This window comes from Tenacibaculum litoreum, from assembly GCF_964513915.1.
Taxonomy (GTDB): Bacteria; Bacteroidota; Bacteroidia; order Flavobacteriales; family Flavobacteriaceae; genus Polaribacter; species Polaribacter litoreum.
The window spans coordinates 403,700-461,370 of the sequence record NZ_CAZEQS010000003.1 but is presented as its reverse complement, the minus strand read 5'-3'; the positions used below and the strand labels follow the sequence as shown (position 1 = coordinate 461,370).

Genomic DNA, 57,671 nt, shown 5'->3' with positions numbered 1-57,671 from the left:
GTTTAACAATGAGTCTAAACTTTCCAAAAGTGTTAAAAATGGATATTGGTCTAAAAATAGACCCAAACTACAACGTAGTTATTTAGACAATTCGTTTGATATTGAATTAGCAAGTAGTTTATAGTAATTAAAAGAAAGGATTTTAAAATGAAAACAAGAAGTATAGAAAAAATAGTAAAACCAGGAACTCCACACTTTGTAGGAGATGGATTTAGAGTTCATAATTTTATACCAGGAACTTCAACAATGCAACGAATGGATCCATTTATTATGTTGGATTATAATTCGAAATACAATTTCCCACCAACAGATAAACCAAAAGGAGTGGGAGTACACCCTCATAGAGGATTTGAAACCGTAACGATTGCCTATAAAGGGCGTGTTGAACATGGAGATAGTGCTGGAGGTGGAGGTATTATAGGAGAAGGTGATGTGCAGTGGATGACAGCAGCTTCAGGAGTATTGCACAAAGAGTTTCATGAAACAGAATGGAGTAAAACAGGAGGTGAGTTTCAAATGGTACAACTTTGGGTAAATTTACCCGCAAAGGATAAAATGAGTCCTCCAAAATATCAGGCAATAGCAAATGCTGAAATGGCCAAAATACCATTACCAAAAGATGGAGGTGAAGTAGAAGTGATTGCAGGAGAATACAAAGGAAACAAAGGACCTGCGTCAACGTTTTCACCAATTAATATGTTTAACGTCAAGTTAAAACAAGGAGTAAAAACACAATTAACTTTTCCAGAAAACTATACTACAGCTATTTTATCAGTTGAAGGTAGTGTTAAAGTGAATGAATTAAATAATGTTTTAGAAGATCATTTTGCATTGTTCAAAAATGATGGAGATACATTTACTTTAGAAGCTTTAGAAGACGCGATAATTTTAGTATTAAGTGGAGAGCCTTTAAACGAACCTATAGCTGCACATGGTCCTTTTGTAATGAATACTAAACAAGAGTTGATAGAAGCATTTCAAGACTTCAATACAGGAAAGTTTGGATATTTAGAAGATTAGTAATTAAAAAAACAGCTTTTACTGAAAGCTGTTTTTTTAATTAACTTTTAATATTATTTAAATTAAGCACAAGATACTGTAACTAAGTGTGTGTGTCCATCGCCGCTAGTAGAACTAACAGTAATAGAATTATTATTTTGTAATGAAGAAAAATTAGCAGCACTCAAAGTTACCATATGGTCGTGAGGGGAACTTCCTTGTATTGAGTATGATTTTTCAGTACCTGCTTGTACATCTTCTTTTGAAACTATTAGGTTATGTCCATGATTAGCGCTAATTGCGCTACTAGTCCCATTATCTATACAGTTACCAGATGGAGTCGGATCTGGGGTTGGATCAGGAGTTGGGCTAGGGTCGTTATCAGAACCCGAGGAACACCCAACAAACGTGTATGCAGGTAATGCTATGAGCATTGCTGCTAATGATTTTTGGATGAAGGCTTTTCTATTCATGGTTTTGTGGTTTTAAGGTGTTGTTAGTCAATGTAATATACTAAAAAAAGGAGTGGTTTCAAAGCCTTATTATGAATAAAAACCTTGTAGATGATTAAAAATCAATTATTTGTAGTAATAATAGTATCTTTAAAAGTATATAGAATAGAAGTTATAAAATAATAAAACAAATAGAGTTACTTATGTCTAATACGAAACTAATAATTGAAGAGCGAGCAGCTAATATTGGTAATTTTATGGTAGGTCGTTTGTTACCATTCAGACAAAAACGAATGGTAGGGCCTTTTATTTTTATTGATCATATGGGGCCTGTAAAATTGAGTGAGAAAGATAATTTAGATGTTGCAATGCATCCTCATATAGGTATATCAACACTTACTTTTTTGTTTGAAGGTGCTATTATACACCGGGATAGTATAGGAACTGAAATAGAAATAATTCCAGGAGCTGTAAATTGGATGACAGCAGGAAAAGGAGTGGTACATACTGAAAGAACTCCTGAACGATTAAGAAATTCAACTAAAAAACTTCATGGATTACAAATATGGATAGCCTTACCTCTGAATGAAGAGCAATGTGAACCTTCTTTTGCACATGTTTCTGCGAATGAGATTCCTAGTTGGGAAGACGAAGGAGTACAGTTTAAGCTCATCGCAGGAAAAGCGTTTGGAAAGCAATCTCCTGTTCCAGTATATAGTCCGCTATTTTTTATAGAAATTAAATCGAGTGAAAAGAAAACGGTTACTATAGGAGAACATTTGTTTGGTGAAAGTGCCTTATATATTTTAGAGGGAAGTATTACTAGTGATGGACATACTTATGAATCCAAACAATTATTAGTAGCAAAAGATAGTACATTGTGTAGTTTTGAAATTGCTGCCAATTCAACCATATATATTTTTGGAGGAGAACCTTTTAATGAAGAACGTTTTATTGAGTGGAACTTTGTAGCTTCTAATAAAGAATTGATAGAACAAGCGAAAGAAAACTGGAAGAGTAATAAATTTCCTTCTGTACCAAACGAGACAGAGCGAATCCCCTTACCAGAACAGCGACCTTTTGGAGGGTGAAGAATAGTGTAATTAATAAAACAATTATATGAAAACAGGTAGATTAGAAGCATTTAGCGATGGTGTTTTAGCTATTGTAATTACCATTATGGTATTAGAAATGAAAGCACCAGAGGATACTACATTTAAAGGATTATTTTCTGTAGCTCCTATATTTATAAGTTACTTACTAAGTTTTATTTATCTAGGTATCTATTGGAATAATCATCATCATTTAATGCAGGTAACACAAAAGGTCAATGGAAGTATACTATGGGCTAATTTGCATTTATTATTTTGGTTGTCCTTAATTCCATTTACAACAAGTTGGATAGGAGAGCACAAAAATTATTATGAAGCCTTACCTGTAGCTACTTACGGTTTTGTTTTATTAATGAGTGCTGTAGCTTATTTTATCTTAGAAAGAGTATTAATTAAGTACCATGATGATAATTATGCTTTATCTAAGCTATGTACTAATGGATTAAAAGAATATGCTTCTTTATTTCTATATATACTGGCTATACCATTGGCTTATCTGTACACATGGGGTGCCATACTATGTTATATTGTGGTAGCCTTTATTTGGTTGGTTCCAGAAAGAAGATTAGAAGTTCTTATAGAGGAGGACGAAGCGTAATTAAAAGTATGGTTTTCCCTTACCAAAAGTAAGGTTTTTTAGCTGCAAACCTTTTTTTTAAAGATTAATTTAGGGACGTGAAATAATATTTTTAACCCCAAAAAACTTTATAATGAAAAAAGTGATTTTAAACGTAGAAGGATCTCAAGAATTAACAAAAACAACATTAAAGAATATTAAAGGAGGAGGACCTTTCCCTTTCCCTAAAGAATGTGGAGGAGATGGTTCTTACATCTACCAAGATGGTGTAAAAGTATGTTGTTATCAGCCTTCTACTATGAATTATATTTGTTAATTATTCTTCAATGAACGATTTATAATTTAAAACTGCTTAAGTGTTTTCTTAAGCAGTTTTTTTATGCTTTATTACAACCCTAACTGATCCACCTTTTCTTTTTCACACCTACTTTCTTCTGTAGGGTAACGTGATTTATCTTTATATTTTTTAAGATGTTGTTAAACAAAATTCTCCCATTGGTCTTATGGGAGAATTACTTTAATAAAAAGAGTTTGTAAATTATTCTTTGATGAAGTTTATAGGGTTTACCTGTGCTTCTTTATAATGCACTTCATAATGTAAGTGTGCACCTAAAGATGCTCCTGTATTACCAACATACCCAATAATATCTCCCTCTTTGACAGATTGATTTTTGGTAACGTTGAATTTTTGTAAGTGAGCATACCAAGTTTGGTACCCATCACTATGCTCAATTACAATTAAATTCCCCCATTTGTCTTGGTCAGCAGCTTTGGCAATAACTCCATCCGCAGTAGCAACAACAGGTGTTCCTATAGGAGCTTTAATGTCAATACCGTTATGCATCATTTTTTTCCCTTTTTTTAATGGATTTCTTCTCTTCCCATAGGTACTACTGATGTCTTTTTTACTTTTTCCTTGCACAGGGAAAAGAGTGGGAGGATCAAGAACAAACTCCCTAGTTAATTGAGGTGTTGCACTAGGTAAGAGTTTTTCAGTTGTGTTTGGCTTCGTAAATGCCAAACAAAGACTTGCAGCACCCATAATGAATACTGAGTAGGTGAACTTGTACACCTTAGCCGTAGGCTTTTTTGTGATCATATCTATTCGCTTTTTGATTACTGATTGATTAAAATAGCTGTATAAGCTATTTGAAGTTGCTGTTTCTTTTTCAATGTTTTGTAAAAGAACTGCTAAGTAGTTAGATGTTTTGGTAGCTCCATTTAATACCCAACTATCTGCTTGGTATTCGTGTACAGCTTTTAACGATTTACGATACCTATACACTAGCGGATTGAACCAAAAGAATACAATATAGATTTCAGCAAGTAGCACATCTATAGAGTGTTTTAATACTACATGTGCTTTTTCGTGTTCAACTATTAATATATTTTCTGAAGGATTTATATGCTTAGAAATGAATATCCAATTAAAGAATGAAAAAGTATTGGTATGATTGGTGTGTATTAATTGAACATTACCGTTATGTGTAACTTTTGATTGCTGTTTTAATTGAAAAAGTAACCAAATTGAATGTAGCATGCGTAAGAATACCAACGAGCTAACTAAGATGTATAAACCGAAAAGGATAGTTTTAAAATTATAGGCTTTTGTACTTGTTTCTTCAATAGTATCTACCAAGACAGTCTCGCTATTTGCTATAAATTCATTGAATTGAGGAATTTGTATTATTGTTGAGGGAGCTTCCAACGTTAGTAAGTATGATAGCGGAGCTAACAAAGCAACAACAGGCATTAAAAGCAATGAGAATCGGTTGATTTGATGAAAAGTAACTTTACTACTAACTATAATATAGAGTACGTATAAACAAGAAAACACAAGGCTACTTTGAACTAAATAGATAAAAAAACTAGTCATTCTTTTCTTTTAAGGTTTCTATTTTATTTTCAATAAGATTTTTTATTTCCTCTAACTCAGTAAGATTAAAATCTTCGTTTTCTGTAAAGAACATGGCAAATTTGCTTTTAGAGCCACTAAAAAAACTACCAATCACATTTTTAAAATGCTTTTTAAAATACTGCTCTTTAGTAATGGTAGGTGAGTACTGTCGTACTTTACCAAAGGTTTCGAAATTGAGAAAACCTTTTTTTACCAAAACACGTACCACTGTAGATATGGTTGTATAGGCTGGTTTAGGTTCAGGAAATTGCTCTACAATATCTTTTAAGAAAGCTTTGTCTAGCTTCCATATATATTGCATTATTTGTTCTTCAGCTTTTGTTAGTTCGTTCATGCAGCAAATATAGCATTATTTTATTACTACAACTATAGTTGTAGTAATAAAACTATTTTTATAGTCGTTAAAATTTTGTTAAGCGATTATGATACTTATCTGTCTTGTAATAAACGAAGAGCTAGAGTATAAGGTAGGTGAAAAGGGATGAAATTTAACTCAGTAATTTATAGATATTCATTTTGTACATTTTTCCAATAGGAATAACATGATCTCCTATCAAAATTCTATTACCTTCTATACTATTAATATACCTTTTGGTTACAGCAAATGATTTATGTACTTGTAAAAAATCACTTTCTGGTAGAGATTGTAATACATCGGATATCTTTTCTCTTATAGTAACCGTATTATTAGTGGTAACTATTTTTGTGTAGTTTCCGGCAGCTTCTATATATTGAATGGTATTAAGTGTAACTTGAATATACTTTTTATTGCTACGAAGAAAAATACTACTGGGGGTTTCAGTATTATTTTTTTGGACGTTTTGTATTTGAGTATTTTGTGGAGTACCAATTACTTTATTTACAGCTTTTAAAAAACGTTCAAAACCAAAGGGTTTAAGTAGATAATCAACTATATTAAGCTCGTAACCTTCAAGGGCAAATTCCTTGTAGGCTGTAGTAACTATTACCTTAGGAGGAGAAGTTAATGTTTTTAAAAACTCAAAACCTTTTAGTTTAGGCATATTTAGGTCAAGGAAAATTAAATCTACTTGATGTTTGTTTAAATACTCTAAAGCTTCAATAGCATCATAACAATGCTTTTTAAATTCCATAGTTGGTAATAAATCGCAATAGCCTTTAATAATATCGTGGGCAATATGCTCATCGTCTACAATAATGTACTTAATCATAGGTTTGTAATATTTAGTTTAGCTAAATAAACATCATCAGTTTTAGAAGTCGTTAATGTATGATTTTTAGGGTACACTAACTCCAATCTTCGTTTTAAGTTTTGCAAACCAATGCCTTCTTCTTGACTTTCTTCTGTAGCGTCAAAATTATTCTCAATTTCAAAATTTATCGCATTTTGGTGAGCTGTTAAATTTAAATGCACATAAGCATTCTTTCTTAAGTTTTCTACGCCATGCTTAAAAGCATTTTCTAAAAGAATAATAAAAAGCAAGGGCATTACTTTATAATCGTTATCTGTTATATCAATATTGAATTGTATATCAATAGCCTTATGATAACGCATTTTATGAAGTTCGATATAATTTTGTAGATAGGTTACTTCTTCAGAAAGTAAAACCGTGTCTTTTTCACCATCATAAACACTGTAACGCATCATATCGGAAAGCTTTAAAATAAGCTCTTGCGCTTTTTTAGCATCTTTACCTACCAGACCATAAAGGTTGTTAAGTGTATTAAAAAAGAAATGAGGATTGACCTGACTTTTTAGATGCATCAACTCAGTTTTCGTTTTTTCATTTTTTAAACGAATAATCGATTTTATTTGTTTAAATAACCAATAAAAGAAAGTAAAGAATAACACTAAAAAATAGAGCGTTATAAATTCTACAAAGCCTTCTAGCTTACCAAAAGTGTCATTAAAAACAACAACGATAACACCTATTAAGACAAGAGATATTCTATAAACACGCTTTATAATAGCCTTCTTTCTATCCGTAATTCTAAAATTCATAAGTCAATATTAGTCAAATAAAATACGCCTCACAAATTAGTTGACAAACATCTCTTTTGTGGGGATAAAAATGTGGTTAACTGTGATAAAATACTTTTATAGTCTATAGTACCATTTGTATCACATAGCACTGTAGGTTCATCACATAACTTTTAATAGTAGAAAGGGTAAGGCTAGGTTTGTTCAATATCAATTAAACAATTAAAAAATGAACAGTTTAACCATTAAAAATTTAAGTAAAACCTATGCAAATGGTGTAAAAGCACTACAAAATGTATCGTTAGAAATTCCTAAAGGAATGTTTGGTTTACTAGGTCCTAACGGAGCAGGAAAATCAACGTTAATGCGAACCATTGCCACTTTACAAGATGCTGATGAAGGATCTGTATTACTTGATGATCTAAATGTTACAAACAATAAGAATGCAGTGAGAAGAGTACTCGGTTATTTACCACAACAGTTTGGTGTATATCCAAAAGTATCTGCTGAAGCGTTATTAAATCATTTGGCAGTATTAAAAGGAATAACCAATAAAAAGGAGCGAGATGAACTGGTAAAAGCATTATTACACAAAACAAACTTATATGAGGCAAGAAAACGAAATTTAGATGGTTATTCGGGAGGAATGAAGCAACGTTTTGGTATTGCACAGGCATTACTTAATAGTCCTAAATTACTTATAGTTGATGAGCCTACTGCGGGATTAGATCCTGCTGAACGTAATAGGTTTTACAACTTGTTAAGTGAAGTTGGTGAAAATACGATTGTCATTTTATCAACACATATTGTAGAGGATGTTAAAGAATTGTGTACCAATATGGCCATCATCAATCAGGGACAAGTGGTATTAAAAGGAAGTCCTTTAAAACTAATAGAAAACTTAGAAGGAAAAGTATACCAAAAAACAATTAAAAAACAAGAATTACAGCAGTATAAACAAGAGTATAGGGTTATTAATGAAAAGTTATTCCTAGGAAAACCAATTATAAATATTGTAAGTGAATCTGATCCAAAGAATGGGTTCACACCAATGTCTGCCGGATTAGAAGATGTGTATTTCTCACAAATTAACAACTATTAATACAGCTAAAATTATGTGGTACGAAATATTCAAATTTGAACTAAAATATAGAGCTAAACGCCCAGAAACGTATGTGTTTTTTGTATTTCTCTTTTTGTTTTCAATCGTTGGTGTCGATTTTGTTTTTCAAGGAGTAGAAATTGGATTGATGAAGAAAAATAGTCCATTAATCATTGCTAAAACCATGGGAGCAATTACAGGGATTTTTATGATTATGGCATCTATGATTATGGGAGTTCCTGTACTTCGCGATTATCAGTATAATATAGAAGCTTTGCTGTTTACAAATCCCATTAAAAAACGAGATTACTTATTAGGACGATTTTTAGGCTCCTTTACTGTATTGTTTATCATTTTTAGTGGAGTTTTATTTGGTATGATGGTAGGTGAGCATATGCCTTGGCATAAAGACATGTTACCCTTTAATGCAGTTACCTATATACGATCGTTTACAATTATAGTCTTTCCCATACTGTTTTTTGGAGCTAGCTTATTTTTTGTATCTGGAATGTTGAGTAGAAAATTGTTAGTTGTTTACACACAAGGAATCATTTTATTTGTTGTCTTCTTACTAACTAAAGCGGTAACAAATGAATTTTTACAAGCTATTTTAGATCCTTTTTCGTTAACTACCTTAACACAGGTAGCAAAGGATTTATCGGCCGTAGAACGCAATGCATTTGAAATATCATTTAGTGGGGTGGTATTGTATAATAAATTGTTTTGGAGCTTGTTAGGTGCAGTTATCTTACTAATTGGTTACCGTAAATTTTCGTTTAATTTATTAACTAAAGTGCCAAAACGAAAAAGAGTAGAGTTAGAGAAAAAGTCAAAAAGCTCTGCAAAAACAAACTACTCAATTCCTAATACAAACATCAATCATAGTTTTAAAACTCAGTGTATACAGCTGCTAAAGCTTTCTCAATTTTATGTAAAATCATTATTGAAAGAAACATCATTTTGGGCAATTGCTATTTGTGGAATCATCATCATTTTAATTAATTCTGTGAATTTAGGAACTGTTTACGATGTAGATAGTTATCCAGCAACCTACTTTATAGTAGAAGAATTACAAGAAATGTCGATGTATTTTTTTATCATCATTCTTATATTTTATTCAGGAGAACTTATTTGGAAAGAACGCACTGTTAAACTGAATTTGATATACGATGCTACCTCCATTTCAGATGTGGTTGCTTTTACCAGTAAATTTATTGCTCTTATTGTTATTTACATGGTATTGATGTTGAGTTTGATTGCTACAGGAATCTTGTTTCAGGTGGCTAATGGATACTATCAGTTTGAGTTAGCTATTTATTTTTACGGATTCTTTGTAGAAATTCTACCTTTCTTAATACTATACACCTTTGTAGCCTTTTTCTTCCAAGCAATTAGTAATCATAAATTTGTGGGTATCTTTTTAGTCCTACTGTTTTTCATTGCGAATATTGCTTCAGAACACCTAGGGTTTCAACACAGTTTATACAAATTTGGTGGTAAGACTCTAGGTACGTATTCAGAAATGAATGGTTATGGTCATTTTTTACAACCTTATTTATGGATTAAAGCCTATTGGTTCGTGTTTGGTATCATGCTATTAATCATTAGTGCATTATTAATAACAAGAGGAACAGAAACTCGTATTATAACACGCTTTAAAGCTTTAAAATACCGTATAACAAAGCCATTGAAACAATATTTAATTGTTGCAGGAATGCTTTTCATAGGTATAGGAAGCTATATATTTTACAATACCAATGTTCTTAATGATTATTGGACCAATTCTGAACAAATAGCCTTTAGAGTTAACTACGAAAAGACGTTAAAATCTTTTGAATACCTTCCGCAACCAAAAATTACTACAGTAAACTTAAAAGTAGAACTATATCCTAAAACAAGAGCTTACAGTGTTGAAGGTTATTATATGCTGAAAAATACGTTTGATAAACCTATCAATGAAATTCATATTCAAAAATTAATAGCATCACATGTACAATTAGATTCCGTGACCTTTGATGGTGCTACGGCAAAAAGTACACCGTACAAACCATTTGAATATACCGTTTATACTTTATCAGAAGGATTACAACCTAACGACTCTATAAAGATGAGTTTTAAACAAACCTATACACCAAAAGGGTTTACCGATGAAAGCATAAAAACTCATATCGTGAACAATGGAACGTTTTTTAACAATGAGGAATTTCCTACAATAGGTTACAATAGAAAGTATGAGCTTCGAGATACAGACGAACGAGCTAAATTTCAGCTAAAACCAAGATTGAATAAGGTTAGGAGGGAAGATACTCATGAACTTGTAAACGCACGGTCAGGAAGTGATTCTGACGGAATACACTTCGAAATGATTATTGGGACAGCTTCAGATCAAACAGCGGTGGTTCCTGGAAATTTAATCAAGCAATGGAAAGAAGGAGAACGCAACTATTTTCATTATAAAATGAACCAGCCGATGATTAATTTTTATAGCGTTGTTTCCGCTAAATATACTACTGTAAAAGATAAATGGCTGTATAAAGACAATGCGGTAGATTTAGAAATTTATTACCACAAAAAACACAATTACAATCTAGATAGAATGATGCTTTCTATGAAAAAATCACTCGATTATTTTAGTACTCATTTCAGTCCGTATCAGTATAAACAACTACGTATTATGGAATTTCCTAGGTATGCAGAGTTTGCACAGTCTTTTCCGGGTACGATTCCGTTTTCTGAAGCGATTGGTTTTGTGTTGGATATTGATGATGAGAAAGACGTAGATATGGCTTTTTATGTAACGGCACACGAAGTGGCGCATCAATGGTGGGGAATGCAGGTAGAAGCTGCTAATGTACAAGGAAAACACATGATTTTAGAAACCTTAGCACAATACGGAGCCTTAATGGTGTTAAAAAATAATTATCCGAAAGAAAAAGTAACACAGTTTTTAGCATACCAAGAAGAAACCTATAATAGAGAACGAAAGAAAACTAAAATTCAAGAACCTTCTTTAGCATTGGTAGGAAATCAAGACTATGTTTATTACAACAAAGGTGCTTTAGCTATGTACATTCTACAAGATAAGATTGGAGAGGGTAAGGTGAATTTGGCATTACAACGATTTATTGAAGATTGGAATACCTACAACGGAAAAATAAAAGCAACTACAAACAAATATGCTACAACGAAGGATTTATTACACTATTTAAAAGAAGTAACTCCTAGTTCGTTGCAATACCTTCTTTATGATTTATTTGAAACAGTAAACAGCAAAGAAATCGTTTTAATGAAAAAAGAATTGATAGCAGAAGAACAATAGTATTAGCTGGCTATTTTTTAAACATGTTCCATTAATGTTTTACAATTTTAATGGAACATTTTTTATGAGATAAAGTTGGTTAGTAGCAAAAAACACACATAATTCACTGAAAACTACGGGTATCCGTAATGTAACACTTGGTGATTTTTATTATATTTAAACTTTCCTCTTTGAATTAAGGAGTAATAATTTCTAAAGAGTATTAGAAAAAGAAAAGGTAATAATATGGAAAATCTATTTTGGAAGATCTACAATGCTAATTCTGAAGAAGAGCTGGCTAAAATTATTGAAAGTGAACCAATTTTTAAGGATAGAAAAAATTGGAGACCTTATGGGGGAATTGAAGGAAATTTTGGAACTTTTGAAGCTCAGCAAAATAATGCTATTCCAGCTTTAGTCGAAAAAATTACTAATTCTATAGATGCAACTTTAATTAAAGAGTGTAGAAGTTTAAAAATAGATCCTAAATCTAAAGATGCTCCTAAAACTATGAATGAGGCTGTAGAAAAGTTTTATGGTGTACCAAATGGGGAGATTAGTGAATTAGGAAATATTAAAAGAAGAGAATTAGCTGAAAATATTCAAATAATTGCAACAGGAGGTAAAAGACAGCCTTGTATTACTATTTATGATTCAGGAGAAGGTCAGATACCCAGTGAGTTTCATAATACTTTTCTTTCGTTACACAAAGGAAATAAAGCGAACATTCATTTTGTACAGGGTAAGTATAATATGGGGTCTACTGGAGCAGTAGTTTTTTGTGGAGAAAAAAAACATCAATTAATAGCCTCTAAAAGAAATAAGGTTATTAATGGAAATAAAAATCCTGAATTCGGTTTTACTATTGTTAGGAGACATCCCTTAGATTCATTTGACAATGATAATAACGTAACTACAACTTGGTATGAATATTTTTGCCCAGACAATAAGATAGCTTCATTTGAAATTGAAACTATAGATTTAGGTTTATTAAATAGAAATTTTGAATATGGATCTATAGTCAAGTTATATTCTTATCAGCTTCCTACAGGGTCTAGAGGTGATATATCTACAGATTTATACCGAGATTTAAATCAGTATTTGTATCATCTACCTATACCTATTGCAGTATATGAAAAAAGAGAGCATTATAAAAGGAAAGGTGTAAATAAAGTGGTTGTTGGAAATAGGACTAGAATAATCAATAATGCAAAAGATAATGTTGAAAGGAATATTCGGTTTGATTTGAAATCAAATCTAGGTGATTTTATTATTCCAATAGATGTAATAATTTTCACCTCTAATGTTGATCACAGAGAATTTATAAAAAATAAATCTATTGTTTATACACAAAATGGTCAAGTTCATGGTTTTTATGGTCAGTCATTTATATCACAAGATTTAGGGTTTCAATTAATTAAAAAGCATACTTTAATTCATGTTGATTGTACTAATATTCCAACTGAAGTTAGACAAGATCTTTTTATGTCCAACAGAACACATCTACGAGAAGGGCTTAAAACAGAATTATTAAAAAATGAGATTGTGTCCCTATTGAGATCTAGTACAGAATTAAAAAGAATAAATAATGATAGAAAAGATTCTCTTTTAAGAGAAAGTAAAACAGATAAAGATTTATTAGAAAATTTTTTATCTAATTTACCTGTTGATAAGGATGTTGTTAATTTATTAAAAAGAAACGGGTCTTTAGATTTTTTAAAGTTGAATGGTAAAAAAACTAATGGTAATCATAGGTCTAAAAAGGTTGCACAAAAGAAACTTAATAGGTTTCCTTCTATTTTCAATCTTAATTTGAAAGAACAAAAGAACGGAAAAGTATATAAAACAATACCTCTAAATTCTAATGGTAGAATTACTATTGAAACTGATGTACAAGATGATTATTTATTTAGACCTGTAGAGAAAGGGCATTTCGAAATTCAAGTTTTACAAAAGAGAAAGAAAACAGATAAACCAGTAAATCCAGTATTAAATCTTTTCCCAAATGATGTTACGGATATTTTAACGGTAAACAAAGAAGGACCTACTGATGGAACAATCAAGTTATTAATAAAACCAAATGAACAAGCTCAAGTAGGAGATGAAGTAGAAATAAAAGCAAAATTAAGTGCTCCAGGAAGAGATTTTCAATGTGTTTTTAATGTTAAAGTTGATGAAAAAATTAGTAAACCAAAGACAAAAGAAAAAACACCAACAGAAACTTTTCCAAATCTTCCAACACCAAAAAAAGCTTATAAGGATCCAATAGATGAGAGTTGTTTGGCTTGGTCTCATGAAGATCTTAATTGGAATGGATATGATATTGTTAAAGTGATCCGAGGTGAGGAAAATAACGAGATGATTGTTGAAGGAATAATAATAAATATGGATTCTTATGTGTTATTAAATTTTATTTCGAAGAATAGTATCAAATCTGAAAAAGAATTAAAATTTATAAAAGATAAATACTTTTTATCTATATACTTACATTCATTATTTTTATTTAGTATAATGCAAAAAATGCAAAGAGAAGATAAGAAGTTAAGTCAAATTGAAATGGAAGATTTTATATCTAATCTAATAAAACCTTATGCAAATTTCCTCTTATATGAAAATTATCAAATTGAAAAACATGCATTTAGTGAATAATTATGATGGCATCTTAAAACTTTAGTTGATATATAAGTATTACTTAAACGACTTAAATACTATATGATTATTAATAAAAAAAAAATTGTCCAAATAGCAGTTTCTAAACTTGAAAAGGTTTTAAGTGAATTAAAAACTTGTGCATTACAAGAGAAAGGTAAACATGTTATTAAAAGTAATGAGTTGTTTAAAGACACAGCTAAATCACAACTGCTAACTAATTTCAATTATGATAAAGACCGTTATGTATATCTTATCAGGTATTTAGCTACTGAAGATACATCTGATAAAATAAAAAAAGCGTTTGAAGATTTTAGTTCAAAAAATACTCCCAAAAGAAAAGGAATAACATTTAATCTTTCAAAGTATAATAAGCATCATAATTCAAAATATCTTTACGTAGGGACGTCTAAAAAGTTAAAAAATAGAATCAAACAACATTTAGGGTTATCATCTAGTAAACAAACCTATTCTCTACATTTAATTCACTGGTTTCCAAAACAAATAGATTTAGAGATAATTATCATTAAAGTATCTTCAGAAAATAAAATGGTTTTTGAATCAATTGAGCAAGCTTATTGGGATAACTGTAAACCTTTATTTGGTAAAAGAAGTGGTCTTTAATACAACATCTTCACTTTCTCCTTATAGGTTTGCCCAATAGGAATTTCAATAGCGCCAATTTCAATATCAAGGTTGGTATAGGCGGTTATTTTATCAATCGCTACAATATAAGACCTGTGTATCCTAATAAACTGTGAAGTTGGTAGTTGCTGTTCAATACTTCCAATATTTGATTTTACAACCAGTGTTTTTTCTTGGGTATGAATTTTAACATAGTCTTTTAAGCTTTCAATATAAAGAATATCAGCTAACAACACTTTGTGTATTTTTTTATTAATGTTTACATGTATATACGCAGTGTTGTTGTGTTCAATAGAGAGAGGCGTATGAGCTATACTATCTGATTTTTGATAATACTTCTCTATGGCTTTAAAAAAGCGAGTAAAGGATATAGGCTTTAAGAGATAATCAACCACATCGTGCTCATAACTTTCTACCGCATATTCTCTATATGCCGTGGTAAGGATAACTTTAGGAAGATCCTTTTTAGTTTTTAAAAACTCTAAACCTGTAAGTACAGGCATTTGAATGTCTAAAAAAATCAAATCAACTTTTTGAGTTGCTAGTATGCTAGAAGCTTCTATAGCACTATAACAAGTCCCTACAATTTCAACATCAGGTAGCGTTCTTATATGCTTTTTTAACAACTCAATAGCAGGTGGTTCGTCATCTATTAATAAACATCTTATAGCCATAGTTATATTGTTTTTAGTTGAAGTTTTAGGTTGAAATCGTTAGTGGTATTTTCAATTGTTAATACGTGCTTATTTGGATATAACAAGTTGAGTTGTCGCTTAATATTGCTCAATCCAATTCCTTCTTTATAAGAATCGTTTATAGTTCCTTGTAAATTGCTGTTTTTAGTATTCCAGACATCAAAATAAATAACGTCTTGATTGGTATGTATCACTATTTTAATTGTTGGATTGGTTAAATTACCACTGGCTCCATGTTTAAAAGCGTTTTCAACAATAGAAAGTAGCAACAAAGGAGCTATTTGCTTATTAACAATAGTTTCGGGTTTGTGTAATTCAACGTGTAGACGCTCTCCATAGCGTATTTTTTCAAGGCTAATATAGTTTTCAATACATTTTATCTCTTCATTGATATCAATAAAACTAGCCTGACTTTTATAGAGTACGTAATCTAAAATTTCAGAAAGTTGTAAAATCATATCACCAGCTTTGGGTGAATTAGTAATAACAAATGAGTAAAGATTATTAAGCGTATTAAATAAGAAATGTGGATTTAATTGCGCTTTTAAATATTTTAATTCGGTGTCTAATTTCTCTTGGCGTAATAACAACAAGCGATCTTTTTCTTGTTGCTGTTTTTGATGTGTTTGATATCCGTAAATTAATAGGGCAGGGGTATAAAACATTAAGGTTTTAGAGAGATAGCTTAATAAGTTGAAAGTATGCATTTCATACCCATGTAAGATATTCAAAATTAATTTGAATAAAAATACAAGTGTAAAGGAAGTGAGTATAAACGTTAAGATAAACAAAGCGTATTTTTTTGTACTTAAAAACCGAGGAACTTGCCAATAGTTAAGCGTATAGGCAGCTGCTATATAAAAAGGGAATTTGAGCCCATTATTTTTAGCATAGTATATAAAGTACTCACTGTTACCACTATAAGAAAGAATATAAATAGCGAATAATGTTATCCAGAAGGTGAAATGTTGCAGTATTCTACTTTGAGTATAGATTTTATATAATTTCATAGGTTTTAAAAATAGGAAATTAAAATTTACAAGTAGTAGTTAATCTCTAAACAAGCAATACCAGTATATAAATAGCTGTAAACGGTATATAAATAAAAACACTGATGAATTAAGACTATATAGAGACCAATAGCTCTAGTTCTTCTATTTCCTTAAATAACAAGCTGTTTTGAGGCTTAATTCGTGATATAATTCAAACGAAAATAATACCATGAACTTTATTAAATCGCTAGTATTAGTAACTGTATTGTGCTGCTTTTCTTGTAGCAACGCACAGCAAAAAGAACGATTAACAATCCAAAAACCACATGTTGAGAATAACAACTCAATAATACTTGCTAGTAAGGTAAAATTGTATAGCAAACGGCTAGGAGAGGAGAGAGAACTTTTGATTTCTCTGCCTGAAAATTACGATCAAGAAATACAGGATTACCCAGTAATTTTTGTGATGGATGCTGATCATGTAGCAATGTTTGAATTGACCCGTTCAATTAACAACCTATTAGCGGAGACAGATTTTATGCCCAAGAGTATTATTGTGGGGCTTACCAATAATGGGAATTTAAACAATCGCTTTCAAATGACTTCAGGAGCCAATAGAGGTAGCGGGTTTTATGAAAACAAAGCATCTGATTATCTTCATTTTTTACAATATGTTGTGATACCTTATGTAAAAAAGAATTACCGAGTAGCAAATCACAAAACTATTATAGGCTTATCACCGTCAAACGGTCCTTTACATGAAGCTTTTTATAATCAACCCAATATTTTCGATTCGTATATATTTTTAGCAGCTGATTTATATTTTAATTATAGCAAAAGCCAATCGAAAGGAGAAAAGCTGATGGAGGCGATGAAAGATAAATCGCACCCTAAAGCGACAGTTTATTTAGGAATGGGAAGTAAAGATGTTGATTTCAATCAGAAATGGGGAATGCAATTTTCGGAGTATGAGGCGCAACTAACAGCTGCGAAGAATGAAAATATTCGCTTTAAGTTTGATATTATAGAAGGTGACGGACATTATGAAATGGCTGTTAAAGGAATAAAAAATGCTTTTAAGCATATATATTCAGAGGACATATGGAACAGACAGAATATTTACCATGCAGATAGAGGTAATACTCCCATAGATATCAAAAAACACTTCGACCGTCTTTCTGCACATTACGGTTTTGATATATTTCCTCCAGAATCTAAAATAGAAAGTCAAACACGTGCTTTACTGCGTTGGGGTAGTTCTGAAAACCTAACAACAGCGATCACCTTATTAACACAAGCAATTGAATATTATCCTAACTCAGCAAGTTTACATTTGATTTTGGCTGAAGCATACCAAAAAAGTAATGATACAAATATGACAAAACGATATTTGAAAAAAGCTATAGAATTAGCAAATAAGTTTACAGTAAAAAACTACCATTGGTTTTCAAAGAAGGTCACAGAATTAAACGAATAGGTAGCAAATGTTTTTCTCAAAGGAACATGTTTATTTGATGAACAGTACTGAGTAAAACTAAAATTACCGAGAACAGTTAAGTTTGTGAAATACCGCATTTTAATAATTAAATAACTATGTAGTTAACTAACTGTTTTTTAGTATCTTTACAATACTAATTGTAAAAAATGGAAAGAGATTTTATTAAAGAGCTTGGATATAAAGCGTTAGATAATAGACTTAAACGTATTAGTGATAAAATGACACATGATACGAGAAAATTTTTTAAACAAATAGATATAGATATTGAACCGAGTTGGCATTTAGTATTTAAATTATTAAAAGAGGAGGGCATGCTTACCATGGCAGAAATTGCTCAACAGCTAGGTTATACACATCCATCAATGGTGGTTATGCTTAAAAAGATGACAAGCAAAGGTTATATCGTTTCTGAGAAAGACACTATTGATAAAAGAAAACAAAACATAAAACTAACTCAAAAATCTCTTAACCTATTTCCTGAATTAAAACAAATATGGGACAGTTGTGAAAATGCTATTTATAAAATGCTTAAAGAAGACCTCTCAATAATTAAACATCTTGATGAAATTGAAGCTTCGTTAAAAGCTTGTTCTTTTAATGAGCGTTTTTATAATGAATATCAAAAATCTAAAAATGAAAACACATAGCAAACCAAAACAAAATGATGCTGAACTATCTAGAAGGGGTATGATTAAAACTTTAGGGTTGGGGTTAACACTTGTTACGCTTCCTTCCTTTATGTCTTCGGCTATGACAGAAGTTTCAGTAGAGGCGTTAGATCATGGAGAGCAGATTATTCCCATAACAGAAAGAGAGTTAGTAGATATGCAAAAGTTTATTGAAGATTGTATAGCGGCAAACAAAGAATCTAATCCTCAGGAGGCTGTTAAAGAGGTATTGGCAAGAGGGGTGTCAAATCCGTCAGCAATGTTAAAAGCGATAGGAAATCCAACTGAAGCTGGGTTAAAGGTATTCCTTCGATCTAAAGAACTAACTATTTTCGCTGCATCTTGGACACCTCAAATGAATCTCATGCCACATAACCATCTTATGTGGGCAAACATAGGTATCTATACAGGAAGAGAAGACAATATAATTTGGAAACGAAGTGAGAATGAGTTAGAAGCTGATGATGTAAGATGTTTATTTGCAGGTGATGTGGCTACGCTAGCTACAAATGCAATTCATTCAGTAACAAATCCGTTGCAAAAATTTACAGGAGGACTTCATATTTATGGTGGAGATTTCTTTGCTACTGAACGCAGTCAGTGGGATCCAGAAACACTTAAAGAAGAGCCTTCAAATGGAGAAGTTATACGTAATATTTTCAAGAAAGCTAACGAACAAATGCATAGAATGAAAAACGATTAGTATTATTCAATAAAAAAAAATCATGATGAAAAGAAAGTTAATATCAAGTGGAAGTCCATATGAAGACATTATCGGTTTTAGTCGCGCTGTACGTGTAGGACCATATATAACAATTGGAGGAACAGCTCCTATAGATGAAAACGGAAACACAGTTGGAGTTGGAGATATTTCATTACAAACCCAACAATGCTTAGAAATTATTAAAAAGGCGTTAGAAAAAGCTGGTTCAAGTTTAGAGGATGTGGTTAGAACTCGATTATTGTTAACGAATATCGATGATTGGAAAAGTGCAGCCGAAGTAAAAGCATCTTATTTTAAAACTATTAAACCTGTTGATACCATTATGCAGGTATCTCGTTTTATAAATCCAGATTGGTTAATAGAAATAGAGGTAGACGCTATTGTATCTTCATAAAACCTCACTTAAAACATAGTGGTGTGCTATTACACTGCTCTAATTGTTGCAACAACTATATCTTTTAAGATTTTTTTTCTTGATTCGGTAACATTTCTTCAGGAAAAGGGAATAGGATTGTTGAGTTTTTCTCTGCTGCTATATTTGATAGTGTTTGGTATAAACGTAGTTTAATAGCCGAAGGTGATTGATCTATAAGTTTACCAGCCTCCAAAAGTTTTGCAGCAGCCTGTTCTTCTGCCAAAGCAAGAATAATGCGGGCTCTTCTAGAACGTTCTGCTTCTGCCTGATTAGCCATCATACGACGCATATTTTCAGGTAATTGGATGTCTTTTATTTTAACATCATTTATTTCAATTCCCCATTCTTTGGTTTCCAATTCAACAATTTCCTTGATGTTTTTTCCCATTTCTTCTCGTTTAGAGAGTATGGTATCCAATTCAACTTTACCGCAAACATCCCTAAGTGCTGCCTGTGCTAATTGTGTAATTGCAAACTTGTATTCTTCTACCTCTAAAACGGCGCGTTCAGGGTCATAAATTTTAAAGAAAACAACGCCATCAATACTACAAGGCACATTATCTTCAGTCATCACTTCCTGAGAGTCTATATTAAAAGTAATCACCCGAACATCAACAATTTGTATGGTTTCAATAAATGGAATAATCCATCTAAACCCAGGGTTTAAAGTTTTAACATATTTACCAAACCTAAACTTAATAGCTCGCTTATACTCAAAAATTATACGGATTCCAGCAAGTAAGAATATACCTAAAATGCCGAAAAGGATAGTAAATCTATTCATGGCTAAAGTATTATAAATGTTACGGTATGCTTAAAGAAAAAGTCAATAAAACGAAGAGGGTAGAGTTATTACTTTTGTTATTTCAAATTACACTTACTTAACAAGTGTAAGAACATGATCCTTATAAATTTACGAATTTTCAAGGGTAAATAAAAATATAATAGCTTTTATGTTTTGTAAATCAGTGCATTAACGAAGTGGGGGTATAAACTCTACAATTAAAAGTTTATGGTTTTACCGTAAATCTATTATGGTTTTTAACTCGTCTTCTTATTTGTAGTTATTTAAATTTGAGGAACTTAAAACTTTATATGATGTTACAAAATATTACAAATTTAGGTACTTCTCTTAACAAAACAGAACAAAAAGCTATTAACGGAGGTGGAGGTATAAGAGAATGTGAATTTAGTGCAGACCCTAGTACCGATTGGTGCTGTCATTTACCAGGTGGGTGTCCTTCTGGTAATTAACAATACTAAATAATATAAGCGGATTAAAAGTCCGCTTTTTGTTGTGTTAAAAGAATAAAAACGATGTCTACTTTTTAATAGCATATCTGTTTAGAGAGTTTTCTAGTTTCTGAATCATTCTTTTTCTAAGCTTCTCAGGTTTTAAAACTTCTATACTATCACCAAAGCCTAAAATTAAACGCTCTAATTCATAATTAGGAATTACTAAAATATTAAATATAGCCCCGTCATCAGTATATTTTATCAATCTTTGAGATTTATGAAAAGGTTTCGTGATAACATAAGGAGTATTTGAACTATCTACCCAAAAAGCAATACGTTGTGGTCTCGTATTTGAAACTGTTACACCAATAACATCTTTATAATAAACATCACCATTAATAGCTTTATCTATATATGTTGTGTTTTCAACTTCCTCTACAGAATTTATACGGTCTAAAGCTAAGGTTGTTTCTTTACCCTTTACTAGTGCTAATAAAAACCACCTATTATTAAACTCTTTTAATAATTGTGGGTGCAGGGTTATTGTACTAGCTTTTTCGGCTTTAAAAGACTGATAATTTATCCTTAATACCTTTTTTTCCTGTATGGCATTGTATAAAGGATCTATAAAAGACAAGCCTTTTAGTTGTTCGTTTTTATCTAAATGAATAATAGCTCTATTGTTTTTTTGAGAAGAATATACCGAATCTTCTAAACGTTGTAACACACCATCCATTTCCTTAAATAAAGAAAAGTCTTTGAACTGGCGTAATACTTGGATAGCATCATTCATCACTTTTACGTCGTTTTCAGTTACAGGAATATTCATAATGGAATACCCTTCTTCAGCATAACGGTAATATTTTCGTTGATAGACTTCAATCGGAGCATTATACCCTAATTTATCACTACGCATCAATTGAATATCTAACTGAACCGTTCTCTTACTCACATAAATATCTTTTCCTTCGTATTCAAACAAAGCATCTGAACAAGCATCAATTAAATCATTCAAAGTCCAAGTACGCATTGTATTTCGGAGGCATTGGTCAATCGTTTTATATCGAATTAGGGCATTTTTATTAGAAGCCATTTTATAATTTTTTAGTAAAAATGATAAAATATTTTATACTACGCAAAAACATTGCGCACAACTGTAAAATATTTGCAGTGTGATTAAGAAAAAGAAGTCGTTTTTGTGGGGAAATTGTTATGAACATAAAAATATTTAAAACGCAGAAAAATGAAAAAACTAAAAAATGAATATAGAAATCAAGATGAAGCTTTACCAAAAGCTATTATTTGTGATTTAGACGGAACTTTATCTTTGATAAATAACAGAAGTCCTTTTGATGGAAGTAGATGTGAACAAGATTTACCTAATGTACCTATTGTTAATTTAGTAAAGAATTACCAAAAATTAGGATACAAAATACTTCTTTTATCAGGGAGAGAAGGTAAATACCAACCAGAAACAGAATCTTGGTTAAAAAAACATGAAATAGCTTATGACAAATTATGGATGCGTAAGCCAAAAGATAATAGAAAAGATGCTATTATTAAAGAAGAACTATTTAAAAGAAAAATAGAGCATAAGTACTTTATTGATTTTGTTTTAGATGATAGAAATCAAGTGGTTGATTTATGGAGAAAAGAATTAAAACTCCCTTGTTTACAAGTATTTTATGGTGATTTTTAAGAATCAACAACAATTGATTAAAAATAATGGAAAGAAAAATAACTCAAAAGTTAAAACAAAAGGCATATCAGCTTTTGGCAGATAAAATTGACATAGAAGTTTTTGAAAGCTTTTTATACAAACTGGTAGAAAATAACGAATTCAATAGTGAAGATTTACTATTTGACTTTATAAATATTAATTATAAATCTAATGATTATAGAAGAAGGTTATTAAACCTTATAAAAGATAACAGCTCTGAGAAAGAACTATTAAGTTTAGAAGTGTATTCTTTATGTTTGACACTATCAAGTTCTAATGAAAACGAGGTTGTTTTAAGTGCAATTAATTCATTATCAAGCTTAAATTCACAAACTGAATATCAATATGATATATTATTTGAATTTTATATGTTAAATGACAATATTTTAGGGGAAGGCTTCTATTATTATTCATTAACAAATGAGCAGGTAATAGATAGAGCAAAATTATTTTCAGAAAAAGTCATTTCAAAATTTAATTCATTCAAAGAAAATGAAGATTGGTATGGATTTTTAAACTGTGAAATAGCACTAGAAAAAGATGGTGAAATATTAAAACAAAATGATATAATAAAAGAAGTAAACCCATATGAAAACAAAGGTTTAATAAGAAAGATTATCGATTTATTTAAACAAGTTTTAGGACTAACCCAAACTAGTAATACTTAATTTAAAATCAATCTAATAGGTGAAATCAACTAAAAATGTCATATTTGCAGCAGTTCATTGAAATGGCTTAGAAATTTTATGAGATATGTAAGGCAATAGTGTTTTACATAATTTATAAAATATGATACTAATGAATTGGAAAATTCAAAAATTAAATAATGGAGAAACCATTATTTCAAAAGAGCCAGGTAACTCTATGTTACCTATTTTAAAATCTAAACAACCTGTAAAACTAAAACCAATAAACTGGGAAGATTGCAAGGTTGGCGATATTGTTTATTGTAAAGTTCGTGGAAACTGTTTTACGCACCTTGTAAAAGGAAAAAACAATAAAAGAGGTTTACAAATAGGAAATAATCATGGAAGAATAAACGGATGGACTAAAAATGTATATGGAATTGTAGTAGAGATATTACCAATGCCGTAGGCATTTTAAGAAAGAAAAAAAGAGAATGAAGGTTCTCCCATATTTTATAAATTAATAAAACGAAATTTAACCTATGCTAATGCAATTTATACACATATCGGACGCTCAAAAGCGATTTTTATGGAATTATCAATAAGGTTATTGTAGTATAAAATCACTAAAAGCGTCCAAATTATATAATTTGGACGTTTTTTTTATAAAAAATTTCAAGTCTTTGAAAGTTACATGTAAAATGCTACATAGCTTACAACCAACAGGTTACTAGTCTGAAGAAATTCGGACAGGATACTTATATCTTTGTTTCAATATAAGTGTTTGATTTTCAGTAAAATAAAACCAATTTAAACTTGTGTAATTCAAAAAAGGCTCACATCTTTGCACCAGTAATTTTTATACCGAGAACAATTGAAGTATAAACATACTAAACAACAAAATAATAATTTTTAAAAACGAAGTAACATGTTCAAATATCAATTAAACATAAGTACAGTAAAAGAACCGAGTTCTTTTGTACACATGCTTCGCGATTTTCTTCATACATAGAGATAACAAGAATTTATAGATGAAAAATCCGAAGCCTCAATAACGTTTCGGATTTTTTTATGCTGCACATTTCCGTATAGTTTTCAATTTCCGAAGCAAAGAGAAAAATATTGATACAAAGCACTAATTAGAAAATTGGTGCCCAACCTTATAATGTCTCAACATGGGAAATAAACTAAAAGGAAAAGATCTAATCAAATTAGGCTTTCCAAAAAACAATAGTATAAATATTGCCTTAGGGCAAATTAACCGATATAGAAAAAAAGAAAAGAAAGAACGCATTTTAGAAGAAGCAAAAAATGTACTGCTTCATCCAGAAAAATATCAAGGAAATGCAATTTGGGGTAAAGTTGCTGAAGGCTTAACAAAGCCTGTTGAAATTAAAATGCATCAGTTACGAAATACAAGAGCTCCGTTTTCAATTTATGGAGAAAATGAAATTGATGAACAAGCCAAGTTTCAGTTATACGATGCTTTAAAATTACCTATAGCAGTGCAAGGAGCCTTAATGCCTGATGCACATTCAGGGTACGGCTTACCCATAGGTGGCGTGCTTGCTACAGAAAATGCAGTAATACCGTATGGTGTAGGAGTAGATATTGGCTGTAGAATGGCACTGAGTATTTTTCCAATGAAAACTTCTTATTTGAAAGGTAAGCAGCATCAATTAGAAAATATACTAAAAGAACATACCAAGTTTGGAATGTATGAAACACATGATAAAAAACAAAATCATGAAATTTTTGAGCGTAGTGAGTTTCAAAATATCCCTTTACTAAAACGGTTAAAAGTAAAAGCGTATAATCAATTAGGAACCTCGGGAGGTGGAAATCACTTTGTGGAGTTCGGAAAGGTAACCATAACAGATGAACACAATGAATTTAATGTGCCTGTAGGAGAATATGTAGGATTGTTAACGCATAGTGGATCACGTGGATTGGGAGCAAACATAGCAAAACACTATACCTACTTAGCTAGTAAACAATGTCCGTTACCTAAAAATGTACAACATTTAGCATGGTTAGATTTAGATACGCATGACGGACAAGAATATTGGTTAGCTATGAATTTAGCAGGTGATTATGCCAAGGCATGCCATGATAATATTCACAAACGAATTGCAAAGTTATTAGGAATAAAACCTTTAGCAATGATTGAGAATCATCACAATTTTGCTTGGAAAGAACAGGTAAATGGAGTTGAATGTATTGTACATAGAAAAGGAGCAACACCTGCTAATAAAGGAGCATTGGGTATAATTCCAGGTTCTATGACCGCACCAGGATACATTGTTCGAGGTTTAGGAAACCAAAAGAGTTTACAATCAGCATCGCACGGGGCGGGAAGAAAACATTCAAGAAGAACGTGTAAAGAGAAATTTACCAAAAGTGATATTAAACATCAGTTAAAAATAAATGAAGTTACGCTCATTGGAGGTGGAGTAGATGAAGCACCTATGGCGTATAAAAATATCAAAAAAGTAATGGCTAATCAGGAAGAATTAGTTGAAGTATTAGGAACTTTTATACCGAAAATTGTACGAATGGATAAGTAAGAGAATCGTCATTTAGAAGGAAGTAACAACTGAAGCAATCTGTTTACCGATAGACAGATTGCTTTGCTTCACTCTTAATGATATGAATAGAAAATTAAAATGGACATAAAAATAATACAATTTACTGCGGGTCGTGGACCTTCGGAATGCTGCTGGGTAGTAGCAAAAGTGCTAAAAGCATTTATAAAAGCTGTAGTAGAACATAAGATAACGTATGACATTCTTCATAAAGAAAATGGAATAGAGAATGGTACCATACAATCAGTAAGTGTTCAATTAAAAGGAAATAACCTGTCTTTATTTTTAAAAGATTGGTTGGGTACTATTCAATGGATAGGAAAATCAACCTTTAGAAAATACCACAAACGTAAAAACTGGTTTATAGGTTGTTTTGAATTGGAATATAATAATGAGTTAACTATACAAGAAAAAGACATCGAGTTTCAGGCAATTAGAAGTTCTGGACCTGGTGGACAACATGTAAACAAAGTAAGTTCTGCTGTACGAGCAAAACATAGCACAACAGGAATTCAAGTATTGGTTTCAGAAAGTCGTTCACAGCATCAAAATAAAAAGATAGCTGTACAACGTTTAAAAACCTTGATAGCAAATCATAATATAAATCAATTACAAAACACCATAAAACAAGAATGGGAAAACCATTTAGACTTAGAAAGAGGAAATCCAGTAAAAGTATTTGTAGCAACTGATTTTAAAGTTAAAAACAACAAAAAAAGATTTAAAACAACACGTAATCAATTAAAAAGCGATTTGCGTAAACAATTAGAATAAGATGAAAACATTAGCAAACAATTACATATTTAAAGCATTAGATGCTTTTCCTTATGAATTAGAAGAAACCATGGAGGCATTAACATACGCTTTGGCGTATGAAGAAAAAAATGTAGTAGCGTTGTGCTTAATGGGACGCATTTACGCAGAACACTTAGGTGATTTTGAAAAAGCAAAACTGTATTATACAGAGGCTTTAGCAGAAAACATGTATGCTTTTAACGTATATCCGCATTACATTAATGTGTTATTATGGAATGAAGACTATGAAGAAGCTGAACGATTCATCGATTTTGCACTAACCGTAAAAGGTTCCGACAAAGCAATTTTATATATAGGCAAGGCTCAATTATATGAACAGAAAGAAGCGTATAAAAAATCATTACAAACTTTAAAACTTGCTAAGAAACACACGTATAATAGTGACTATATGCGAACTGTAAGAGAACATATAGAACGTATAGAGGATAAACTTCCTAAGAAAAAGAAGAAAAAAGTAAGAAAAAATCAAAAATAATTTTTAGTACGCAAAAATACTGCGTAATACAGTGTAATATTTGCAGTGTAATTATGAAAAAGGTGTTTGCTGTGAGATAAAAATTGCTATGAAAAGCCTCATTATAACATAGGGTATAATGAGGTAGTTATAAAAGTTCATTTTACATATTATAGATAAAAATATCAAGCAAGTCTTGTTGCGTGTTTCTGTATAGCACCATTGTATACATTCTTACAGTATTTGTATTAGAATTGTATATGCAGCTGGTCTTGAAGGTTTTGATTATTCACCAAAAAATAATCGCACTCTATGTACGCAGGTTCGAATCCTGCCATAACGAAAGTTATGTAGCTAAGTCCGGTTAAAGCAATAGAGAAAATTCGTGTGGGTTCGAATCCCACTATCCGAAAGGATATGGCGGAATGGTAGACGCGCTAGATTTAGGCTCTAGTGAATTCAGACCTGTCACGTCTGTTTTTTTTGCACAGGTTCGAGTCCTGTCAAAACTTCTAAAGGAAGTTTTGTAGCTCAGTTGGTAGAGCACTACGCTGTTAACGTAGATTATTTAGGAAAGCTCATCAACTTGTAAAACTGATGAACCAAAAGTGTTGAATGTTTAATGAGTTTTTAAATAAACACTTATAAACGTACTTTGAAATAATAACCATTACATAAACAATGTATTGAACTTTAGTATGTCAGTTATAGTATTAATTAGTATAACCCATGTAGTAAACAACAATACAAAAGCTATGCAATCTTGTTATTTCCGTAGGCTTATAAGCATTAACATTCAATACTTTTTACAAAAACAAACAAATTTCTCCATGGTGAGAAAACAACGTATAAATAATTAAAAACAAAAAGATTATGAAAAGAATAACAATTAATCAAGGAAAAGTAGGATTAGCATTTAAAAAAGGAGATTACATAAAAGTAATCAAAGGAGGTACACATTGGTTAGGGTTTAATCAAACAGTGGCAGTATACGATTTAACAAAAGATTTTTATACATCAGTAGCTTTAGAAGTATTGTTACAAGACGCAACTTTAGCTGAAATGTTAGAGATTGTTGAAGTACAAGACAACGAGTTAGTTTTTATGTACGAAAACAACAACTTTAAAAGAGTTTTAACTGCTGGAAGACATGTTTTCTGGAAAGGGTTTATTACTAGAACCTTTCAAAGAATAGATATAAGCAAGATTGAGATTACTGAAAAAGTTGATGCCTCTTTATTCAGTAATTATGAAGTGAACAAATATGTTAGAACTTTTGAAGTTGCTGCCTATGAAAAAGCTGTGTTGTTAGTGAATGACACCTATCAAAAAACATTGGTAGGAGGGACGTATAGGTTTTGGAAAAATGAAACAACTATTAAAATAGCGAAAGTAGATACCAGGCAATTACAATTAGAAATTGCGGGTCAGGAATTATTAACCAAAGACAAAGCAAATGTTAGAGTTAACTTTTATACGCAATACAAAGTAACTGATATTGAAAAAGCATTATTAGCTAATAAAGATTATGAAAAACAATTGTATGTAAACATGCAGTTGGCATTGAGAAAATATGTAGGACACTACACATTAGATGAATTATTAGCCAATAAAGAGGATGTTTCTACAGCAGTTTTTGAAGAAACAAAAGAGAATGCTGAAAAATTAGGTGTAGTAATTCAAGGTTGCGGAATTAGAGATGTTATTTTACCAGGAGAAATGAAAGAAATCATGAATCAGGTATTGGTAGCACAAAAGAGAGCCCAAGCCAATATTATTACTAGAAGAGAAGAAACAGCTTCAACGAGAAGCTTATTAAATACTGCTAAATTAATGGAAGACAACGAAATGTTGTTTAAATTAAAAGAAATGGAGTATGTGGAGAAAATAGCCGATAAAATTGGAGAAATTACAGTTACTGGAAACGGAAACGTAATTAAACAGTTAAAGGAAATATTTGTTACCAATAAGTAGTAATATGGCTAATTATACTGGATTTAAACTTTAAAAGCGAAAACTTATATAATTAAGTTCTCGCTTTTTTATTAAACCTTTTATTTTAAAGTTCAAACTTTATTGAAAGGGTAGATATGTAACATCATTATTCTTTACTCGTCTACTTAGTATGCAAAAACTCAGTAAAGATTTGTTTTTAACATTATATTAACCAATGTGTTACGGTAATAACTGTATTTATGTACTATCGTTTTTCAATAATCAAAAGTTACATGATGAATAAATTACCTTTCTTTATACTAACCTTTGTATTAATACCTTTTTTTTATGCTTGTAATACAAAAAAGCAAACTTCAAAAGATAGCAATCTACCAACTATAGAAAGCCCTTATTTAGGTCAGAAACCACCTGGCTTAACTCCTGAACCTTTTGCTCCCGGTATCGTTATTACAGACGGATGGGAAGTTAGCGGAGTCTTCACACCAGACCTAAAAGAATTTTATTTTATTAGAGAAGGAGAGGAGGGTCAAGAACAAGAATTTGTTGTGATTCAATATAAAAATAACCAATGGAAAGATTCTGTTATATCATCTAGGGTTGGCACACCTTTTATTTCTCCCGACGGTAAAATTATGCATTTAAGTAAACGTTATAAGGAGCGAACTGAAAATGGCAAATGGTCAGAAGTAAAAAAACTCGATTATCCTTTTAAAGACTTACCAATTATGCGTCTTACTGCTTCTTCGAAAGGAACTTATTTTTTTGATGAGTTTAAATCAGACTTTACTGGAGATATTCGATATTCACGATTTGTGGATGGAAAGTATGAAAAACCAAAACTACTTAACAGCAAAATTAATAGCGGGAAAAGTTTTCATCCTTTTATAGCACCAGATGAATCGTATCTTATTTTTGATGGTAAAAGAGAAGAAGGCTATGGCGATTCTGATATTTATATATGCTTCAAACAACAAGATGGTTCATGGGGTGAGCCTATTAATATGGGTGATAAGATTAATACAGACGCTTGGGAAGCTCTCGCCTGTGTAACACCAGATGGTAAATATCTTTTTTTTAATAGAAACATGGGCTCAAAAGACTACGAAGATGTAGATATATTTTGGGTTAGTGCACAAATTATTGAAGAGTTAAAACCGAAACGTTAAAAAAGGTCTGTTTTACCAGACCTTTTTTAATTCATTAGTTAATTATCTCTACCAGTTTTCTTCTATTATTTGATGTGTAATAGCAGCTGCTACTTCGCTACCTTCAGCAACTGAAGAAGCAACACCACTCCATCCGGTTCTGGCATCACCAATAATATAAAATCCTTTAATTTCTGTTTCTTTATTCTCATCGACTTTATAAAATTCCATTCCAAAATGTCCAATTTCTGTTGAAACATTCATTTTTTTAACAAAGTCAGTACTTTCTGTAGATTTAGTATCTGGTAAAAACCCACCTTCTCTTTCAATTATAGTATTATCAATAAGTTCAACACCTGTAAGCTGTCCTTTTATTGATATTAATTTTTTTATTTTTTTCTCAACTATTTGTATCCCTTTTTTAATAAGGTTAGATAACAACTCTTTATCCTCAACTTTTTCACCGTTTGTAAAGACTATAACATCTTTTGACCAATGAGATATTGTTTTTGAAAACATTGGAGCCATAATAGCATCGCCAATAACAGCCAACTTTTTGTCGGCCATTTCAAAACCATCACAAAAAGGGCAGGGGTACACAGATTTACCATAAACATCTGTTAAACCTTCAATACCAATCTCAGCAATATTGTCTTTATGTCCTGTTGCTACAATAACTCTTTTAGCTGAATATATTTCGTGTTCTGTTTTAACCGAAAAAAGATTGTTTTCATCTTTTACAGATACTGCTTTTTCCTTTTTGTAGTCAACAGATGTATATTTTGTTAATTGTTGTTTGGCAATTCTAAATATTTCAGAAGGATGCTTACCATCTTGGGTTAAAAAACCGTGTGAATGTGTTGTGATATTATTTCTAGGGCTTTCGGTATTTAAAACCAATGTTTTTATTCTACTTCTGCCTAAAACTAAAGCAGCACTCATTCCTGCTGGACCACCACCAATGATTATGACTTCATAACTCATATTTTGTACTTTTTAATTTGTTTTTATTTTTTTTGAATGACTAACAGCATTGAAATAAGATATCCAAGCCATTTCAGTAATTTCTTGTGTTCTTGATTCATCTTCAAGAATTAGATTTATAGCGGCATCAATTGTGGAGAAATATAGGCTCTCAATCCAATCCATTGTAAGCTGAGAGTTGAATAAGCCTATAGTTTTAAGTTTCTTTAATAAATCTCTAAAAGTTTGCATCATTTCTTTAAAATCAGAAGACTCGTTTTCCATTCCTTTATAATTATCTCTGTAGTGATATAAAAAGCGAAATTGATAACCACTTTTAATATCACACAAAAACATTGTATAAAGTTGAATCTTTGGGTCAGTAGAAGACTCTATCGATTCTTTAGTTTTTTGTAAACAAAGGTTACTTGCATAATCAATTATTTCTTCAATTAGTTCTGACTTTCCTTTAAAATACCGATGAAGTGTTCTTCTACTTAAATTAATGGATTCAGCAATTTCTTCCATTGAAGCGTTTGGATCTTTACTAAACGCTTTAATTGCTGCTGATATAATTTTAGTTTTAGTATCATTCATGTTGTCTCAATTATGAGACAAAGGTATGCATGTCTCATTGATGTGACAAAAATATTTTATATAAATTAATAAGTTCATTGAAACAATTATATTAACTCATCGTCTTTAGTTAACAATAATGTACATTCATAAATTAAAATAGTATGACAGTTTTAGTGGTTGGAGCAAGTGGTGCAACAGGTAGTAAGTTAGTAGAGCAATTACTAATACAAAACTATAAAATAAAGGTGATAGTAAGATCTCTTGAAAAATTACCTAATTCTTGGAAAACTCATGATAATTTACAAATTATTGTAGCAAGTGTTTTAGAATTAAGTAATACAGAAATACGTGAAATTGTTTCTGATTGTAGCGCAGTAATATCTTGCCTTGGTCATAATCTAACTTTTAAAGGTATCTATGGACATCCTAGAAAACTGGTTACAGACGCTACGGTAAAATTATGCAATGCTATAAAATCAAATAATCAGAAAGGTTTAACAAAATATGTTTTAATGAATACTACAGGAAATCGTAACCGTGATTTACATGAACCTATATCATTTGCAGAAAAATGTGTTATTGGACTTCTTCGTTTGCTATTACCGCCACATGTAGATAATGAGAAAGCAGCAGATTATTTACGTACGCAAATTGGTCAAAATGATGACTTTATTGAATGGGTTGCGGTGAGACCAGATAGTTTGATTAATGAAACTAACGTATCTAATTATACAATATATACTTCACCAACAAGAAGTACTATTTTTAACGCAGGTAAAGTTAGTCGTATCAATGTTGCTCATTTTATGGCTAGTTTAATCAATGATAATAATCTATGGAATAAATGGAAAGGACAAATGCCAGTAATCTATAGTGAATCATACTAAGATTAATACTTAATTTTTACATTTTTTTGTCTAAAAAAACTTAATAATTTGCCTCTTTATTAAGTAGTTATTACGTTTACTTTCTGATGCTGTCAATTATTTGTTTCATAACCAAAAACGTAACATTCATTACATTTTTTCAATAACCAAGTCTATTTTTTTTCATCTTTAGAAGTGCAATCAAAAATAAATTATTCGATTGCCGCTAAAAACTATAACGATGGAAGATAAAAACAAGACATATTCAATTTTTGGAGCAGGAGCTGCGGGTTTATATACAGCATGGAGGTTGCTTCAAGGAAAACCAGCAAATGCAAAAGACAAAACGAAAAATTTAAAAAAAGGAGATGTTCTTGAATTATACGATTGGGGTAACTACCAATTTGCAAAAAAAGAAAAAGGAACCAGAGCAGCAGGTGCTAGAGTTTGTACATGGCATTATAATGACGATCCTGATGCTTCATATCTAGAATTAGGAGGCATGCGTTATTCTGCATGGGACTATAAGAAAACAAAGAACAATCCAAACCCGAATGATGGAAACAATCCAGGACACAGATTAGTAACCAAAATCATTAGTGAAATTGGTTTAGAAAAATACTCCGTTCCTTTTAACGAAGCTAGTGATCCACTTTTATCATTAAGAGCAAAAAGTATGTATACATCAGAGATTAATGCTCAAAACCCTGCACCATATAATGCTAATAATTACGGGGAAGATTCAGCACCAGATAATGGTTTTACAGAAATTGAAAGTGTTGGAATCGACGTATCTGAAGATGCTTTGCCACCAACAAGGAATGAATGGTGTAAGTTTTATGAAGAAGGAAAAATAACAAAAGATTTAGGAGATCAATCTATTTTCAAAAAAGGACAAAAATTAAAAGATATAGGGTATTGGAACTTAGCTTATGATGTTTTGGGACAAGAAGGCTTTAGTTATTTAGCAGATGGTAACGGATATTCTTCAAATGTAGTAAATACTAATGCTGCACAATCATTTGAAGTCAATAATGAGTTTACACCAGGAACGTTGTATAAAACATTAACCATTGGTTATTCTGGTATTTTTTCTACACTTTTTCAAGAAATAGTAAAGCTTTCAGAAGAGAAAGGTATTCGTTTTGAGTATCATCCAAATACAAGATTACGTTCTATTTTAGAAAATAAAAACACGATTCATTATACCACAGCGAGTAGAGAAGAACCTACTAAAGAATTAGATTCAAAAACTTGTGATGCTGCTTTTTTAGCAATGGGAAGGTATGCTATTGATTTAGTAGCACAAGCCACACGTTACATGAATAAAAAACAAAGTGATTTTGATGTTTTAAACGATGATAAAGTACAATTGTATTTAGAATCTGTTTTAATGCAACCATCCTACAAAATAGGAATGTTCTTTGATTCACCATGGTGGAGAGATGATATTCCATCACCGCCAAAATATCCAGCAAAATTAAATAGTTATTTTTTAACTCAAGAAGGTGTTAAAGCACTTAAAAAAGATAAATTCCCTGTTAAATACATAAAAGCAATCGAAAAAGCAGCCTCAGAAGCAGCAAAGGCTAAATTGAAAGCAGAAAAACAAAATAAAGCCTACGATAATTCAGTAACTTCAATTATAGATGTAAGCTATGATACGGAAACTGATTTTTTAAAAGCAGCTGAAGCTATAGTAAAAGTGAACTTTAGTTATAAAGAAAAGCAACAAATTACAGAAATAGCTCATTTAGATACTATAGGACCTAGTGCAACAGACATGCCTATTAGACAAGTTGTATATTTTGGAGACAATGCACGTAATAAAAAAGGTAAAAAAGTCTACGGAATTTTAGCAAGTTATGACGATATACGCTATACAACCTTCTGGAAAGCCTTAGAGATTGGGCCTAATAAAGAGCGTAAAATAGCTGAATCTCAAGATACTCAACCGCTACAAGGACCTCGAAAAGCACCAGCTGTAATGGTAAAAATGCTACGACAACAATTAGCTAATTTACATTTTGGTTCTCAAGCAAGTTATACTGCCGTTCCAGAACCTTTAGAAACTAAGTATATAGATTGGTCTTTACCACCATTCAATGCAGGGTATCACGCTTATTTTTCTCATTATAATATTGGTGATGTACAACAAAAAATACGAAAACCATCGTCACTAGTAAAAGGTAAAGACACTAATCTTTTTATTATTGGATCTACTTACTCTAACGATCAGGCTTGGGTAGAAGGTGCTTTTTGTACAGCTGAATCTGTTTTAAACGATTTCTTCAATATAGAAAAACTAATAGACGATAAAGAGTACCCTTTTATTTGTCCTGCGTAAACAAAAAAGGAACAGCAAATTGTAGATACAGTTTTAATTCATTAACTTTAAGTAGTTTAATCTGTTAAAACAAAAAGGATGCTTACTGTTTATAAATTATTATTTATGCAATTACCCATAGGAACACAAAATCCTGATGATAATAAACCTATGGATTTTTCAGATCCCATTGAAGTAATTGTATTTATTGTTTTACCAGTTTTCATTATTATATTGTATATTTTGTGGAAAAAGAAAAAAAACAGAAAAATGTAAATAATTTTTAAGTGAGGGATTCAGCTCGTATTTAGCTAAAAATGTAGACTGTGCTAAATAGTCTAAAATATAGTGAATGAGCAGTTTATTGTTATTAAAAGTTTATGTAGCCTTGAATAAAGGCAAATTATAGTTACAAATGACTTTTCTTTATAAATCTAAAATTTTAATCCGTGAGAATTTCGTATTTGAATTTTTAATTACCAAGTACTGAATATCGTTAAGAATAAATACAGCTTCTGGGATATTTTACATAATATGGAATTATAGCTTACGAATATAAAAAGAAATTCAGGTCGTAAATAGCTGTAACATAATTGTTGACGATATAAAACACTGACGTGTCAGTTATATCTACAATTATGTTAAATACGTTGTATTCGCTATTTTACTCATATATTATAAAGTGTACTATAATTAATATTATGTTAAATAGAGTGTTTTCAATCTCAAAAAACAAAATAAATTTCACTTGTCACTCATCCCTTACCACTACTAAGTTTTGATATTTTAAAATGATAGAATTCTGCTTATTCAGTAAATTATTTTGGTAGGGTAATTTTTAATATTTCTGTTTAATTAATATATCCGCGGAAAAGAGATTAAACAATTATTAAAAAATTAAACAGTATGAGAAATATCAAGAGAATAATTATCCCTGTTTTGATAGTTTTATCAATTTTTGCGGTAAATGTATCGTGTAGTAACGATGAAGAAATAGTACTAAACCCTACTGAAGCTTCAGATGAAACTCCTGATTCAGATGGAGATTTAGGTACAACCGGTGATGCTGAAGGTAGCGAAGGTGAAATTACTTTATATAAAGTAACTGGAGATGAAATTAGTAAAATCCAGGATTATAAAGTAACGGGTAAAGATTTAGAGTATCAAAAAGATGTTGCTAAGCATCAAGAAATTTGGAGCTTAGTAAAGAAAATTGTTCCTGTTGAGCAACTTAAAAAAATGAGTGAGTTTTTAATTTACAATGGTGAAGTTACAGGAAGTGCTGGCTTTGTTATTGAGATTAAAAGAGATTTATCTGATTGGAAAATGGGAATTGCAATTAACTATGCTTACGAAGGAGGTTTTAATGCTGGAGGTGAATTGGCTTATACAATCATTCATGAATTTGGACATGTATTAACCTTAAATAATACCCAATTAGATGCAGCTGTAACTCAAGAAAACTGTAAAAACTACTTCCCTGGTGAAGGATGTGCATTTGAAAAATCGTATATCAATGAGCTACACTCTAAGTTTTGGAATGACATTTGGAGTGAGTATCAAGAAGCTACAAAAGATGAATCTGCACAACAAAAATTTTATGATAAGTATAAAGAAAGATATGTAACTCAATATGCTTCAACAAACCCAGGTGAAGATATTGCTGAAGTTTTTGCCACTTTTACTACACTAAAAGAAAAACCAGAAGGTAAAACTATAGCAGAGAAAAAAATACTGTTAATGTACAACAGAGATGAACTAGTTAACTTTAGAAACCACATAAGAAAAAACTTAGCTCTTAGAAAAAAAGGAGATGCTGTAACATTTGAATTGCCACAACCTGGAGCATGGAAACAAGCCAACTCTTTTGGAAATCCACATAAAACAAAATGTAGAAGACATTAAGTTTAATTACTCAGTACTCTTAAAGGTTTTTTATTTTAAGGGTACTGTTTTTAAAAGAAATTATGAGATATATTTTTTTAATACTAATGACTATGACATTAGTAAAATGTTCAAGTTCAAAGAATATCAAAAAAGAGGAAGCTTTTTTATACTACGGAAAAACACAATGTTTAGGAAAGTGCCCTGTTTTTGATATGTATCTATTTAAAGATGGAAAAGTTTTATATGAAGGAATTAAAAATGTTTCTAAATTGGGGATGCATCAGTTTTCTATAAAAACTGAAGATGTAGAGGAGATAAAAAAAGAATTAGAAAAAATAGATTTTACAACAAAAGAAAAATTAACAAGAGACTTTCCTAATACAGTCCTTAAATTTAAAAGGAAAAGACTAGCAATTCAAAAAAATGAGAAAGTGAAAAGGTTAATGTTTTTGCTAGAAAAGATTAAAATTTAAAAATTTTTAACAAAAAAAGTAGGGTTATTTTAATTATAGCTGTTTTATAAACTGTAAGATGTATATAGTATACGACGCTGTTTATAGAATAAAAGGCCCCTTCACTTTTTACATTTTTTTGTTTCACTACATTTTATTCTTAACAGCGTCTTTTTATTAGACTTATAAAGTTATGATATTGTTTGTTTAAGGCTGTTAAAAAAGCAGCCTTTTTTTAACTTTTCTCCACACTTCTAACTAAAATAAAGGCAGTATTTTTGCCTAATGCAAAAAAAGAATCAATCGAAATTAGAATTCATTGCTTTAATGGCTTCTCTAATGTCATTAGTAGCTTTATCAATAGACGCATTACTCCCAGCTTTAGAACAAATAGGTATTAGTATTCGAGTTCAACAAGGATCACATGATAGTCAATTATTAGTGACAATGATTTTTTTAGGACTGGGCTTTGGACAATTAATTTCTGGTCCAATTTCTGATAGTTTAGGAAGAAAACCTGTTATTTATGGAGGTTTTATACTTTTTGTTATTGCAAGCTTTATTTGTGTTAGTGCTACTAGCATAGAAATGATGATTTTAGGAAGAGTTTTACAAGGAGTTGGACTCTCTGCCCCTAGAACAATAAGTATTGCGATGGTTCGAGATAGTTTTAGTGGAAACTACATGGCTAAAATTATGTCGTTTATTGTGGTGATTTTTATTTTAGTTCCTGTTGTCGCACCTGCAATTGGTAAGTTAATGTTAGATGCCTACGGGTGGAAATCTATATTTTATAGTCAATTAGTATTTGGTGTCGTAGTTATGTTTTGGTTATGGAAGCGTCAACCAGAAACTCTTCAAGAAGAAAACAGAATTAAGTTTGCATTTCGTTTATTTTTAGATGGTTCTAAAGAATTTATAAAATATAAACAAGCTGTTATTTTTACACTAATATCTGGCTTTATCACAGGGTCGTTTATGGTATATTTAAGTGCTTCACAACAAATTTTTCAAGAACAGTATTTATTGGTAGACGAATTTCCTTACATATTTGCTGGTTTAGCTATTTCTGTTGGTTTTGCTACTTTTTTAAATGGTTCATTTGTTATGAGATTTGGAATGCATAAACTCGTTTCATTCTTTTTAATTATGTTTTCAATAGTTCCTATTATTTACATAACATTATTTTATCAAAAGGAAAATCCAAGTATTGTAATACTACTAATTTTCTTTGCTTTACAGTTTTTTTCAATCGGATTTTTATTTGGAAACCTTCGAGCATTAGCAATGCAACCTGTTGGACATATTGCAGGAATTGGAGCTGCTATTAATGGGTTTGTATCTACAATTATGGCTGTACCAATTGCTACATTTATAGGAAAATATGTTGAAACCACTACTCTCCCACTTTTTATGGGATTTTTTATATGTGGTGCGTTATCTTTACTCCTTTTAAATTTTACCAAATTAAAACCAGTAAACGAATAGTATAATGAAGCTAGATGTTATTTATGAAGATGAATATGTGTTGTGTGTATCAAAACCTAACAATGTAGTAGTACATCACGCGCATCATTCTAGAAATGTTGCTGACGAAGATTCTTTGTTGCAAATAATTCAACAGCAGTTCAATCAAAAAATGTATCCAATTCATCGTCTTGATAGAAAAACGTCTGGAATTATATTACTTGCAAAAGAAACAAAGTTTGTAGCCAAGTTTCAAGAACTATTTACCAATAACGAAATACAAAAAACGTATTACGGAATTGTTAGAGGTCATGCTCCAGAAACCAAAATTATAGATTCTCCTGTAAAAGGTAGAGACGCCAACGTACATAAAGATGCAGAAACACACTTAAACACCATAAAGACTGTTACAGTAAATATTCCTGTAAAACCTTATGACACATCTAGGTATAGTTTGGTAAAGTTAGCCCCTAAAACAGGTAGGTTACACCAGTTACGAATCCATATGAACAAAATTAGTCACCCACTTGTTGGGGATCCTAAATATGGTGATAAAAATCACAACACAATGTTTATTGATAATTTTGATTGTGAAAACCTTTTTTTACATGCATATTCTTTAGAGTTTATTCATCCATATTCAAATGAAAAATTATTAATAAAAGCTGATTTTCCTAAAGATTGGTGTGTAGTTTTTGAAAAGTTTAATTGGAATTTATAAAAGTGGGACTCCTCCACTCTATTCACTTTTAGTTTGTCGGATTTTATATCTTAAAATCAACAACTTTATAAAAACTGTTTTTATTTAAACAGAAGGGCAATATTTTAATCATTTTAACGCTAGGTTATTGATTGTTTAATTAATTAACCTTTTTATTATGATTTAAATCAAAGAAAAAATGAAAAATTTAAAACCCTTCATATTAGCAGCTACAGCAGCCGTATTAATGGTAAGTTGTAGTGATAACGACACTAACCCTGTTGATAATCAAGATGCTAAATTATTTGACACTCATTCTCTTGAAGTATGTAGCTATATAGATGGCAATTGGGGTCAAAACGCTTACATTAGTTCAACTATTGTAAATCAATCAGAAACAAATTTTTTAAATAACCAAAACGTTAAAATAGCTGATGTTTTTAACATTAGCACTATTCCTTTATACTTTGCAAAAGGTTCAGGTACAGCTAATGCTATTTCTTACGGTAGTGGTTATATTATTTATGGTGAAGAGCTATATAATATGGCTTTAAGCCAAGGAGGTAGAATTTCTTGTGCTATGGTTCAAGCTCATGAGGTTGGCCACCAGTTGCAATACCAAAACAACTTACCTTCAAGAAGAGAAAGTACTGCCAGAGCTACTGAGTTAGAAGCTGATGGTTTTGCTGGTTATTATATTAAAAAGCCTAATGGATATAATGCTACTTGGACACAAGCAGCTCCAGCATATAATTTTGCTGCTTCTATAGGTGATTATAATACAACTAGTTCAAATCACCACGGAACTCCAGCTCAACGTCGTTCAGCTTTCCGTTTAGGGTACTTATTAGGAGATTATAATTTAACTGTAAGTAGTTTTGATTATAATTTCTTTTACTACTATGATAATTATGTATTACCAGGAGCTTTACGTCAAGATTTAAAGAAACCGGATGATATAGATGCTGGCTTACATAACTTTATCTTATCTAAAATGGAAGAGTTAAGAAAAATTAACTCAGGAGAGATTTCTAAGGAAGAATTTGAAAATTTAAAATAAACTAACAAAAAACTAATATCATAAAAAGTTAATTTATTAAACAATAAAAAGGGTAGCATAATTATGCTACCCTTTTAACTTTTATAAAAATAGTTTTTAAATATCTTTAAAAATAGCGTGCATTAAACGCTTTTTATCATTGATGCTTTCTTCAAGAGCAATCATTGTCTCTGTTCTATTAACACCATGAATATCATCTATTCTATAAATAATGTCTTTTGCATCGTTAGTGTTTTTAGCACGTACTTTACAGAAAATATTATATTTTCCAGCAGTTACATAGGCTACAGTTACATTTGGAATTAAACGTAAATTATCAAGCACATGTTGTGTCATAGAAGTTTTCTCTAAAAAAATTCCAACGTGAGCAATAAACGAATACCCCATTTTTTCATAATTCAAGGTTAAAGTAGACCCTTGAATAATTCCTTCGTCTTCCATTTTCTTTACACGTACATGTATAGTACCAGCTGATACTAACAACTTCTTTGCGATGTCTGTAAAAGGTGTACGAGCATTTTCAATTAAAATGTCTAAAATTTGATGATCAATCTCATCTAGTATGAACTTCTTCATTTTTTTGTTTTCTTCAAGTAATATTGCTAAAATATAGTTTTTTTCTAAAAAAAATAAGTTTTATTTAAAGAAAGTAGAATTTTTAACTGTTTTTTATGAATTCTTTATGAGCTAAATACATAGATAAGTTACCTTCTTTCTCCTTTTTTAAAACGAGTGCAAATTTATCATTTTCTATAGTTTCTACATACTGATAAGCAACATCTTTTTCATTATTTTTTGATCGATAAATCACATCGTAGAAGTTCTTGATATTGTTAGGAATAGCTAAATATTTTTCAAATTCCTTGAAGTTTTCTGCTGAAGAAATGTGGTATATTCCTTGTAATAGCGCGTAAAAATTGAATTTTCTAACCTCTTCCCTGTCGTAATCATTCGGAAAATGACCCGCTTCAATTAATATTGTATTGTGTCCTAACTTTTGAAAATTATCTCCTGTAGCAGTTGGGTAAAATTCATCTGTATAACGACCAACATGATTAGGTATAATTTCTTGTAATAAATCATTCATAGCTACAATTACATTCATAGTTTCTTTCCTCCCTTCTGTAATTGTTCTTTTTTCTTCTTCTGAAGGTGCTAAAAATGAAATTGTTGCTGGATTTTTAGTTCCCTCAACACCAAAAATAGTTCTTTGATCATGAAGATTGAAACAAAATTCAGGATTTACTTCTTCTAAAATACTACGTAAAAGTTTACTTTCTTTAGCCTCTAACTCTACTGCGTCTCTATTTAAGTCTACATTCTTAGCATTAACACGTGTATATGCTTGTGCTCCATCTGGATTTAACATCGGAACAATGGTAATACTACAATTGTTTAAAATAGATTCTGTTATTTCGTGGGTAGAAAAACGTTGAATAAACTTTAAAAAATCAAATACTGCTTTGGTTCCTGTACTTTCATTACCGTGCATTTGACTCCAAACAAGAATTCTTTTTTTACCTTTTCCTAGTTTTAATTGATAAATGGCTCTACCTTCTTCAGATTCTCCTATAATTTTTGTTTGAATTTGTGAGTTTTGTAAGCCTAAATATAAAGGTTCTATATCTGTTAGTGTTATCCACCTACCAGATATAGAGTCTTCTTTAATTTTTGAATAATTGTCTTCTAAAAAAGAGCTACTTAAGTGTGTCATATCATAATTATAGCGAAAACCAATCAGTTACCAGTTGCTTTTCAATTGGTTCAATGGTTTTATGTACATAATCATTTTTAGCAATGTCGTACTCATAGTCTTTAGACCACTCTTCAATATTTTCAGCTAACGCTTGTAACGATTCACAAATAAATTGTACTTCTTCATTTGTAATTGTTGGGTGTACTGATAAACGCACCCAACCTGGTTTTTCTGTATTACAACCTTCTAATATTTGACCTTTGATCTCATTTGATCTTATTTGATCTACATTTAATAAGAAGTGTCCATAAGTTCCTGCACAAGAACATCCTCCTCTAGTTTGAATTCCAAATCGGTCGTTTAATAATTTTACAACAAGGTTGAAGTGATATTTTTCAAAATAGAAAGAAAAAATACTCAAACGATCTTTATGATCTGGAGCTAATATTTTAACTCCTTCTAAGTTTTCTAAACAGTTAAAGATAATTGGATTGATTTCATCTTCACGTTCCTTTATCTTATCTGTACCCATTTGATCCTTTATCTGAATACATAAAGCTATTTTAATTGTTTGTAAAAAAGCTGGTGTACCTCCATCTTCACGCGTTTCTACATCGTCAAAATAATCATGTTGTCCCCAAGGGTTTGTATAACTAACCGTTCCTCCTCCAGGGTTATCAGGAACCATGTTTTTATACAATTTTTTATTAAAAATTAACACTCCAGAACTTCCAGGGCCTCCTAAAAACTTATGTGGAGAAAAGAAAATAGCATCTAAATATTCATCTTCTTTTTCAGGATGCATATCAATATCAACATAAGGTGCAGAACAGGCAAAATCAACAAAGCATAAACCTCCATATTTATGAATTAATGAAGCTACTTTATGATAGTCAGTCTTTATCCCTGTTACATTTGATCCTGCTACTATAGAGGCTATTTTAATAGGTCTATCTAAGTATTTTTTTATAGTTTCTTCAAACTTATCTAAACACACTAAACCTTCATCATTACAAGGAACAACTTCTACATCTGCTATGGTTTCAATCCAAGATGTTTGGTTTGAGTGGTGTTCCATATGACTTACAAAGACAATAGGTCTTTTTTCATCTGGAACCTGTGTGTTTTCTTTTAAATTTTCATTTATTTTTAATCCTAAAATACGCTGAAATTTATTAACAACTCCCGTCATACCAGATCCTTCCGTAATTAGCACATCATTAGAAGATGCGTTTACGTGACGTTTGATGATATTTCGTGCTTCATGATATGCTAAAGTCATAGCTGCTCCTGAAGTTGAAGTTTCTGTATGAGTGTTGGCTACAAAAGGTCCAAACTTATTTAAAAGTTGTTCTTCAATAGGTCGATATAATCTTCCACTTGCAGTCCAATCTGTATAAATCATTTTCTTTTCACCATATGGTGTTTGAAAAGTTTGATCTATACCTACAATATTTTTTCTGAACTTATCAAAATACTGTTCTAAATCCATAGTTGAAATCTCTAGTTGTTTGTTATGTTGCGTAAAATTAGCAGTATACTAGTAGTTAGCCTAAAATAGTTATAATATTAACGTATTTATAACACTTTGTTATTAAAGTCTAAATTTACCTCCTATTAAAATGGTGTTCTCAAAAAAGTAAAAACTTTGTGAGGCAGAGTCTATAGAACTTTTAGTTGTTCTAACATCTGGCATATAAATATACCCTCCTTTTAAATCAGCTTGTACAAAAAAGTGTTTTAAAAATGTAATATTTAAACCACCACCAATAGAAGCTCCATATCCTGATAAATGAAAATCGTCGTGGCGCTCCATACCTAATAAGGTTGTGTTAGTTCTTGGATATAAAATACCAAGCCCCACACCTTCTGTTAAATTAATTTGTAAGTTTTCTAAGTTTAAACCAAACCAGTGGCTTACATCATCAAAACGCTTTACTTCTACATTAAGGTAATTCAGTCCATCAGTGTGTTCAAAACGTAAAAAATCAGCTGCTAAATTGATGGTTTCGTTATTATATGTTCCATCATACTTCGCGTTTCCTATATTAATGTTTCCATTGATTTTTACATCTTGATCAGCTATCATTACATATTTCATATGATCTACTCCAATAGAAACGGTGTAGTTTTCTTTAAAGAAATATCCTATTCTATAATTTGTTTGAGGAATAGTTACTCTTCCTGGATTGAAATAATCATTAAATGAAAACTTTGTTTGTCTGTCTTGAGCTTTTACATTTTGTAACGTAAAATCGTAATTTGCTCCTTTAAAACGAATATCTGAATCTGAGTAACTAGACCAGTTCCATCCCCAATAAACGAAGAATTTACCTTTGTTAGTTACTTTTTTCTTCTGAATGATTTCCTCGTTTTTCTCCTGCGCTATTATTGATACTGAAACGATCAGCATTAATAAACTTACTATTTTTAATTTCAAAGAACTATTGTATTATTTGTTGTATTTCAGTGATAAATCTTTTGGCTAAAGCATCTGCATTATCTTGGCTAGTACTTTCTGTATAAATTCTAATGATTGGTTCAGTATTAGATTTTCGTAAGTGAACCCACTCTTCAGCAAAATCAATTTTTACTCCATCAATAGTATTTACATCCTCATTTTTGTAGTTGGTAGCCATGGTTTCTAAAATCTTATCAACATCTATTTGTGGTGTCAACTGGATTTTATTTTTGCTCATAAAGTAGCTAGGATACGAATCTCTTAACTCTTTACAAGATGTTTTTTTATGTGCTAAATGTGATAAGAATAAAGCGACTCCTACTAATGAATCTCTTCCATAATGAGACTCAGGATAAATGATTCCTCCGTTTCCTTCTCCTCCAATTACAGTATTGGTATCCTTCATCATTTGTACCACGTTCACCTCACCTACTGCACTTGCTGTGTATGTTCCTCCATGTTTTTCAGTAACATCACGTAATGCTCTTGAAGACGAAAGATTAGAAACTGTATTTCCACCACCTAGCTGTCCTAATACATAATCAGCACAAGCTACTAAAGTGTATTCTTCTCCAAACATAGAACCATCTTCAGAAATTAGAGCTAAACGGTCTACATCAGGATCTACTACAATACCTAAATCTGCCTTTTCCTTTACTACTAATTCAGAAATATCAGTTAAGTGTTCTTTTAAAGGTTCTGGATTGTGTGGAAAGTGTCCGTTTGGTTCACAATATAATTCTATACAATTTACACCTAACTCTTCTAGTAAAGCAGGAATAGCAATTCCTCCTGTAGAATTTACACCGTCTACTACTACTTTAAAATTAGCTTTTTTAATGGCTTCTGTATCAACTAAGTTAAGTTTTAAGACTTCTTTAATATGCTTTTTTATATAATCTTTCTTTTTTTTGTATGCTCCTAAATCATCAACTTCAGCAAACTGTATAGTAGCATCATTTTCAGCAATTTTTAGAATTTCAGCTCCATCTTCACCATTTAAAAACTCTCCTTTTTCATTCAGAAGTTTTAATGCATTCCATTGTTTGGGATTGTGAGAAGCAGTTAAAATAATACCTCCATCCGCTTTTTCTAAAGGAACAGCTACTTCTACAGTTGGTGTCGTAGATAAGCCTAAATCGATTACATCAATTCCTAAACCTACTAGTGTATTTGCGACTAAGTTACTTATCATTTTTCCCGAAATACGAGCATCTCTACCTATTACAATAGTAATTTTTTCTTTTTCTGCATTTTTCTTTTTTATAAACGTACCGTAAGCTGCTGCAAATTTTACAGCATCTATAGGTGTTAAGTTGTCACCTGTATTTCCGCCTATGGTACCTCTAATACCTGATATAGATTTAATAAGTGTCATATTAATTTTTAATTGATGAGCAAATATAAAGCTATTTAAGAAAGTATCCTTTATAAAGGAAGAGCTTTAACTGTAACATTTGTTACATAAGGAACTAAAAAAACCGCTAAGCTTTACAAGCTTAACGGTTTATAATTTTTAAGAAGTTGTAAGGATTATTTTCCTTCCATTTTCTTCTTTAACTCAGCTAATCCACCGATATCTCCTAAAGTAGTTTTTTCTACTTCTTGAGCTTTAGCAGCAGCAGCTTTGATGTTCTTTTGTTCTTCTTCTCTAAAGATAGAAGTATGAGAAACAACAATTCTACGGTACTCTTTACTAAACTCAGTTACTTGGAACTTAGTTTCGTCACCTTTAGCTAATTTACCTCCGTCTTCTTTTTCTAAGAAACGAGTTGGAGCGAAAGCTTCAACACCATCAGCAAATACTACAGTTGCACCTTTATCATTCTTCTCTTTAATAGTACCTTCGTGGATAGATCCGATTGTGTAAGTAGATTCATGAGCATCCCAAGGGTTATCTTGAGTTTGCTTGTGACCTAAGTTTAATTTACGGTTCTCTACGTCTAATTCTAATACTTGAACTTCTAATTGATCACCAACAGTTACGAAATCTGATGGGTGCTTAATTTTCTTAGTCCAAGATAAATCAGAGATATATACTAATCCATCAATACCTTCTTCTAACTCTACGAATACACCAAAGTTAGTGTAGTTACGTACAGTACCAGTGTGTTTAGAACCTACTGGGTATTTAGTAGTGATATCTGTCCATGGATCTGGGTGTAATTGCTTCATACCTAAAGACATTTTACGCTCTTCGCGGTCTAATGTTAAGATTTGAGCTTCTACTTCATCACCAACTTTTACGAAATCTTGTGCAGAACGTAAGTGAGTTGACCATGACATTTCAGATACGTGGATTAATCCTTCTACTCCTTCTTCAACCTCTACAAATGCACCATAATCAGCTAAAACAACTACTTTACCTTTTACTTTATCACCAACTTTTAAATCAGCATTTAAAGCTTCCCATGGGTGAGCAGATAATTGTTTTAATCCTAATTGAATTCTTGACTTGTTATCATCAAAGTCTAAGATTACAACGTTTAATTTTTGATCTAATTCAACAACTTCGTTCGGGTGGTTGATACGAGACCAAGATAAATCAGTAATGTGAATTAATCCGTCAACACCTCCTAAGTCAACAAATACACCATAAGAAGTAATGTTTTTAACAACACCTTCTAATACTTGTCCTTTTTCTAATTGACCGATAATTTCACGTTTTTGATCTTCTAAATCAGCTTCAATTAACGCTTTATGAGATACTACTACGTTCTTAAATTCGTGGTTGATTTTCACAACTTTGAATTCCATAGTTTTTTCTACATATTGATCGTAGTCACGGATAGGCTTCACATCAATTTGAGAACCTGGTAAGAATGCTTCAATACCAAATACATCAACGATCATACCTCCACGAGTTCTACACTTAACAAAACCGTTAACGATTTCACCAGTTTCGTGTGCATTGTTAACACGATCCCAAGCTTTGATTACACGTGCTTTTTTGTGAGATAATACTAATTGACCTGAAGAGTCTTCTCTTTTGTCAACTAATACTTCTACTTTGTCTCCAACAGCTAAATTTGGGTTGTAACGGAATTCGTTTAACGAAATTACACCTTCAGACTTAGAGTTAATGTCAATAATAGCATCACGATCAGTAATACGTACTACTTCACCTTCGATAACATCGCGCTCGTTTACGAACCCTACAGTACCTTCTAAGGCTTTTTCAAATTCTTTTAATTTAGACTCATCAACTTCATCAATACCTTCTTCGTATTTGTGCCAGTTAAAGGTTGCTAAAAATTCTGCTGGATTTACAGCTTCTGCTGTGTTTTTTGTTTCTTCAGACATGTCTGAAATAAATATTTGTATCTTTTTGTTAACCAGATTTTTAACGATACTAACGCCAAGAGAAATTAAACTTAATAAATGTTATTTTTTACCCTTTTTAAATCTGTACTCGTAAAAAGGCGTGCAAATTTACGAATAATTCTTGAAGTAACCTAAAATGTTTTGGTTTTTAGAGGGTTAAGACACTGAGAAATGCAAATAGTGGTTAATGATTTATATGAGCAAGTAAAAATGAAATAATAACACTTATCAAAACAAAATTAAAAGTAGACTTTTGAAGCTTTAAAAAGTCTATGATTTGTTTAACCTCTTTTGTACTCGAATATTTTTTCTTTATTTTCTTATTTGACAAAAAAATATCTTCTATAGATATGGAATCATTATCTAAAAGATTATTGTCGTATAAATATGCTATACTAATCATATTTTTAATCAATCCTATAAATAATAATATTATAAAAATCCACTTAACTATTTCTACTATTATTTCCATAAATTATCTACTTGCACCCTGCTATCGTTAGCTTTTAAAACCAGTAATGTACTCTACCAAAATATAACATGAATAGTTCAAATGTAAAAACTACTCTACTTCCTTAATTTCAACTTTAAACAGATTATCGAAAACTTTAAAAATACTCTCAGCTTCTTTTTTTCGTACCGAGATGGTGTATTCGCAGTCTAATTCTAATTTTTGATTGATAATATCTAGATTTCGTTCTTTAATAATACGCTGTACTTTATTCATCATATCGTAACCAAATTTCAGCTTATAATGAATATCTATAGTTTTCTCAACAATTTCAGAAGCTTCTAAGGCTAGTTGTGCAGAAGTTCGGTAAGCATTAATCAATCCTCCTACTCCTAATTTTGTTCCTCCAAAATAACGTACTGAAACAATTAAGACATTGGTTACATCAAAAGATTGTATTTGTCCATAAATTGGCTGACCAGCTGAGTTGCTCGGTTCTCCATCATCATTGGCACGAAAACGAATCTTTTCCGTTCCCAATTGCCACGCATAACAATGATGACGTGCCGTGTGATGCTGTTTACGAAGTTCTTCTAATCGCTCTTTGATATCTTCTTCCGAAAAAACAGGAAAAGCATACCCGAAAAACTTACTGTTCCGGTCTTTAAATAAGGTTTCCTCAGAGGGTTTGGTAATTGTTTTGTAAGTATCTTTTATCTCTTCATTCATTACGCCGAAACTACTAATAAAATACTAATTATGGCAAGCCCAATACCAATCCAGTTTTTTTTAACCAATTTTTCTTTAAAAAATGTAAGAGCAAACACCGTGGTTAATATCACTATAGATACATTATTTATGGTAAAAACTGTGGAACTTTCTAACCCTTTTGTTTGTAAAGCTTTTAATAAAAATTCCATAGAATAATAATTAGGAATCCCTAAAGCAATCCCACCGAGCAACGTTTTCCATTCAAATTGTCCTTTTTTACTTAGTAATTGAGCGATTAAAATGAAAAAACCGAAAAATAAAGCGCACCCAAAAATAGTTGATAAAAACATTGGTACTGCTTCTTTAGGAACATACATAGTTTCGGTGTATTTTAATAAAGTATCAATGCTTCCTGAACCTAAAAATAGTAATAATGGGAATAATAAATTCTTAAATTTAACAGGAGAAGTATCACTTTTTGCTGAGGATAAGTATACCGCTACCAATGCCAAAATTATTCCTACAATTTTAACTAAACCTATACTCTCTTTATATAAAAAAATTCCAATTACCACAGGGATTACCACCGACATTTTACCTGCTACTGATGCTACTGAAAGTCCATTTTTTTGAGCCGTAACACCCATTACATTAAACACAGCGATAAATAAAAAACCTAAAATAAAAGCGCCTAAAAACCATGGTTGATCTGGTATCTCAGTTACCGTCATTGAAACTTTTGAATGTACAAAACCAAAAGACAGCGCTACAGCATAATTTAAAACAATAGCTTGTAATGTATTTACTTTACAAACATCAAAGAGTTTAAAAATTACAAACAGTAAACTGGAAATAAGAATGCTAAAAATTAAGTATATCACGCTATAAACTCTTTTCGTTTTAGTAAATCGACTACATCCTCTGTTTTTGGACAATTATTCCACACATGAATTCCTAATTGTTGTGCAGTATCGGTATTATCTTTGGTGTCATCTATAAAAAAGGTTTCAGAAGCTTGCAGACTATTTTCTTGTAACACAAACTCAAAAATATCTGTATCTGGTTTCCTAAAATTAACTTCGTGCGATAAGTAAAACTGTTCAAAACAACTTTTAAACTCGTTATACAACTCTTCACCCCAATCTTTTTGAATCCAAGAAATATGCAAATCGTTGGTGTTACTTAGTAAAAACAAACGATACTGGTTACTAGCTGCTAATTCTTTCAAAAAGCTCAATCGATGTTTAGGAAAGTCTAACAAAATTGCATTCCACGAACGGATCAAATCTTCTTTTGAAATATTGAATTTATCATGAAAAAAGGACACAAATTCATCAGTAGATATCAATCCCATTTCATACTGATAATATTGTTGCATCATCTCTTCAGAAATTTCAGTAATTCCTAATTCTGCTAATTCTTTATATGTTGCTTCTTTGTCTAAATTGATGAATACATCACCAAAATCAAAAATGATATTTTTAATCATTCCTATATATTCTTAAAGTATCGTTATCTATTTTTTCTTCAGAAGATAGCTTAGCGTTAAAAATTGGATGCTTTACTCCTTTTCCAAAAACTACATCACCTATAAAAACCCTAGCTTCATCCCATAAATTTGCATCGATAAATGTTTGTAATGTTTTAGCACCACCTTCAATAATTACTGACTGTATTTGGTGTTTATGCAATACTTCACAAATTTGTTCCGCTACATGAGAAGAAAAATCGATTTGTTCGTAAATGAGTGTGTGAGATTTCTCACTATCGTTCGAAATGGTATGTTCTTTTTCTTCTGTTATAATTATTGTTTGTACATTTTTATCAAAAACAGTTACTTCTGACGGAATTCGCAAACTTTTATCAATAACAACTCTTACAGGGTTATTTCCTTTCCAACCACGAACTGTTAGTGAAGGATTGTCTGCAATTACCGTATTAGTCCCAACTAAAATAGCATGCTCTTCACTACGCCATTTATGGACTAATTGTTGAGAATATTGGTTGGAAATCCATACTGGCTTTTGCTCATCTTTTATTAATGGAGCTATGAAGCCGTCTTTCGTTTCAGCCCATTTTAAAATGATGTAAGGACGCTTTTTATTTTGAACAGTAAAAAAACGTCTATGGTGTTCTATACAGTCTTTCTGACAAATACCCACAATTACATTTCTACCAGCTTTTTTAAGTCGCTCTATACCTTTACCTGCTACTAAACTATTTGTGTCTACACATCCTATAACAACGTTAGGTACCCCTTTCTCTATTATTAAATCTGCACAGGGAGGTGTTTTTCCATGATGAGAACATGGTTCTAACGTAACATAAATAGTTGCTTCTTTGAGTAACTCTTGATTTTGAACAGCGTTTATAGCATTTACTTCTGCATGAGGACCTCCATAAGGGGATGTAAACCCCTCTCCTATTATCTTGTTATTATGAACGATTACAGCTCCAACTGATGGATTTGGTCTTGTTGTTCCTATTCCTTTTTTAGCTAATTCTAGGCAGCGTAATATGTAAAATTCATCATTCATAATGCTAGAATTTAATTTTTACATTTTCTACTTTATCTATAGGATATACATGTGAAAAACCTAAAACTTTATATTTTAAATCTCCTTTAAAATGAATTTTTAAACGCTGATTTATTAAAGAGTTTAAAATCCCTCCTAAAATTCCGTTTTTATTATTTTCAAATACTCTTTTTGAAGGAATTACCACTTTTAACGGAATATAAAATTCTTTACGAGCTGGAACTTTAAACTCTTCAGAAGAAACCTGTGCTACTTCTACTTCATCAATTAATACTTTAATTTCATCAGTAGCTATTTTACCGCCTATATCGTTTGGATTTTCAAAATAAGCATTAACACCAACTCTAATCGTATCTGTAGAAGCTGATAACAATTTTATATCATCAACTTTTAAAAAAATCGGTTTTTGCTTTACCGAACAACTAATTATTAGCGATAAAAAAGGTAAAAAATAAATGAATTTCTTCATGAAAACTCGTGTTTTTTTGGGTACTTTGCTCCTGCAAAAGTACTATATTCCTATGACACCATCTGATTTTATTATTAGAGAAATAAAACCACAAGATAATGCCCAAATGGCTAAAGTTATTCGTGATGTATTAATCGAGCTTGGAGCTCCAAAAGTAGGAACCGCCTATGAAGATAAGGCTACTGATGAAATGTATGAGACCTACGAAAAAGAAAGGGCTGGATATTTTGTTGTTGAATATAATGGTGTTGTAGTTGGAGGTGCAGGCTTCGCTCAATTAGATAATTTTGAAGGAAATATTTGTGAACTTCAAAAAATGTACTTCTTACCAATAGCTAGAGGAAAAGGTATTGGTAGCAAATTAATAAACTTTTGCATGAATGAAGCTAAAAAACAAGGTTTTAAGCAATGCTACTTAGAAACTTTACCATATATGAAGGCAGCTACAACTTTATATAGAAAAAATGGTTTTATTGACTTGGAAGAACCTTTAGGAAACACAGGACATTATTCTTGTAATGTATGGATGTTAAAAGATTTGTAAAACTACATTTAGAGAAGCAATGCAATTAAAACAATACAAATCATATTTTTCCGAAGAGTTAAAATCAGTTTTTCCTCAAACAGAAGTTGATTCATTTTTCTTTTTATTAGTAGAAGAATATTTAGATATCAAACGTATAGACCTCATATTACAACCTAATATTGAAATCTCCTCTGATATAAAGGAATTATTAGACAAAGCTTTAGAACGATTAAAAAAAGAAGAACCTATTCAATATATACTAGGTGAAACAGAATTTTATGGACTTCCTTTTAAGGTTAATAAAAACACATTAATTCCTCGTCCTGAAACTGAAGAACTTGTTGAATGGATTATTAAAGAAGTAAAAAAGAAACAAGAATTGTTATCTATTCTTGATATTGGAACAGGTACAGGCTGTATTCCTATCAGTTTAAAAAAACATTTACCCAACACAAATGTAAGCGCCATTGATATTTCTGAAGAAGCAATACAAATGGCTAAGCAGAATGCTAAATTGAATGAAGTTGATATTTCCTTTATAAAGCAAGATATTTTAAAAACTGAAGTGTTAAGTGGTATGTTTGATATTATTATTTCCAATCCACCCTATGTACGTGAATTAGAAAAAGTAGAAATAAAGAATAATGTATTAAAAAACGAACCGCATTTAGCTTTGTTTGTTAAAGATGATAACCCACTTCTTTTCTATAAAAAAATAGCCGATTTAGCTAAGAGTAACTTAACTAAAAACGGACTACTTTTTTTTGAGATTAATCAGTATCTCGGTGCAGAAACTGTTAAAATGTTAAAAAATAAAGGTTTTACACAAATAGAACTTCAAAAAGATATATTTGGTAACGACCGAATGATTAAAGCTTCTTTATAATTCTCATTCTATCAAGTTATTCTATACCAAAGAACCTTTTAAAAAAAGACCCTTTTTTCTTTTCTTCTTTAACCTCTTGTGTTGTAGAACTTACATTATCTGTAATTAACTTTTCAATATACACATCATAATTAGTGTTTTTAGAATCTAAAAAGCCTTTTAAAAACTTTTCCGAAGCTTCTATTCCATTTAAATCTTCAATTTCACGTAACCTCTTATACAAAGGTATAATCTCTTGTACTGCTTTTTTAGGAGCTGGTTTTCGTAATGCCTTATAATTTGTAACTTCTCCTTTATCATTTTCTTTTACAACAAAATCTGTCATTACCCAGTAATACCTACCTGTTTTAGCCATGTTTTTAACAAAAGCAATGATGTTTTGTTTGTTTTGAATGCGCTCCCACATTAGTTTAAAAATAACTCTAGGCATATCAGGATGTCTAACAATATTATGTCCAGCCCCTACTAATTCATATTCCTCATAACCAGATGACTCTACAAAATCCTCGTTACAATACTCTATAACACCTCTTGTATCTGTTATGCTAAGAAGTACTGAATTCTCATCAAGTTTAATTTCTCTGTCTACTGGGGTTGGGGATACTAATTTTGGCTTTCTCTTTTGATTTTCACTAGAGTGGTCTTCCCACTTTTTCTCTAAGTTGTTTGTCATATATTTAATTTGATTTGTGTTTGTAAGGTATAAATCGTTATTCTTTATAAATTTTAACACTATACAGATTGCGGGGGATCAGTGAAAAACTATATAACTATGAAAAGCTAATCTTGCAATTTTATAGAGCAACCTTAAACATAGCTTGAGACAAACATAGAAATCATCTTTTTTTGAAAATATGATAAATATCATACTTTAAAAGATGTTATTTCTTTATAAGTTTAAAGTTATTTTATCAAAAAGTTAAGAAAGTGTATTACTTACGTCTAAAGCTTGTTTTTTTTAAAGAAACCAACTAAAAAACTTCTTTAGACATTAAAAACTTAAACAAAGTTATCAGCAAACCGATTAAATTATTCTTAAAACATATATTCAAAAACAAATATTTATATATTTATTTAACAAAAAATACACGTTTTATTAAAAAAAATAATATTTAAAGTTTTTTTTCAATAATAAAAAAGTTTATATTAGCTGTAAAAGTTTTTTAAAATTGGATTTACAAAAATTACTATTAGAAACTAAGACAAGAGCTATTTATTTGATTGATAATGAAGGTAAGATTATTGACTTCTACCCTCATGATAATGACTTAACTGAAATAAAAGACAAAATTGCTGCATTTGATGCTGTAGTTTTTAATATGTCTAGTAGTTTTTTCAACCTATTCTTTAAAACAGAGTTGAATGAAATGATTTTAAAATCTGATAAAGAAGCGCTTCTGCTTTTTAAGTATAAAGAGTACGTACTTTGCTTTTTAGCTGACAAGAACACTAACATCGGTCTTCTAAACTTAATGTTTAAAAAAGAGACTAATACTATTAACATTTAATTATTACTTAACCTAAAAACCCCCCGGAATTTATGGAAAAAATCCTAACTGATTTAGTTCAAAATGTAAAAGAAAATATACCTGGGTATATTGCAATTAGTGTAGCTGAAATAGCTTCAGGAGAATCTTTAGCATCTGATTCTGCCGATTCAAATTTTGATCCTGCTTTAGCTTGTGCTTATAATGTAGAAATTATAAACGCCAAGCGAAAAGCCATAGACGTCTTAGGTCTAAAAGAAAACATTAATGATATTCATTTTAAGCTTGATAATCATATTCATGTTGTAGATATGTCTCCTAGTGGAGAGTATTTTATTTATCTAGCTGTTGATTCCAACAGAGCTAATTTAGCTCTTACTAGAACAATGCTAAAAAAATATAAAACAGAATTAAATGAAGTCTTATAAAGCTATTGATATTAAAAAAATAAATATCGATAGTGAGTTTCAAAAATATATAAGCTTTTTTCAAAATGAATACAAAACTAAAGTATTGCTAAATGAATCGGCTATCGATTATAACGGAGCTCCTGACATAAACAATGTTAACGATTTAAAAAATGCTGTTTATGATTTCTTTTTTGAACCTAGATTTGAGAATGTTCTCGATTTAATTAAATTCAAAAAACAAAAACCACAAGACCATTAACTCAAGAAGGACTAGATTAAAATCTAGTCCTTTTTTTATTCAAAAAAATTGAAATTAAGACATTCAAAATCTTTTAGAACTATTACTCTATTCTTCTAACCTACTGTTTTTTACCTTCGTAAAATTGTTAAAAAAATCACAAAGAGATATTTCTAGAAAAAAATATTAAAATAACACCTTATTTTTGTGACCCTTTAAAAAAAACAGTGTCTTAAACGGGGAAGGGAGACATGAAAACAAAAGAATAGTTACAAAAACTTAAATGGGGGAAGTAAACTTACAAACTTTAATACAAGAGTCTGAAGCTGATAAAGGAATCGTTTTTGACTCTGAAGGACAAGTAGTTGATTCTTATAACATCTCTAAAGAGAACAATATAGCAGCAATGGCAAACGTCATTGTTACTATGGCTCATGAGTTTTTTCAAGACGCTTTAGAATCTGAAAGCCTTAATCAATTAGTTTTAACTTCAAACGAAGGCTTGGTAGTTATTAACAAATACGACAACAATCACATTGTTTGTCTCTTGGCTGATGATGTTTCTAAAGTAGCTATGATTAAACTAACACTTAAAAATGTGACCCTTCGATAAATACAGAGTCTTTTTTTAATTAATTATTATAACAACCATTTACAATGAAAGAAATTATTAATGATTTTATCGAAAACTTAAAGAGTAATGTTCCTGGATTTATTGCTGTTTCAATTACAGATGTTGGTTCTGGTGAAGCATACGATTCATTTACAGTAAACCCTGATTTTGACCCTAATTTAGCCTCAGCTTACAACTTAGGTGTTGTTAAAGCTAAATTAAAAGCTATAGACGCACTAGGATTAAACGAAGAAATCCAAGATATTACTATTACTTTATCTAGTCAAATACACATTATCAATATTGCACCTAGCGGTACTTATTTTGTTTACTTAGCTGTAGACTCTAAAGAAGCTAACTTAGGTATTACTAAAGCGTTATTAAACAAATATAAAGTAGAGTTAAATAACGCATTATAAAAAATATAATTGTGAAAAACACAAATCATTTATCCATAGACAAACCCTTAAAAAAACACTTAAACCAAACTCTAAAAGAGTTTCGCAAGTATAGATTTTCTGAAGGTGAATTAAAATCAGAAGAAAAAAAGGGTAAAGATTTTTTTGGATTCCTATTCAAAGAATATGACAGTATGAATGATTTAGTTAAAGATATGTTTTAAAAAAGTGCTTAATAGGCACTTTTTTTTATGCTCTTAAATGTTTGTTTTAATTTTTCAATTAATAGTTTGATTTCTTTATCATTATAAGTAGCAAAACCAATTCGTATAGCATTATGCTTTTTATTTGCTAAATCATAACGTTGCCACTCTCCTATTTCAAGTTGATGTTTTCTTGCTTCTTTAGCCACTTCACTCCAAGAATATTGTTTGTTTAGCTGAACCCAAATAGCCATTCCACCTTTTGGTACTTCAAATTGGAAATAGTCTCCTAGTTCATTTTTTAATAGCTTACAGAATAAATCTCGGCGCTGTAAATATATTTTCATCAATTTACGTATATGTCGATCTAAATCTCCAGACTTTATAAATTCAGCAAAGGTTAACTCTAATAAAGCATCACCCTGCCTATCAACATAGCCTCTTAGTTTAGCGGCTTCATTTACAAAATCTTCAGAGGCCACTAAATAGCCTACTCTAAAAACTGGCGCTACAGTTTTACACACAGAGCCTATATAGATAACGTTTTCAGAACTATCATGACTAGCCAGAGGTAAAATTGGAGCATGATTGTAATTAAAATCATAATCATAGTCATCTTCAATAATAGCAAAATTGTGCTTTTGAGCTAGATTTAACAGATGAATCCTTCTTTCAGCAGATAAAGTAACAGTTGTAGGATGATGATGATGAGAAGTAAC

62 protein-coding genes and 1 tRNA gene (2 of these 63 running past the window's edge) are annotated in these 57,671 nt (G+C 30.8%); 39 read left to right on the top strand and 24 right to left on the bottom strand.

What is annotated here, in order from left to right:
• Both ACKTTR_RS08175 and ACKTTR_RS08170 read left to right on the top strand, forming a co-directional pair.
• Positions 1-124: the end of a hypothetical protein gene (locus ACKTTR_RS08175; RefSeq protein ID WP_408027376.1), read on the top strand. The gene continues 218 nt to the left of window position 1, outside the view; 124 of the gene's 342 nt are visible here — the last part of the coding sequence; the start codon falls outside the window, past its left edge; its stop codon occupies positions 122-124.
• Positions 125-147: 23 nt separating this feature from the next.
• Positions 148-1,020, top strand: a complete 873-nt coding sequence (locus ACKTTR_RS08170; RefSeq protein WP_408027375.1) for a pirin family protein — start codon at positions 148-150, stop codon at positions 1,018-1,020.
• A 62-nt stretch (positions 1,021-1,082) separates the two neighbouring features.
• Here ACKTTR_RS08170 and ACKTTR_RS08165 read toward each other — a convergent pair whose 3' ends face one another.
• On the bottom strand, positions 1,083-1,472 hold the full coding sequence (locus ACKTTR_RS08165; RefSeq protein WP_408027374.1) for a hypothetical protein: 390 nt from the start codon (positions 1,470-1,472) through the stop codon (positions 1,083-1,085).
• Between the two features lie 182 nt (positions 1,473-1,654).
• On the opposite strand from ACKTTR_RS08165, the gene ACKTTR_RS08160 reads away from it, so the two are divergent.
• From ACKTTR_RS08160 to ACKTTR_RS08150, 3 genes are all read left to right on the top strand, one after another.
• Positions 1,655-2,542 (top strand): pirin family protein, encoded by an 888-nt coding sequence (locus ACKTTR_RS08160; RefSeq protein WP_408027373.1) that lies wholly within the window; start codon positions 1,655-1,657, stop codon positions 2,540-2,542.
• Positions 2,543-2,570: 28 nt separating this feature from the next.
• Positions 2,571-3,161, top strand: coding sequence for a TMEM175 family protein (locus tag ACKTTR_RS08155; RefSeq protein ID WP_408027372.1), 591 nt, complete (start codon positions 2,571-2,573; stop codon positions 3,159-3,161).
• Positions 3,162-3,273: 112 nt separating this feature from the next.
• Positions 3,274-3,456 (top strand): hypothetical protein, encoded by a 183-nt coding sequence (locus ACKTTR_RS08150; protein ID WP_408027371.1) that lies wholly within the window; start codon positions 3,274-3,276, stop codon positions 3,454-3,456.
• 222 nt (positions 3,457-3,678) lie between these two features.
• On the opposite strand, the gene ACKTTR_RS08145 is transcribed toward ACKTTR_RS08150, so the two are convergent.
• The 4 genes from ACKTTR_RS08145 to ACKTTR_RS08130 form a co-directional block, all read right to left on the bottom strand.
• Positions 3,679-5,016, bottom strand: a complete 1,338-nt coding sequence (locus ACKTTR_RS08145) for a peptidoglycan DD-metalloendopeptidase family protein (RefSeq protein ID WP_408027370.1) — start codon at positions 5,014-5,016, stop codon at positions 3,679-3,681.
• Entirely contained in the window at positions 5,009-5,392 is a 384-nt protein-coding gene (locus tag ACKTTR_RS08140) for a BlaI/MecI/CopY family transcriptional regulator (RefSeq protein ID WP_133536272.1), read from the bottom strand. The genes ACKTTR_RS08145 and ACKTTR_RS08140 overlap by 8 nt, the downstream gene beginning before the upstream one ends.
• 154 nt (positions 5,393-5,546) lie before the next feature.
• Positions 5,547-6,248, bottom strand: a complete 702-nt coding sequence (locus tag ACKTTR_RS08135; protein WP_408027369.1) for a LytR/AlgR family response regulator transcription factor — start codon at positions 6,246-6,248, stop codon at positions 5,547-5,549.
• Positions 6,245-7,039 carry a sensor histidine kinase gene (locus ACKTTR_RS08130; protein ID WP_408027368.1) on the bottom strand — a complete coding sequence of 265 codons (795 nt, stop codon included), beginning with the start codon at positions 7,037-7,039 and terminating at the stop codon, positions 6,245-6,247. The genes ACKTTR_RS08135 and ACKTTR_RS08130 overlap by 4 nt, the downstream gene beginning before the upstream one ends.
• 208 nt (positions 7,040-7,247) lie before the next feature.
• On the opposite strand from ACKTTR_RS08130, the gene ACKTTR_RS08125 reads away from it, so the two are divergent.
• The 4 genes from ACKTTR_RS08125 to ACKTTR_RS08110 all read left to right on the top strand — a co-directional run bounded on the left by ACKTTR_RS08125 (position 7,248) and on the right by ACKTTR_RS08110 (position 14,691).
• Positions 7,248-8,120, top strand: coding sequence for an ABC transporter ATP-binding protein (locus ACKTTR_RS08125; RefSeq protein WP_408027367.1), 873 nt, complete (start codon positions 7,248-7,250; stop codon positions 8,118-8,120).
• Between the two features lie 13 nt (positions 8,121-8,133).
• On the top strand, positions 8,134-11,439 hold the full coding sequence (locus ACKTTR_RS08120) for a M1 family aminopeptidase (RefSeq protein WP_408027366.1): 3,306 nt from the start codon (positions 8,134-8,136) through the stop codon (positions 11,437-11,439).
• A 225-nt stretch (positions 11,440-11,664) separates the two neighbouring features.
• A complete protein-coding gene (locus ACKTTR_RS08115) occupies positions 11,665-14,067 on the top strand; it encodes a hypothetical protein (RefSeq protein WP_408027365.1) in 2,403 nt (800 codons plus the stop codon).
• A 63-nt stretch (positions 14,068-14,130) separates the two neighbouring features.
• Entirely contained in the window at positions 14,131-14,691 is a 561-nt protein-coding gene (locus ACKTTR_RS08110; RefSeq protein WP_408027364.1) for a GIY-YIG nuclease family protein, read from the top strand.
• On the opposite strand, the gene ACKTTR_RS08105 is transcribed toward ACKTTR_RS08110, so the two are convergent.
• Together ACKTTR_RS08105 and ACKTTR_RS08100 are read right to left on the bottom strand one after the other, a co-directional pair.
• Entirely contained in the window at positions 14,688-15,386 is a 699-nt protein-coding gene (locus ACKTTR_RS08105; RefSeq protein ID WP_408027363.1) for a LytR/AlgR family response regulator transcription factor, read from the bottom strand. The two genes, ACKTTR_RS08110 and ACKTTR_RS08105, sit on opposite strands and share 4 nt — an antisense overlap.
• Before the next feature lie 2 nt (positions 15,387-15,388).
• Entirely contained in the window at positions 15,389-16,417 is a 1,029-nt protein-coding gene (locus tag ACKTTR_RS08100) for a sensor histidine kinase (protein ID WP_408027362.1), read from the bottom strand.
• A gap of 211 nt (positions 16,418-16,628) precedes the next feature.
• Here ACKTTR_RS08100 and ACKTTR_RS08095 point away from each other — a divergent pair, with 211 nt between their 5' ends.
• The 4 genes from ACKTTR_RS08095 to ACKTTR_RS08080 all read left to right on the top strand — a co-directional run bounded on the left by ACKTTR_RS08095 (position 16,629) and on the right by ACKTTR_RS08080 (position 19,683).
• A complete protein-coding gene (locus ACKTTR_RS08095; RefSeq protein ID WP_408027361.1) occupies positions 16,629-17,876 on the top strand; it encodes an alpha/beta hydrolase-fold protein in 1,248 nt (415 codons plus the stop codon).
• 167 nt (positions 17,877-18,043) lie between these two features.
• Positions 18,044-18,544, top strand: a complete 501-nt coding sequence (locus tag ACKTTR_RS08090; protein WP_408027360.1) for a MarR family winged helix-turn-helix transcriptional regulator — start codon at positions 18,044-18,046, stop codon at positions 18,542-18,544.
• The gene (locus ACKTTR_RS08085; RefSeq protein ID WP_408027359.1) at positions 18,531-19,268 is read left to right on the top strand and encodes a hypothetical protein; all 738 of its coding nucleotides are present in this window, start codon (positions 18,531-18,533) and stop codon (positions 19,266-19,268) included. Before ACKTTR_RS08090 ends, ACKTTR_RS08085 begins: the two co-directional genes overlap by 14 nt.
• A gap of 25 nt (positions 19,269-19,293) precedes the next feature.
• Positions 19,294-19,683 (top strand): RidA family protein, encoded by a 390-nt coding sequence (locus tag ACKTTR_RS08080; RefSeq protein WP_133536296.1) that lies wholly within the window; start codon positions 19,294-19,296, stop codon positions 19,681-19,683.
• A 64-nt stretch (positions 19,684-19,747) separates the two neighbouring features.
• On the opposite strand, the gene ACKTTR_RS08075 is transcribed toward ACKTTR_RS08080, so the two are convergent.
• The gene (locus ACKTTR_RS08075) at positions 19,748-20,488 is read right to left on the bottom strand and encodes a slipin family protein (protein ID WP_408027358.1); all 741 of its coding nucleotides are present in this window, start codon (positions 20,486-20,488) and stop codon (positions 19,748-19,750) included.
• Between the two features lie 314 nt (positions 20,489-20,802).
• On the opposite strand from ACKTTR_RS08075, the gene ACKTTR_RS08070 reads away from it, so the two are divergent.
• Complete coding sequence (locus ACKTTR_RS08070) at positions 20,803-20,958, top strand: hypothetical protein (protein WP_408027357.1); 156 nt, start codon at positions 20,803-20,805, stop codon at positions 20,956-20,958.
• 67 nt (positions 20,959-21,025) lie between these two features.
• Here the strand turns inward: ACKTTR_RS08070 and ACKTTR_RS08065 are convergent, their stop codons facing one another.
• Positions 21,026-22,033: a helix-turn-helix transcriptional regulator gene (locus ACKTTR_RS08065; RefSeq protein WP_408027356.1), complete on the bottom strand. Its 1,008-nt coding sequence runs from the start codon at positions 22,031-22,033 to the stop codon at positions 21,026-21,028.
• A gap of 150 nt (positions 22,034-22,183) precedes the next feature.
• Between ACKTTR_RS08065 and ACKTTR_RS08060 the strand changes: the two genes are divergently transcribed.
• The 9 genes from ACKTTR_RS08060 to ACKTTR_RS08020 all read left to right on the top strand — a co-directional run bounded on the left by ACKTTR_RS08060 (position 22,184) and on the right by ACKTTR_RS08020 (position 30,263).
• Complete coding sequence (locus tag ACKTTR_RS08060) at positions 22,184-22,639, top strand: phosphatase domain-containing protein (RefSeq protein ID WP_408027355.1); 456 nt, start codon at positions 22,184-22,186, stop codon at positions 22,637-22,639.
• A 26-nt stretch (positions 22,640-22,665) separates the two neighbouring features.
• Positions 22,666-23,328, top strand: a complete 663-nt coding sequence (locus tag ACKTTR_RS08055) for a hypothetical protein (protein ID WP_408027354.1) — start codon at positions 22,666-22,668, stop codon at positions 23,326-23,328.
• 130 nt (positions 23,329-23,458) lie between these two features.
• The gene (locus ACKTTR_RS08050; protein ID WP_208857159.1) at positions 23,459-23,755 is read left to right on the top strand and encodes a S26 family signal peptidase; all 297 of its coding nucleotides are present in this window, start codon (positions 23,459-23,461) and stop codon (positions 23,753-23,755) included.
• 706 nt (positions 23,756-24,461) lie between these two features.
• Entirely contained in the window at positions 24,462-25,853 is a 1,392-nt protein-coding gene (locus ACKTTR_RS08045; protein WP_408027353.1) for an RtcB family protein, read from the top strand.
• Between the two features lie 99 nt (positions 25,854-25,952).
• Positions 25,953-26,645, top strand: coding sequence for a peptide chain release factor H (prfH, locus tag ACKTTR_RS08040; protein ID WP_408027352.1), 693 nt, complete (start codon positions 25,953-25,955; stop codon positions 26,643-26,645).
• A 1-nt stretch (position 26,646) separates the two neighbouring features.
• On the top strand, positions 26,647-27,162 hold the full coding sequence (locus ACKTTR_RS08035; protein ID WP_408027351.1) for a tetratricopeptide repeat protein: 516 nt from the start codon (positions 26,647-26,649) through the stop codon (positions 27,160-27,162).
• Between the two features lie 390 nt (positions 27,163-27,552).
• Positions 27,553-27,646 (top strand) — tRNA-Leu (locus ACKTTR_RS08030).
• Between the two features lie 368 nt (positions 27,647-28,014).
• Positions 28,015-29,115, top strand: a complete 1,101-nt coding sequence (locus tag ACKTTR_RS08025) for a slipin family protein (protein WP_408027350.1) — start codon at positions 28,015-28,017, stop codon at positions 29,113-29,115.
• A gap of 254 nt (positions 29,116-29,369) precedes the next feature.
• Positions 29,370-30,263 carry a TolB-like translocation protein gene (locus ACKTTR_RS08020; RefSeq protein ID WP_408027349.1) on the top strand — a complete coding sequence of 298 codons (894 nt, stop codon included), beginning with the start codon at positions 29,370-29,372 and terminating at the stop codon, positions 30,261-30,263.
• Between the two features lie 48 nt (positions 30,264-30,311).
• Here ACKTTR_RS08020 and ACKTTR_RS08015 read toward each other — a convergent pair whose 3' ends face one another.
• Both ACKTTR_RS08015 and ACKTTR_RS08010 read right to left on the bottom strand, forming a co-directional pair.
• A complete protein-coding gene (locus ACKTTR_RS08015; protein ID WP_408027348.1) occupies positions 30,312-31,226 on the bottom strand; it encodes an NAD(P)/FAD-dependent oxidoreductase in 915 nt (304 codons plus the stop codon).
• Between the two features lie 12 nt (positions 31,227-31,238).
• Entirely contained in the window at positions 31,239-31,802 is a 564-nt protein-coding gene (locus ACKTTR_RS08010) for a TetR/AcrR family transcriptional regulator (RefSeq protein ID WP_408027347.1), read from the bottom strand.
• 143 nt (positions 31,803-31,945) lie between these two features.
• On the opposite strand from ACKTTR_RS08010, the gene ACKTTR_RS08005 reads away from it, so the two are divergent.
• The 8 genes from ACKTTR_RS08005 (at position 31,946) to ACKTTR_RS07970 (ending at position 40,542) form a co-directional block, all read left to right on the top strand.
• Complete coding sequence (locus tag ACKTTR_RS08005) at positions 31,946-32,671, top strand: NAD(P)-dependent oxidoreductase (RefSeq protein WP_408027346.1); 726 nt, start codon at positions 31,946-31,948, stop codon at positions 32,669-32,671.
• Positions 32,672-32,891: 220 nt separating this feature from the next.
• Positions 32,892-34,997, top strand: a complete 2,106-nt coding sequence (locus ACKTTR_RS08000) for a flavin monoamine oxidase family protein (protein ID WP_408027345.1) — start codon at positions 32,892-32,894, stop codon at positions 34,995-34,997.
• 105 nt (positions 34,998-35,102) lie between these two features.
• Complete coding sequence (locus ACKTTR_RS07995) at positions 35,103-35,252, top strand: adenylosuccinate synthetase (protein WP_408027344.1); 150 nt, start codon at positions 35,103-35,105, stop codon at positions 35,250-35,252.
• Between the two features lie 630 nt (positions 35,253-35,882).
• Entirely contained in the window at positions 35,883-36,881 is a 999-nt protein-coding gene (locus tag ACKTTR_RS07990; RefSeq protein WP_408027343.1) for a zinc-binding metallopeptidase, read from the top strand.
• Between the two features lie 92 nt (positions 36,882-36,973).
• Entirely contained in the window at positions 36,974-37,336 is a 363-nt protein-coding gene (locus tag ACKTTR_RS07985; RefSeq protein WP_408027342.1) for a DUF6438 domain-containing protein, read from the top strand.
• 264 nt (positions 37,337-37,600) lie between these two features.
• Positions 37,601-38,803, top strand: coding sequence for a multidrug effflux MFS transporter (locus ACKTTR_RS07980; RefSeq protein WP_408027341.1), 1,203 nt, complete (start codon positions 37,601-37,603; stop codon positions 38,801-38,803).
• A gap of 4 nt (positions 38,804-38,807) precedes the next feature.
• A complete protein-coding gene (locus ACKTTR_RS07975; protein WP_408027340.1) occupies positions 38,808-39,503 on the top strand; it encodes a pseudouridine synthase in 696 nt (231 codons plus the stop codon).
• A gap of 178 nt (positions 39,504-39,681) precedes the next feature.
• Positions 39,682-40,542 carry a neutral zinc metallopeptidase gene (locus ACKTTR_RS07970; protein WP_408027339.1) on the top strand — a complete coding sequence of 287 codons (861 nt, stop codon included), beginning with the start codon at positions 39,682-39,684 and terminating at the stop codon, positions 40,540-40,542.
• A 96-nt stretch (positions 40,543-40,638) separates the two neighbouring features.
• Here the strand turns inward: ACKTTR_RS07970 and ACKTTR_RS07965 are convergent, their stop codons facing one another.
• The 11 genes from ACKTTR_RS07965 to ACKTTR_RS07915 form a co-directional block, all read right to left on the bottom strand.
• Complete coding sequence (locus tag ACKTTR_RS07965; RefSeq protein WP_047788824.1) at positions 40,639-41,118, bottom strand: Lrp/AsnC family transcriptional regulator; 480 nt, start codon at positions 41,116-41,118, stop codon at positions 40,639-40,641.
• Positions 41,119-41,200: 82 nt separating this feature from the next.
• Entirely contained in the window at positions 41,201-42,256 is a 1,056-nt protein-coding gene (locus ACKTTR_RS07960; protein ID WP_408027338.1) for a M14 family zinc carboxypeptidase, read from the bottom strand.
• A 7-nt stretch (positions 42,257-42,263) separates the two neighbouring features.
• On the bottom strand, positions 42,264-43,730 hold the full coding sequence (locus tag ACKTTR_RS07955; RefSeq protein WP_408027337.1) for an aminotransferase class V-fold PLP-dependent enzyme: 1,467 nt from the start codon (positions 43,728-43,730) through the stop codon (positions 42,264-42,266).
• A gap of 102 nt (positions 43,731-43,832) precedes the next feature.
• A complete protein-coding gene (locus ACKTTR_RS07950) occupies positions 43,833-44,678 on the bottom strand; it encodes a hypothetical protein (protein WP_408027336.1) in 846 nt (281 codons plus the stop codon).
• Positions 44,679-44,682: 4 nt separating this feature from the next.
• The gene (gene glmM, locus ACKTTR_RS07945) at positions 44,683-46,077 is read right to left on the bottom strand and encodes a phosphoglucosamine mutase (protein WP_408027335.1); all 1,395 of its coding nucleotides are present in this window, start codon (positions 46,075-46,077) and stop codon (positions 44,683-44,685) included.
• A gap of 155 nt (positions 46,078-46,232) precedes the next feature.
• A complete protein-coding gene (rpsA, locus tag ACKTTR_RS07940) occupies positions 46,233-48,002 on the bottom strand; it encodes a 30S ribosomal protein S1 (protein WP_047788829.1) in 1,770 nt (589 codons plus the stop codon).
• Positions 48,003-48,585: 583 nt separating this feature from the next.
• Entirely contained in the window at positions 48,586-49,203 is a 618-nt protein-coding gene (locus tag ACKTTR_RS07935) for an IMPACT family protein (protein WP_408027334.1), read from the bottom strand.
• On the bottom strand, positions 49,203-50,066 hold the full coding sequence (locus tag ACKTTR_RS07930) for an EamA family transporter (protein WP_408027333.1): 864 nt from the start codon (positions 50,064-50,066) through the stop codon (positions 49,203-49,205). Before ACKTTR_RS07930 ends, ACKTTR_RS07935 begins: the two co-directional genes overlap by 1 nt.
• Complete coding sequence (locus ACKTTR_RS07925) at positions 50,063-50,674, bottom strand: HAD-IA family hydrolase (RefSeq protein WP_408027332.1); 612 nt, start codon at positions 50,672-50,674, stop codon at positions 50,063-50,065. Before ACKTTR_RS07925 ends, ACKTTR_RS07930 begins: the two co-directional genes overlap by 4 nt.
• On the bottom strand, positions 50,667-51,722 hold the full coding sequence (gene ribD, locus ACKTTR_RS07920; protein ID WP_408027331.1) for a bifunctional diaminohydroxyphosphoribosylaminopyrimidine deaminase/5-amino-6-(5-phosphoribosylamino)uracil reductase RibD: 1,056 nt from the start codon (positions 51,720-51,722) through the stop codon (positions 50,667-50,669). Before ribD ends, ACKTTR_RS07925 begins: the two co-directional genes overlap by 8 nt.
• Positions 51,723-51,726: 4 nt before the next feature.
• A complete protein-coding gene (locus tag ACKTTR_RS07915; RefSeq protein ID WP_408027330.1) occupies positions 51,727-52,191 on the bottom strand; it encodes an LEA type 2 family protein in 465 nt (154 codons plus the stop codon).
• Between the two features lie 52 nt (positions 52,192-52,243).
• On the opposite strand from ACKTTR_RS07915, the gene ACKTTR_RS07910 reads away from it, so the two are divergent.
• Both ACKTTR_RS07910 and prmC read left to right on the top strand, forming a co-directional pair.
• On the top strand, positions 52,244-52,735 hold the full coding sequence (locus tag ACKTTR_RS07910) for a GNAT family N-acetyltransferase (protein ID WP_408027993.1): 492 nt from the start codon (positions 52,244-52,246) through the stop codon (positions 52,733-52,735).
• 19 nt (positions 52,736-52,754) lie between these two features.
• A complete protein-coding gene (gene prmC, locus ACKTTR_RS07905; RefSeq protein ID WP_408027329.1) occupies positions 52,755-53,603 on the top strand; it encodes a peptide chain release factor N(5)-glutamine methyltransferase in 849 nt (282 codons plus the stop codon).
• A 16-nt stretch (positions 53,604-53,619) separates the two neighbouring features.
• Here the strand turns inward: prmC and ACKTTR_RS07900 are convergent, their stop codons facing one another.
• The gene (locus tag ACKTTR_RS07900) at positions 53,620-54,276 is read right to left on the bottom strand and encodes a PAS domain-containing protein (RefSeq protein ID WP_408027328.1); all 657 of its coding nucleotides are present in this window, start codon (positions 54,274-54,276) and stop codon (positions 53,620-53,622) included.
• Positions 54,277-54,772: 496 nt separating this feature from the next.
• Here ACKTTR_RS07900 and ACKTTR_RS07895 point away from each other — a divergent pair, with 496 nt between their 5' ends.
• From ACKTTR_RS07895 to ACKTTR_RS07870, 6 genes are all read left to right on the top strand, one after another.
• Complete coding sequence (locus ACKTTR_RS07895; RefSeq protein WP_408027327.1) at positions 54,773-55,111, top strand: roadblock/LC7 domain-containing protein; 339 nt, start codon at positions 54,773-54,775, stop codon at positions 55,109-55,111.
• Between the two features lie 32 nt (positions 55,112-55,143).
• Positions 55,144-55,518, top strand: coding sequence for a hypothetical protein (locus ACKTTR_RS07890; protein WP_408027326.1), 375 nt, complete (start codon positions 55,144-55,146; stop codon positions 55,516-55,518).
• Positions 55,505-55,759, top strand: coding sequence for a hypothetical protein (locus ACKTTR_RS07885; protein ID WP_408027325.1), 255 nt, complete (start codon positions 55,505-55,507; stop codon positions 55,757-55,759). Before ACKTTR_RS07890 ends, ACKTTR_RS07885 begins: the two co-directional genes overlap by 14 nt.
• Before the next feature lie 262 nt (positions 55,760-56,021).
• On the top strand, positions 56,022-56,351 hold the full coding sequence (locus ACKTTR_RS07880; protein ID WP_408027324.1) for a roadblock/LC7 domain-containing protein: 330 nt from the start codon (positions 56,022-56,024) through the stop codon (positions 56,349-56,351).
• Positions 56,352-56,395: 44 nt separating this feature from the next.
• Positions 56,396-56,770 (top strand): hypothetical protein, encoded by a 375-nt coding sequence (locus tag ACKTTR_RS07875; RefSeq protein WP_408027323.1) that lies wholly within the window; start codon positions 56,396-56,398, stop codon positions 56,768-56,770.
• A gap of 11 nt (positions 56,771-56,781) precedes the next feature.
• Positions 56,782-56,973 carry a hypothetical protein gene (locus tag ACKTTR_RS07870; protein ID WP_408027322.1) on the top strand — a complete coding sequence of 64 codons (192 nt, stop codon included), beginning with the start codon at positions 56,782-56,784 and terminating at the stop codon, positions 56,971-56,973.
• Positions 56,974-56,981: 8 nt separating this feature from the next.
• Here ACKTTR_RS07870 and pdxR read toward each other — a convergent pair whose 3' ends face one another.
• Positions 56,982-57,671, bottom strand: the final stretch of a protein-coding gene (gene pdxR, locus ACKTTR_RS07865) for a MocR-like pyridoxine biosynthesis transcription factor PdxR (protein ID WP_408027321.1). The gene runs 798 nt beyond the window's last position; only the last 690 of its 1,488 coding nucleotides appear in the window; its start codon lies off the right edge, out of view; it ends in the stop codon at positions 56,982-56,984.

Excerpts from the sequence above, each read along its gene's own strand:
- ACKTTR_RS08170 (WP_408027375.1), top strand. The coding sequence starts at position 148 with ATGAAAACAAGAAGTATAGAAAAAATAGTAAAACCAGGAACTCCACAC.
- ACKTTR_RS08165 (WP_408027374.1), bottom strand. The coding sequence starts at position 1,472 with ATGAATAGAAAAGCCTTCATCCAAAAATCATTAGCAGCAATGCTCATA.
- ACKTTR_RS08160 (WP_408027373.1), top strand. The coding sequence starts at position 1,655 with ATGTCTAATACGAAACTAATAATTGAAGAGCGAGCAGCTAATATTGGT.
- ACKTTR_RS08155 (WP_408027372.1), top strand. The coding sequence starts at position 2,571 with ATGAAAACAGGTAGATTAGAAGCATTTAGCGATGGTGTTTTAGCTATT.
- ACKTTR_RS08150 (WP_408027371.1), top strand. The coding sequence starts at position 3,274 with ATGAAAAAAGTGATTTTAAACGTAGAAGGATCTCAAGAATTAACAAAA.
- ACKTTR_RS08145 (WP_408027370.1), bottom strand. The coding sequence starts at position 5,016 with ATGACTAGTTTTTTTATCTATTTAGTTCAAAGTAGCCTTGTGTTTTCT.
- ACKTTR_RS08140 (WP_133536272.1), bottom strand. The coding sequence starts at position 5,392 with ATGAACGAACTAACAAAAGCTGAAGAACAAATAATGCAATATATATGG.
- ACKTTR_RS08135 (WP_408027369.1), bottom strand. The coding sequence starts at position 6,248 with ATGATTAAGTACATTATTGTAGACGATGAGCATATTGCCCACGATATT.
- ACKTTR_RS08130 (WP_408027368.1), bottom strand. The coding sequence starts at position 7,039 with ATGAATTTTAGAATTACGGATAGAAAGAAGGCTATTATAAAGCGTGTT.
- ACKTTR_RS08125 (WP_408027367.1), top strand. The coding sequence starts at position 7,248 with ATGAACAGTTTAACCATTAAAAATTTAAGTAAAACCTATGCAAATGGT.
- ACKTTR_RS08120 (WP_408027366.1), top strand. The coding sequence starts at position 8,134 with ATGTGGTACGAAATATTCAAATTTGAACTAAAATATAGAGCTAAACGC.
- ACKTTR_RS08115 (WP_408027365.1), top strand. The coding sequence starts at position 11,665 with ATGGAAAATCTATTTTGGAAGATCTACAATGCTAATTCTGAAGAAGAG.
- ACKTTR_RS08110 (WP_408027364.1), top strand. The coding sequence starts at position 14,131 with ATGATTATTAATAAAAAAAAAATTGTCCAAATAGCAGTTTCTAAACTT.
- ACKTTR_RS08105 (WP_408027363.1), bottom strand. The coding sequence starts at position 15,386 with ATGGCTATAAGATGTTTATTAATAGATGACGAACCACCTGCTATTGAG.
- ACKTTR_RS08100 (WP_408027362.1), bottom strand. The coding sequence starts at position 16,417 with ATGAAATTATATAAAATCTATACTCAAAGTAGAATACTGCAACATTTC.
- ACKTTR_RS08095 (WP_408027361.1), top strand. The coding sequence starts at position 16,629 with ATGAACTTTATTAAATCGCTAGTATTAGTAACTGTATTGTGCTGCTTT.
- ACKTTR_RS08090 (WP_408027360.1), top strand. The coding sequence starts at position 18,044 with ATGGAAAGAGATTTTATTAAAGAGCTTGGATATAAAGCGTTAGATAAT.
- ACKTTR_RS08085 (WP_408027359.1), top strand. The coding sequence starts at position 18,531 with ATGAAAACACATAGCAAACCAAAACAAAATGATGCTGAACTATCTAGA.
- ACKTTR_RS08080 (WP_133536296.1), top strand. The coding sequence starts at position 19,294 with ATGAAAAGAAAGTTAATATCAAGTGGAAGTCCATATGAAGACATTATC.
- ACKTTR_RS08075 (WP_408027358.1), bottom strand. The coding sequence starts at position 20,488 with ATGAATAGATTTACTATCCTTTTCGGCATTTTAGGTATATTCTTACTT.
- ACKTTR_RS08070 (WP_408027357.1), top strand. The coding sequence starts at position 20,803 with ATGTTACAAAATATTACAAATTTAGGTACTTCTCTTAACAAAACAGAA.
- ACKTTR_RS08065 (WP_408027356.1), bottom strand. The coding sequence starts at position 22,033 with ATGGCTTCTAATAAAAATGCCCTAATTCGATATAAAACGATTGACCAA.
- ACKTTR_RS08060 (WP_408027355.1), top strand. The coding sequence starts at position 22,184 with ATGAAAAAACTAAAAAATGAATATAGAAATCAAGATGAAGCTTTACCA.
- ACKTTR_RS08055 (WP_408027354.1), top strand. The coding sequence starts at position 22,666 with ATGGAAAGAAAAATAACTCAAAAGTTAAAACAAAAGGCATATCAGCTT.
- ACKTTR_RS08050 (WP_208857159.1), top strand. The coding sequence starts at position 23,459 with ATGAATTGGAAAATTCAAAAATTAAATAATGGAGAAACCATTATTTCA.
- ACKTTR_RS08045 (WP_408027353.1), top strand. The coding sequence starts at position 24,462 with ATGGGAAATAAACTAAAAGGAAAAGATCTAATCAAATTAGGCTTTCCA.
- prfH (WP_408027352.1), top strand. The coding sequence starts at position 25,953 with ATGGACATAAAAATAATACAATTTACTGCGGGTCGTGGACCTTCGGAA.
- ACKTTR_RS08035 (WP_408027351.1), top strand. The coding sequence starts at position 26,647 with ATGAAAACATTAGCAAACAATTACATATTTAAAGCATTAGATGCTTTT.
- ACKTTR_RS08025 (WP_408027350.1), top strand. The coding sequence starts at position 28,015 with ATGAAAAGAATAACAATTAATCAAGGAAAAGTAGGATTAGCATTTAAA.
- ACKTTR_RS08020 (WP_408027349.1), top strand. The coding sequence starts at position 29,370 with ATGATGAATAAATTACCTTTCTTTATACTAACCTTTGTATTAATACCT.
- ACKTTR_RS08015 (WP_408027348.1), bottom strand. The coding sequence starts at position 31,226 with ATGAGTTATGAAGTCATAATCATTGGTGGTGGTCCAGCAGGAATGAGT.
- ACKTTR_RS08010 (WP_408027347.1), bottom strand. The coding sequence starts at position 31,802 with ATGAATGATACTAAAACTAAAATTATATCAGCAGCAATTAAAGCGTTT.
- ACKTTR_RS08005 (WP_408027346.1), top strand. The coding sequence starts at position 31,946 with ATGACAGTTTTAGTGGTTGGAGCAAGTGGTGCAACAGGTAGTAAGTTA.
- ACKTTR_RS08000 (WP_408027345.1), top strand. The coding sequence starts at position 32,892 with ATGGAAGATAAAAACAAGACATATTCAATTTTTGGAGCAGGAGCTGCG.
- ACKTTR_RS07995 (WP_408027344.1), top strand. The coding sequence starts at position 35,103 with ATGCAATTACCCATAGGAACACAAAATCCTGATGATAATAAACCTATG.
- ACKTTR_RS07990 (WP_408027343.1), top strand. The coding sequence starts at position 35,883 with ATGAGAAATATCAAGAGAATAATTATCCCTGTTTTGATAGTTTTATCA.
- ACKTTR_RS07985 (WP_408027342.1), top strand. The coding sequence starts at position 36,974 with ATGACATTAGTAAAATGTTCAAGTTCAAAGAATATCAAAAAAGAGGAA.
- ACKTTR_RS07980 (WP_408027341.1), top strand. The coding sequence starts at position 37,601 with ATGCAAAAAAAGAATCAATCGAAATTAGAATTCATTGCTTTAATGGCT.
- ACKTTR_RS07975 (WP_408027340.1), top strand. The coding sequence starts at position 38,808 with ATGAAGCTAGATGTTATTTATGAAGATGAATATGTGTTGTGTGTATCA.
- ACKTTR_RS07970 (WP_408027339.1), top strand. The coding sequence starts at position 39,682 with ATGAAAAATTTAAAACCCTTCATATTAGCAGCTACAGCAGCCGTATTA.
- ACKTTR_RS07965 (WP_047788824.1), bottom strand. The coding sequence starts at position 41,118 with ATGAAGAAGTTCATACTAGATGAGATTGATCATCAAATTTTAGACATT.
- ACKTTR_RS07960 (WP_408027338.1), bottom strand. The coding sequence starts at position 42,256 with ATGACACACTTAAGTAGCTCTTTTTTAGAAGACAATTATTCAAAAATT.
- ACKTTR_RS07955 (WP_408027337.1), bottom strand. The coding sequence starts at position 43,730 with ATGGATTTAGAACAGTATTTTGATAAGTTCAGAAAAAATATTGTAGGT.
- glmM (WP_408027335.1), bottom strand. The coding sequence starts at position 46,077 with ATGACACTTATTAAATCTATATCAGGTATTAGAGGTACCATAGGCGGA.
- rpsA (WP_047788829.1), bottom strand. The coding sequence starts at position 48,002 with ATGTCTGAAGAAACAAAAAACACAGCAGAAGCTGTAAATCCAGCAGAA.
- ACKTTR_RS07935 (WP_408027334.1), bottom strand. The coding sequence starts at position 49,203 with ATGAATGAAGAGATAAAAGATACTTACAAAACAATTACCAAACCCTCT.
- ACKTTR_RS07925 (WP_408027332.1), bottom strand. The coding sequence starts at position 50,674 with ATGATTAAAAATATCATTTTTGATTTTGGTGATGTATTCATCAATTTA.
- ribD (WP_408027331.1), bottom strand. The coding sequence starts at position 51,722 with ATGAATGATGAATTTTACATATTACGCTGCCTAGAATTAGCTAAAAAA.
- ACKTTR_RS07915 (WP_408027330.1), bottom strand. The coding sequence starts at position 52,191 with ATGAAGAAATTCATTTATTTTTTACCTTTTTTATCGCTAATAATTAGT.
- ACKTTR_RS07910 (WP_408027993.1), top strand. The coding sequence starts at position 52,244 with ATGACACCATCTGATTTTATTATTAGAGAAATAAAACCACAAGATAAT.
- prmC (WP_408027329.1), top strand. The coding sequence starts at position 52,755 with ATGCAATTAAAACAATACAAATCATATTTTTCCGAAGAGTTAAAATCA.
- ACKTTR_RS07900 (WP_408027328.1), bottom strand. The coding sequence starts at position 54,276 with ATGACAAACAACTTAGAGAAAAAGTGGGAAGACCACTCTAGTGAAAAT.
- ACKTTR_RS07890 (WP_408027326.1), top strand. The coding sequence starts at position 55,144 with ATGGAAAAAATCCTAACTGATTTAGTTCAAAATGTAAAAGAAAATATA.
- ACKTTR_RS07885 (WP_408027325.1), top strand. The coding sequence starts at position 55,505 with ATGAAGTCTTATAAAGCTATTGATATTAAAAAAATAAATATCGATAGT.
- ACKTTR_RS07880 (WP_408027324.1), top strand. The coding sequence starts at position 56,022 with ATGGGGGAAGTAAACTTACAAACTTTAATACAAGAGTCTGAAGCTGAT.
- ACKTTR_RS07875 (WP_408027323.1), top strand. The coding sequence starts at position 56,396 with ATGAAAGAAATTATTAATGATTTTATCGAAAACTTAAAGAGTAATGTT.